The organism is Natronococcus sp. (genome assembly GCF_047921035.1).
Taxonomy (GTDB): domain Archaea; phylum Halobacteriota; class Halobacteria; order Halobacteriales; family Natrialbaceae; genus Natronococcus.
Window position 1 is genome coordinate 1 of sequence record NZ_JBLRWX010000007.1, and the last position, 47,679, is coordinate 47,679.

At 67.1% G+C, this 47,679-nt stretch carries 53 protein-coding genes, 1 tRNA gene and 1 pseudogene; 33 read left to right on the plus strand and 22 right to left on the minus strand.

Going from position 1 to position 47,679, the window contains the following annotated elements:
• From ACNA7R_RS02685 to ribH, 3 genes and pseudogenes are all read right to left on the minus strand, one after another.
• Positions 1-450 (minus strand): annotated as a pseudogene (locus tag ACNA7R_RS02685) (HNH endonuclease); the annotation flags it as partial.
• A gap of 87 nt (positions 451-537) precedes the next feature.
• Positions 538-1,686: a pyridoxal phosphate-dependent aminotransferase gene (locus ACNA7R_RS02690; protein ID WP_416281996.1), complete on the minus strand. Its 1,149-nt coding sequence runs from the start codon at positions 1,684-1,686 to the stop codon at positions 538-540.
• Complete coding sequence (gene ribH / locus ACNA7R_RS02695) at positions 1,683-2,102, minus strand: 6,7-dimethyl-8-ribityllumazine synthase (protein ID WP_416281997.1); 420 nt, start codon at positions 2,100-2,102, stop codon at positions 1,683-1,685. Before ribH ends, ACNA7R_RS02690 begins: the two co-directional genes overlap by 4 nt.
• A 244-nt stretch (positions 2,103-2,346) precedes the next feature.
• On the opposite strand from ribH, the gene ACNA7R_RS02700 reads away from it, so the two are divergent.
• The 18 genes from ACNA7R_RS02700 to ACNA7R_RS02785 all read left to right on the plus strand — a co-directional run bounded on the left by ACNA7R_RS02700 (position 2,347) and on the right by ACNA7R_RS02785 (position 20,776).
• Positions 2,347-3,510: a 5-(carboxyamino)imidazole ribonucleotide synthase gene (locus ACNA7R_RS02700; RefSeq protein WP_416281998.1), complete on the plus strand. Its 1,164-nt coding sequence runs from the start codon at positions 2,347-2,349 to the stop codon at positions 3,508-3,510.
• A gap of 15 nt (positions 3,511-3,525) precedes the next feature.
• On the plus strand, positions 3,526-4,158 hold the full coding sequence (locus tag ACNA7R_RS02705; protein WP_416281999.1) for an AIR carboxylase family protein: 633 nt from the start codon (positions 3,526-3,528) through the stop codon (positions 4,156-4,158).
• A 212-nt stretch (positions 4,159-4,370) separates the two neighbouring features.
• Positions 4,371-4,784 (plus strand): NADH-quinone oxidoreductase subunit A, encoded by a 414-nt coding sequence (locus ACNA7R_RS02710; RefSeq protein ID WP_293032504.1) that lies wholly within the window; start codon positions 4,371-4,373, stop codon positions 4,782-4,784.
• Entirely contained in the window at positions 4,781-5,488 is a 708-nt protein-coding gene (locus ACNA7R_RS02715; protein WP_293032503.1) for an NADH-quinone oxidoreductase subunit B, read from the plus strand. The genes ACNA7R_RS02710 and ACNA7R_RS02715 overlap by 4 nt, the downstream gene beginning before the upstream one ends.
• A complete protein-coding gene (locus tag ACNA7R_RS02720) occupies positions 5,485-7,137 on the plus strand; it encodes an NADH-quinone oxidoreductase subunit D (RefSeq protein ID WP_416282000.1) in 1,653 nt (550 codons plus the stop codon). Before ACNA7R_RS02715 ends, ACNA7R_RS02720 begins: the two co-directional genes overlap by 4 nt.
• Positions 7,134-8,216: a complex I subunit 1/NuoH family protein gene (locus ACNA7R_RS02725; protein WP_416282001.1), complete on the plus strand. Its 1,083-nt coding sequence runs from the start codon at positions 7,134-7,136 to the stop codon at positions 8,214-8,216. The genes ACNA7R_RS02720 and ACNA7R_RS02725 overlap by 4 nt, the downstream gene beginning before the upstream one ends.
• Complete coding sequence (locus ACNA7R_RS02730; protein WP_252489693.1) at positions 8,213-8,674, plus strand: NuoI/complex I 23 kDa subunit family protein; 462 nt, start codon at positions 8,213-8,215, stop codon at positions 8,672-8,674. The genes ACNA7R_RS02725 and ACNA7R_RS02730 overlap by 4 nt, the downstream gene beginning before the upstream one ends.
• 40 nt (positions 8,675-8,714) lie before the next feature.
• On the plus strand, positions 8,715-8,999 hold the full coding sequence (locus tag ACNA7R_RS02735; RefSeq protein ID WP_293032500.1) for an NADH-quinone oxidoreductase subunit J: 285 nt from the start codon (positions 8,715-8,717) through the stop codon (positions 8,997-8,999).
• Positions 8,996-9,424: a hypothetical protein gene (locus ACNA7R_RS02740; RefSeq protein ID WP_416282002.1), complete on the plus strand. Its 429-nt coding sequence runs from the start codon at positions 8,996-8,998 to the stop codon at positions 9,422-9,424. Before ACNA7R_RS02735 ends, ACNA7R_RS02740 begins: the two co-directional genes overlap by 4 nt.
• Positions 9,421-9,726 carry an NADH-quinone oxidoreductase subunit NuoK gene (gene nuoK / locus ACNA7R_RS02745; RefSeq protein ID WP_416282003.1) on the plus strand — a complete coding sequence of 102 codons (306 nt, stop codon included), beginning with the start codon at positions 9,421-9,423 and terminating at the stop codon, positions 9,724-9,726. Before ACNA7R_RS02740 ends, nuoK begins: the two co-directional genes overlap by 4 nt.
• A 1-nt stretch (position 9,727) precedes the next feature.
• On the plus strand, positions 9,728-11,764 hold the full coding sequence (gene nuoL / locus ACNA7R_RS02750; protein ID WP_416282004.1) for an NADH-quinone oxidoreductase subunit L: 2,037 nt from the start codon (positions 9,728-9,730) through the stop codon (positions 11,762-11,764).
• The gene (locus ACNA7R_RS02755; RefSeq protein ID WP_416282005.1) at positions 11,761-13,287 is read left to right on the plus strand and encodes a complex I subunit 4 family protein; all 1,527 of its coding nucleotides are present in this window, start codon (positions 11,761-11,763) and stop codon (positions 13,285-13,287) included. The genes nuoL and ACNA7R_RS02755 overlap by 4 nt, the downstream gene beginning before the upstream one ends.
• Positions 13,287-14,816, plus strand: coding sequence for an NADH-quinone oxidoreductase subunit N (locus tag ACNA7R_RS02760; RefSeq protein WP_416282006.1), 1,530 nt, complete (start codon positions 13,287-13,289; stop codon positions 14,814-14,816). The genes ACNA7R_RS02755 and ACNA7R_RS02760 overlap by 1 nt, the downstream gene beginning before the upstream one ends.
• Positions 14,817-14,912: 96 nt before the next feature.
• Positions 14,913-16,394 (plus strand): DHHA1 domain-containing protein, encoded by a 1,482-nt coding sequence (locus ACNA7R_RS02765; RefSeq protein ID WP_416282007.1) that lies wholly within the window; start codon positions 14,913-14,915, stop codon positions 16,392-16,394.
• Between the two features lie 43 nt (positions 16,395-16,437).
• Positions 16,438-17,244, plus strand: a complete 807-nt coding sequence (locus tag ACNA7R_RS02770; RefSeq protein WP_416282008.1) for a CBS domain-containing protein — start codon at positions 16,438-16,440, stop codon at positions 17,242-17,244.
• 64 nt (positions 17,245-17,308) lie between these two features.
• Positions 17,309-18,046, plus strand: coding sequence for an NAD(P)-binding oxidoreductase (locus tag ACNA7R_RS02775; protein ID WP_416282009.1), 738 nt, complete (start codon positions 17,309-17,311; stop codon positions 18,044-18,046).
• 46 nt (positions 18,047-18,092) lie between these two features.
• On the plus strand, positions 18,093-19,793 hold the full coding sequence (locus tag ACNA7R_RS02780) for an acyl-CoA mutase large subunit family protein (protein ID WP_416282010.1): 1,701 nt from the start codon (positions 18,093-18,095) through the stop codon (positions 19,791-19,793).
• Positions 19,794-19,861: 68 nt separating this feature from the next.
• Entirely contained in the window at positions 19,862-20,776 is a 915-nt protein-coding gene (locus ACNA7R_RS02785) for a cation diffusion facilitator family transporter (RefSeq protein ID WP_416282011.1), read from the plus strand.
• Here ACNA7R_RS02785 and ACNA7R_RS02790 read toward each other — a convergent pair whose 3' ends face one another.
• Both ACNA7R_RS02790 and ACNA7R_RS02795 read right to left on the minus strand, forming a co-directional pair.
• Positions 20,777-21,055 carry a hypothetical protein gene (locus tag ACNA7R_RS02790; RefSeq protein ID WP_416282012.1) on the minus strand — a complete coding sequence of 93 codons (279 nt, stop codon included), beginning with the start codon at positions 21,053-21,055 and terminating at the stop codon, positions 20,777-20,779.
• A 163-nt stretch (positions 21,056-21,218) separates the two neighbouring features.
• The gene (locus tag ACNA7R_RS02795; RefSeq protein WP_416282013.1) at positions 21,219-22,283 is read right to left on the minus strand and encodes a polyprenyl synthetase family protein; all 1,065 of its coding nucleotides are present in this window, start codon (positions 22,281-22,283) and stop codon (positions 21,219-21,221) included.
• Positions 22,284-22,449: 166 nt separating this feature from the next.
• Between ACNA7R_RS02795 and ACNA7R_RS02800 the strand changes: the two genes are divergently transcribed.
• A complete protein-coding gene (locus ACNA7R_RS02800; RefSeq protein WP_416282014.1) occupies positions 22,450-23,760 on the plus strand; it encodes a M28 family peptidase in 1,311 nt (436 codons plus the stop codon).
• A 43-nt stretch (positions 23,761-23,803) separates the two neighbouring features.
• Complete coding sequence (locus ACNA7R_RS02805) at positions 23,804-24,562, plus strand: ATP-NAD kinase (RefSeq protein WP_416282015.1); 759 nt, start codon at positions 23,804-23,806, stop codon at positions 24,560-24,562.
• A 384-nt stretch (positions 24,563-24,946) separates the two neighbouring features.
• On the opposite strand, the gene ACNA7R_RS02810 is transcribed toward ACNA7R_RS02805, so the two are convergent.
• Complete coding sequence (locus tag ACNA7R_RS02810; RefSeq protein WP_416282016.1) at positions 24,947-25,192, minus strand: hypothetical protein; 246 nt, start codon at positions 25,190-25,192, stop codon at positions 24,947-24,949.
• 88 nt (positions 25,193-25,280) lie between these two features.
• The gene (gene nth / locus ACNA7R_RS02815) at positions 25,281-25,964 is read right to left on the minus strand and encodes an endonuclease III (RefSeq protein ID WP_416282017.1); all 684 of its coding nucleotides are present in this window, start codon (positions 25,962-25,964) and stop codon (positions 25,281-25,283) included.
• Positions 25,965-26,084: 120 nt separating this feature from the next.
• Between nth and mvaD the strand changes: the two genes are divergently transcribed.
• Positions 26,085-27,062: a phosphomevalonate decarboxylase MvaD gene (gene mvaD / locus ACNA7R_RS02820; protein ID WP_416282018.1), complete on the plus strand. Its 978-nt coding sequence runs from the start codon at positions 26,085-26,087 to the stop codon at positions 27,060-27,062.
• Between the two features lie 115 nt (positions 27,063-27,177).
• Here mvaD and ACNA7R_RS02825 read toward each other — a convergent pair whose 3' ends face one another.
• The 3 genes from ACNA7R_RS02825 to ACNA7R_RS02835 all read right to left on the minus strand — a co-directional run bounded on the left by ACNA7R_RS02825 (position 27,178) and on the right by ACNA7R_RS02835 (position 29,608).
• Positions 27,178-27,483, minus strand: a complete 306-nt coding sequence (locus tag ACNA7R_RS02825; RefSeq protein ID WP_416282019.1) for a hypothetical protein — start codon at positions 27,481-27,483, stop codon at positions 27,178-27,180.
• Between the two features lie 243 nt (positions 27,484-27,726).
• Positions 27,727-28,704 carry a flap endonuclease-1 gene (gene fen, locus ACNA7R_RS02830; protein WP_416282020.1) on the minus strand — a complete coding sequence of 326 codons (978 nt, stop codon included), beginning with the start codon at positions 28,702-28,704 and terminating at the stop codon, positions 27,727-27,729.
• Between the two features lie 337 nt (positions 28,705-29,041).
• The gene (locus ACNA7R_RS02835; protein WP_416282021.1) at positions 29,042-29,608 is read right to left on the minus strand and encodes a GNAT family N-acetyltransferase; all 567 of its coding nucleotides are present in this window, start codon (positions 29,606-29,608) and stop codon (positions 29,042-29,044) included.
• Positions 29,609-29,650: 42 nt separating this feature from the next.
• On the opposite strand from ACNA7R_RS02835, the gene ACNA7R_RS02840 reads away from it, so the two are divergent.
• Positions 29,651-29,800 (plus strand): hypothetical protein, encoded by a 150-nt coding sequence (locus ACNA7R_RS02840; RefSeq protein ID WP_416282022.1) that lies wholly within the window; start codon positions 29,651-29,653, stop codon positions 29,798-29,800.
• A 67-nt stretch (positions 29,801-29,867) separates the two neighbouring features.
• Complete coding sequence (locus ACNA7R_RS02845) at positions 29,868-30,155, plus strand: amphi-Trp domain-containing protein (RefSeq protein WP_416282023.1); 288 nt, start codon at positions 29,868-29,870, stop codon at positions 30,153-30,155.
• A 253-nt stretch (positions 30,156-30,408) separates the two neighbouring features.
• Here the strand turns inward: ACNA7R_RS02845 and ACNA7R_RS02850 are convergent, their stop codons facing one another.
• The 3 genes from ACNA7R_RS02850 to ACNA7R_RS02860 all read right to left on the minus strand — a co-directional run bounded on the left by ACNA7R_RS02850 (position 30,409) and on the right by ACNA7R_RS02860 (position 31,894).
• Entirely contained in the window at positions 30,409-30,879 is a 471-nt protein-coding gene (locus ACNA7R_RS02850) for a hypothetical protein (RefSeq protein ID WP_416282024.1), read from the minus strand.
• Positions 30,880-31,120: 241 nt separating this feature from the next.
• Positions 31,121-31,191: transfer RNA gene (locus ACNA7R_RS02855), tRNA-Gly, on the minus strand.
• Positions 31,192-31,222: 31 nt separating this feature from the next.
• Positions 31,223-31,894: a class I SAM-dependent methyltransferase gene (locus ACNA7R_RS02860; protein ID WP_416282025.1), complete on the minus strand. Its 672-nt coding sequence runs from the start codon at positions 31,892-31,894 to the stop codon at positions 31,223-31,225.
• A 163-nt stretch (positions 31,895-32,057) separates the two neighbouring features.
• On the opposite strand from ACNA7R_RS02860, the gene ACNA7R_RS02865 reads away from it, so the two are divergent.
• From ACNA7R_RS02865 to ACNA7R_RS02880, 4 genes are all read left to right on the plus strand, one after another.
• A complete protein-coding gene (locus tag ACNA7R_RS02865; RefSeq protein WP_416282026.1) occupies positions 32,058-32,525 on the plus strand; it encodes a DUF5793 family protein in 468 nt (155 codons plus the stop codon).
• Between the two features lie 85 nt (positions 32,526-32,610).
• Positions 32,611-33,783, plus strand: a complete 1,173-nt coding sequence (locus ACNA7R_RS02870; protein ID WP_416282027.1) for an ABC transporter ATP-binding protein — start codon at positions 32,611-32,613, stop codon at positions 33,781-33,783.
• 104 nt (positions 33,784-33,887) lie between these two features.
• The gene (locus ACNA7R_RS02875) at positions 33,888-34,166 is read left to right on the plus strand and encodes a UPF0058 family protein (protein ID WP_008426477.1); all 279 of its coding nucleotides are present in this window, start codon (positions 33,888-33,890) and stop codon (positions 34,164-34,166) included.
• A 37-nt stretch (positions 34,167-34,203) separates the two neighbouring features.
• Positions 34,204-35,946 carry a hypothetical protein gene (locus tag ACNA7R_RS02880; RefSeq protein ID WP_416282028.1) on the plus strand — a complete coding sequence of 581 codons (1,743 nt, stop codon included), beginning with the start codon at positions 34,204-34,206 and terminating at the stop codon, positions 35,944-35,946.
• An 81-nt stretch (positions 35,947-36,027) separates the two neighbouring features.
• Here the strand turns inward: ACNA7R_RS02880 and ACNA7R_RS02885 are convergent, their stop codons facing one another.
• Positions 36,028-36,333: a hypothetical protein gene (locus tag ACNA7R_RS02885; protein WP_008426473.1), complete on the minus strand. Its 306-nt coding sequence runs from the start codon at positions 36,331-36,333 to the stop codon at positions 36,028-36,030.
• Positions 36,334-36,662: 329 nt separating this feature from the next.
• Between ACNA7R_RS02885 and ACNA7R_RS02890 the strand changes: the two genes are divergently transcribed.
• The 3 genes from ACNA7R_RS02890 to ACNA7R_RS02900 all read left to right on the plus strand — a co-directional run bounded on the left by ACNA7R_RS02890 (position 36,663) and on the right by ACNA7R_RS02900 (position 38,942).
• Positions 36,663-38,027 (plus strand): adenylosuccinate synthase, encoded by a 1,365-nt coding sequence (locus tag ACNA7R_RS02890; RefSeq protein WP_416282029.1) that lies wholly within the window; start codon positions 36,663-36,665, stop codon positions 38,025-38,027.
• 111 nt (positions 38,028-38,138) lie between these two features.
• Entirely contained in the window at positions 38,139-38,333 is a 195-nt protein-coding gene (locus tag ACNA7R_RS02895; RefSeq protein WP_416282030.1) for a methytransferase partner Trm112, read from the plus strand.
• Positions 38,334-38,348: 15 nt separating this feature from the next.
• Complete coding sequence (locus ACNA7R_RS02900) at positions 38,349-38,942, plus strand: hypothetical protein (protein WP_416282031.1); 594 nt, start codon at positions 38,349-38,351, stop codon at positions 38,940-38,942.
• On the opposite strand, the gene ACNA7R_RS02905 is transcribed toward ACNA7R_RS02900, so the two are convergent.
• From ACNA7R_RS02905 to ACNA7R_RS02915, 3 genes are all read right to left on the minus strand, one after another.
• Entirely contained in the window at positions 38,939-40,069 is a 1,131-nt protein-coding gene (locus tag ACNA7R_RS02905; protein ID WP_416282032.1) for a DR2241 family protein, read from the minus strand. The genes ACNA7R_RS02900 and ACNA7R_RS02905 overlap by 4 nt on opposite strands.
• Positions 40,070-40,071: 2 nt before the next feature.
• Positions 40,072-40,974, minus strand: a complete 903-nt coding sequence (locus ACNA7R_RS02910; protein ID WP_416282033.1) for a CbiX/SirB N-terminal domain-containing protein — start codon at positions 40,972-40,974, stop codon at positions 40,072-40,074.
• Between the two features lie 110 nt (positions 40,975-41,084).
• The gene (locus ACNA7R_RS02915; RefSeq protein WP_416282034.1) at positions 41,085-41,435 is read right to left on the minus strand and encodes a BsuPI-related putative proteinase inhibitor; all 351 of its coding nucleotides are present in this window, start codon (positions 41,433-41,435) and stop codon (positions 41,085-41,087) included.
• 107 nt (positions 41,436-41,542) lie between these two features.
• On the opposite strand from ACNA7R_RS02915, the gene ACNA7R_RS02920 reads away from it, so the two are divergent.
• Together ACNA7R_RS02920 and ACNA7R_RS02925 are read left to right on the plus strand one after the other, a co-directional pair.
• Entirely contained in the window at positions 41,543-42,139 is a 597-nt protein-coding gene (locus ACNA7R_RS02920) for a class I SAM-dependent methyltransferase (RefSeq protein ID WP_416282035.1), read from the plus strand.
• 47 nt (positions 42,140-42,186) lie between these two features.
• The gene (locus ACNA7R_RS02925) at positions 42,187-42,939 is read left to right on the plus strand and encodes a DUF2797 domain-containing protein (RefSeq protein ID WP_416282036.1); all 753 of its coding nucleotides are present in this window, start codon (positions 42,187-42,189) and stop codon (positions 42,937-42,939) included.
• 54 nt (positions 42,940-42,993) lie between these two features.
• Here the strand turns inward: ACNA7R_RS02925 and ACNA7R_RS02930 are convergent, their stop codons facing one another.
• A complete protein-coding gene (locus tag ACNA7R_RS02930) occupies positions 42,994-43,179 on the minus strand; it encodes a hypothetical protein (RefSeq protein WP_416282037.1) in 186 nt (61 codons plus the stop codon).
• Between the two features lie 255 nt (positions 43,180-43,434).
• Here ACNA7R_RS02930 and ACNA7R_RS02935 point away from each other — a divergent pair, with 255 nt between their 5' ends.
• Positions 43,435-43,797, plus strand: a complete 363-nt coding sequence (locus tag ACNA7R_RS02935) for a hypothetical protein (RefSeq protein ID WP_416282038.1) — start codon at positions 43,435-43,437, stop codon at positions 43,795-43,797.
• 87 nt (positions 43,798-43,884) lie between these two features.
• Here ACNA7R_RS02935 and ACNA7R_RS02940 read toward each other — a convergent pair whose 3' ends face one another.
• The 4 genes from ACNA7R_RS02940 to ACNA7R_RS02955 all read right to left on the minus strand — a co-directional run.
• Entirely contained in the window at positions 43,885-44,721 is an 837-nt protein-coding gene (locus ACNA7R_RS02940) for a phosphatase PAP2 family protein (RefSeq protein WP_416282039.1), read from the minus strand.
• Complete coding sequence (locus tag ACNA7R_RS02945) at positions 44,721-46,469, minus strand: ABC transporter substrate-binding protein (protein ID WP_416282041.1); 1,749 nt, start codon at positions 46,467-46,469, stop codon at positions 44,721-44,723. Before ACNA7R_RS02945 ends, ACNA7R_RS02940 begins: the two co-directional genes overlap by 1 nt.
• 53 nt (positions 46,470-46,522) lie before the next feature.
• The gene (locus tag ACNA7R_RS02950) at positions 46,523-47,386 is read right to left on the minus strand and encodes a phosphatase PAP2 family protein (protein ID WP_416282042.1); all 864 of its coding nucleotides are present in this window, start codon (positions 47,384-47,386) and stop codon (positions 46,523-46,525) included.
• Positions 47,387-47,390: 4 nt separating this feature from the next.
• Positions 47,391-47,679 (minus strand): ABC transporter substrate-binding protein (locus ACNA7R_RS02955; RefSeq protein ID WP_416282044.1); only part of this gene is annotated, 289 nt, incomplete at its 5' end.

The following is a 47,679-nucleotide window of genomic DNA, read 5'->3' on the forward strand; positions in this document are numbered from 1 at the left end:
CGAGAGGGATAGACAGTTGTGACTGCAGAACCTCACAGGATATCTATCGGCTCGAGACTGAAGGACGTCTATTATTCTACCGCAAAACTCACAGACTTTTTTGGTCCGCTCGATCTCGTGCACTTCGTAGTACGGTTCTCCGAGAAACTCGGACGATGCTTCCACACATTCCGGACAGTACACTCCTTTCTTGTCCGACGGATAGAACTCGAACGTCTCGTCACACCGTTTGCAAGTCGTTTCTTCCCGCTTTCCTTTCCAGTTTCCGTTGTGTTCCCCCCCGTTCGGATTACAGTCGTCGCAGAACTTCCGGCGAGCCTTCGGGTCATAGAACTCCGTTTCACAGCCCTTACAGGTTCGGTTTGGTAGCGGCTCTCCGTGTACTTTCGTGTGGTGCTGTCGCATTCCGCGCTCCGACTGGAGGGACTTGTCACACGTTGGACAGTCCATACCGCCGTTGACCTCGCTATCGTACGTAAAGCTAGGTCAACAGACAAAATCGACTGGGATCCGCGAAAATCGGGATCGGTGACGGCGTTACAGGTAGCCTTCGTCGGCCAGTCGCTCGATCCCCTCCTGCAGGCGCTCCTCGCTCGCGGCGTAGGAGATGCGGGCGTACCCCGGCGTGCCGAACGCGCTGCCGGGGACGGTGGCGACGTGGGCGTCCTCGAGCGCGCCCTCGCACCACTCCTGGTCGTCCTCCGAGACAGGGAGCATCATGTAGAACGCGCCGTCGGGGACCGCGACGTCGACGCCGTGGCCCTCGAGCAGGTCGACGACCAGGTCCCGTCGCTCGGCGAAGGCGGCGACCATCTCGTCGACGGCCTCGTCGGTGTTCTCGAGCGCTTCGACCCCGGCGTGCTGGACGAAGTTGACGGCCGAGGAAACGGAGTGGCTGTGCAGTTTACCGGCCTGGTCGATCAGCTCCTCGGGGCCGGCGAAGTAGCCCAGCCGCCAGCCGGTCATCGAGTAGGCCTTCGAGAAGCCGTTGACCGTGACAGTGCGGTCGGCCATCCCCTCGAGCGTTCCCAGGCTCGTGGGCTCGACACCGTAAGTGATCTCCTTGTAGATCTCGTCCGAGATCACCGTGATGTCGTGCTCGACGGCGAGGTCGCGGACGCCCTCGAGCGCCTCGTCGGAGTAGACGGCGCCCGTGGGGTTCGACGGCGAGTTGACGATCAGCAGCTCGGTGTCGTCCGATACCGCGGCCTCGAGGTCCTCGAGGGCGGGCTCGAGCTGGAAGTCGGTCTCGGAGAGGTCGACCCGCGACAGCGAGCCGCCGGCCATCTTGACCATCGCCTCGTAGGAGACCCACGCGGGATCGAGCAGGACGACCTCGTCGCCGTCCTGGACGAGGGCCTGAACGATCTCGTAGAGAGCCTGCTTCGCCCCGGGCGTGACGATGATCTCGTCGGGGCCGTGCTCGAGGCCGTCCTCGGCGAGCTTCTCGGCGATCGCCTCGCGCAGCTCGATGATCCCCGCCGAGGTCGTGTAGCCGGTGTGGCCGGCGTCCATCGCATCCTTGCCGGCCTCGACGACGTTTTCGGGCGTAGGGAAGTCGGGCTCGCCGACCGAGAGGTCGACGACGTCGGCGCCGTCGTTCTCCAGTTCTGTCGCGAGCGCGGAGATTGCGAGCGTTGCGGACGGTTCGACTCGGGTCAGACGGTCGGTGAATTCCATCGTCATCGTTGATCTGGGTCGGGTAGCTCGGCGACGAGATCCAGCGCGCCGTCGACGGCCTTCGCCGCGTTGTCGACGCGTTCGCGCGCCTCCGCGGCGGACATGCCGGGGCCGGTAACGCCGAGCGTTACGGGTGTGTCACGCTCGAGACTGACGTCGGAGAGTCGCTGTGCGGCCGCGTCGGTGATCACCTGGTCGTGGTCGGTGTCGCCGGTGATGACCGTGCCGATCACGGCGACGGCGTCGACGTCCTCGCGGCGAGCGAGTCGGTCGGCTGCCAGCGGTGCGTCGTAGACGCCGGGGACGCGAACCGTCTCGTACACCTCGGCGCCGGCGTCGTCGGCGGTCTCGCGGGCGGCGGCTTCCATCTGCTCGGTGATCTCTCGGTTGAACTCCGCGACCACCAGTCCGAGCGTGGTCATACTCGAGCGGTCGGGTGGGGAGTTCAAAGAGGTACCGTTCTCGGCGGACGCTGCGCCGTTTCTGTCCTCGGGGCCGGCGTTTCACGCGCCGATAGCTCGCCGCAAGTCGGCGGCGGTCGCACTCGGTGCTGGTCGGTTCCCCTGGCGAATAATACACACGAATGTGCAGATCAACGCCCGAAAGGGGGCGCGAAATCGACAGGATTGAGAATATTTAAGCGCCGGCACGAACAACCGCCGCACAATGACGACGCTACGGACCCCGGGACCGACGCTCGGCGTGGTCGGCGGCGGACAGCTCGGACGGATGCTCGCCGAGGCGGCCGCGCCGCTCGGCGTCGAGGTCGTCGTGCTCGATCCGACGCCGGACTGCCCGGCCGCACCGGTCGCACGCGATCAGATCGTCGCCGACTTCGACGACGAGGCCGGCATTCGGGAGCTCGCCGCGCGAGCCGACGTCCTCACCTTCGAGATCGAACTGGCCGACCAGGACGTCCTCGACCGGGTCAGCGAGGACTCGGGGACCCCGGTCCACCCCGATCCCGCGACCCTCGAGACGATCCACGACAAACTCGTCCAGAAGCGCGCCCTCGAGGACGCGGGCGTTCCCGTTCCCCCGTTCCGGGCGGTCGAAGGTGCCGACGACATTCGGATGGCGATCGACGACTACGGCGCGCCCGTCATGCTGAAGGCTCGTACCGGGGGATACGACGGTCGCGGAAACGTCCCCGTCGAATCGAAGGCCGACGCCGGAGACGCTCTCGAGTCGGTCGCCGGCCCCGCGATGGTCGAGTCGTTCGTCGACTTCGAGCGCGAGATCTCGGTGATCGCGGTCAAGGGCGGCGGCGAGACCGCCGCCTTCCCCATCGGCGAGAACGTCCACGAGGACGAGATCCTGCGAGAGACGATCGTTCCCACGGGCTCCGACGAGGCCGTCGAGAAGCGAGCCCGGGAGGTCGCCGAGGACGTTCTCGAGGTGATGGACGGGCGAGGCGTGTACGGAATCGAACTGTTCGAAACGACCGAAGGGGAGGTGCTGTTGAACGAGATCGCCCCCCGTCCCCACAACTCGGGGCACTGGACGATCGAGGGCGCACAGAGTTCGCAGTTCGAACAGCACGCTCGAGCCGTCCTGGGCTGGCCGCTGGCGGCGACCGACCTGCGCTCGCCGACCGTCTCGGTGAACCTGCTCGGCGACGTCGAAGAGTCGCGAGACGCCGAGCTTCGAGGGGTCGATCGCATCCTCGAGACGCCCGCGGCGAACCTCCACTGGTACGGAAAGCGACAGGTTCGACCGCTGCGGAAGATGGGCCACGTCACGATCGCCGGACGCGAAGGCGAGACGACCGACGAGCTACTCGAGACCGCGCGCGAACTCGAGCGCTCCGTCACGTTCACGTCGGAGTAACCAGCACTGCCTATCATGAGCGACACCGTCGAGGAGCTGATCGATCGCCTGCACCGCGAGGCCGAACTGGACCTGCCCGACGACGAGACGCCCGACGTCGGCATCGTCATGGGCAGCGACTCCGACCTCGAGGTGATGTCCACGGGCGGACGGCGCCGCGGGGCCTACGACGCGTTCGTCGACGAACTCGGCTTCGAGGAGCAGACCGACTACGAGAACCCGCCCGAGGCGCGCTTTACGTTCGAGACGTACGTGACTTCGGCCCACCGCACGCCGGAGCTGATGACCGCTTACGCCGAGACGGCCGAGGACCGCGGGCTCGAGGTAATCATCGCCGGTGCCGGCGGCAAGTCCGCGGACCTGCCGAACATGACCGCGTCGATCGCCTACCCGCTGCCGGTGATCGGCGTTCCCGTCCAGGAGAAGTCCGTCGACAGCGTCATCGGGATGCCGACTGGCGCGCCGCTGGTCGCGGTCGACGCCGGCAAGTCCTTCAACGCCGCACTGTCGGCCGCACAGATCCTCGCCCGCCAGCACGAGCCGGTTCGGGAGCGGCTCCTCGAGTACCACGACGGGTTGCGGGAGGAGGTCGGTGAGGTCTCCCGACGGCTCCATGACCGGGGCACTGCGGAGTTCTCGAGCGAGTAGCCGACCGACAGCGTCACCGTTGGGGCTGTTGGTTCGGGGCCGTCCCACGCAGGAATCGCGGATTCTTCGGTGATGAACGGGCCAGGAGTTGTGTTGACGATCCTTCGGCGGGAACCACGAGCGACGAAAACGGATGCTGATGCTCCTACCGGCCGAAACGGCGAGAATCAACCCTTATATGCGTGGGGTCAGAAGCTTCGGACGTTACCGAGATGAATGACTGGATCGCTATCGGCGCGCTCGCGCTCGTGGGACTGCTGATACCGTTCGGGATGATGGCGGTATCGTACCTCCTGCGGCCGAGCGTCCCCGAAACGAGCAAACGTGCCACCTACGAGAGTGGCGAGGTGCCGACCGGCGGGACGCGCATCCGATTCAACATCCAGTACTACATGGTTGCGCTTCTGTTTCTCGTCTTCGACATCGAAACCGTCCTGCTGTTTCCGTGGGCGGTCGTCTACCAGGATGCGCTCGCAGCCGAGGAGTACGGCCTCGTCCACGCGCTCGGTCCGATGCTGGCGTTCGTCTTCATCCTGCTGATCGGGTTCGCCTGGGCGTGGCGCACCGGCGCCGTTCAGTGGGCGCGAACGCCAGAGCAGGTCGAAGCCGGAGCTGATCGACCATGAGTAGTGACAAACCACGCCAAGAGATCTACGACAGTACCGCCCCGTCGACCGACACTCGCGAGGCGCGGATGGGTGCCGGCCCCGACGATCGATTCAACTCGAAGCTTCGGGAGGCGTTCGGCGCGTCGCCGTTCATCCTCACGAAGTTCGACCAGTTCATGAACTGGGTTCGGGGGAACTCGATGTTCATGCTGCAGTTCGGGATCGCCTGCTGTAGCATCGAGATGATTCACACGTACGCGATCAAACACGACCTCGACCGCTTCGGTGCGGGGGTTCCGCGCGCGTCACCCCGGCAGGCCGACGTGATGATCGTGCCCGGAACGATCGTCTCGAAGTTCGGCCCGCGGATGAAGCGGGTCTACGATCAGATGCCCGAACCCAAGTTCGTCGTCGGGATGGGGTCGTGTACGATCTCCGGGGGTCCTTTCCAGGAGGGGTACAACGTCGTCAAGGGCGCCGAGGAGATCATTCCCGTCGACATCCACGTCCCCGGCTGCCCGCCCCGCCCGGAGGCGCTGATCTACGGCGTCGCCAAACTGCAAGAGCGGATCCGAAACGGCGAGACCTCCCCCGTCGTCGTCAAACCGTACGAACTCGAGCAGTTTGGCGACCTGCCGAAGGACGAACTCGTACAGAAACTCGCGGACGACATCGACGAGGAGGACCTCGTCATGCGGTACAACTGGGCTGATTCGCCATGAGCACGGAACTCGAACGACGGACGCCGGAGGTCACCGAGGACGAACTCGAGGCGCTGATCGGCGACCGCGCGCTCAGACGCGACGATCACCTGAACGCGCCGGGGTTCGTCATCCGGCCGGACGACGTTCAGGACGTCCTGTTCGACCTGCGCGACGAGGCCGGCTTCGACCACCTCTCCTGTCTGACCGCACAGCAGTACGAGGACCGCTACGAGTCGATCTACCACATGAAAAAGTACGCCGACCCGACCCAGGAGGTGTCGGTCGTCGTTCCGACGTCGGTCGACGACCCGGTCAGTCAGTCGGCCGAACCCGTCTTCCGCACGGCCGACTGGCACGAGCGGGAGGCGTTCGACCTGGTGGGGATCGACTACGAGGGCCACCCGGATCCGCGACGGATCCTCCTGCCGGAAACCTGGCAGGGCCACCCCCTCTCGAAGGACTACGACCAGGAACAGCCACAGGTCGTCACCCTCGCCGAGCACGCCAACCCGATCCAGCCGGACCACCACGACGAGGAGTCCGATACGATGTTCCTCAACATCGGCCCCCACCATCCGGCGACCCACGGCGTGCTCCACGTCAAGACGGTGTTGGACGGCGAGACCGTCGTCGACGTCGACCCCGACGTCGGCTACCTCCACCGCTGCGAGGAGCAGATGTGCCAGCAGGGCACCTACCGCCACCAGATCATGCCCTACCCGGACCGGTGGGACTACGTCTCCGCCGGTCTGCTCAACGAGTGGGCCTACGCCCGGGTCGCGGAGGATCTGGCCGACATCGAGGTTCCGGAGTACGCTCAGATCATCCGGACGATGGGCGCCGAACTCTGCCGGATCGCCTCCCACTTCCTCGCGCTCGGCACCTTCTGTCTGGACGTCTACGGCGACTTCACCGCCGTCTTCCAGTACGCGTTCCGCGACCGCGAGGTCGTCCAGGACATCCTCGAGGATCTGACCGGCCAGCGCCTGATGTTCAACTACTTCCGGCTGGGCGGGGTCGCCTGGGACCTGCCCGAACCCCGCGAGGAGTTCATCGAGAAGACCCGGGACTTCCTCGACGAGCTGCCCGCGAAGATCACCGAGTACAACGACCTCGTGACGGGCAACGAGATCTTCCAGGTGCGGTGTAACGACACGGGCGTCCTCGAGCCCGACGTCGCCAAGGACTACGGCTGTACGGGACCGGTCGCCCGCGCTTCGGGGATCGACTACGACCTCCGGCGGGACGACCCCTACGGCTACTACGAGAACCTGGAGTGGGACGTCATCACCCGACAGGGCTGTGACAACTACGCCCGCGTCCTCTGCCGGATGGAGGAGGTCGAGGAGTCCGCGAAGATCATCCAGCAGTGTCTCGACCTGCTCGAGGAGTGGCCCGAGGACGACCGCGAGATCCAGGCCAACGTCCCCCGGACGCTCAAGCCCGATCCCGACACGGAGGTCTACCGGGCCGTCGAGGGTGCCAAAGGGGAACTCGGCATCTACATTCGCTCGGACGGCACCGACAAGCCCGGCCGGTTCAAGATCCGCAGCCCGTGTTTCCACAACCTCTCGGCGCTCGAGGAGATCAGCGAAGGTGACTTTATTCCGGACCTGATCGCCTCGCTGGGCAGCCTGGACATCGTGCTCGGAGAGGTGGATCGATGATCGAGGGGACGCTCCTGCAGGCGGATACGGTGTTGCTCCCCGAGCGGATCGGCGATCTGACCGGGCTGGATCAGTTCGGGCTCGCCGGCGAACTGCTCGCGGCGTTTCTCGCCGCGTTCGTCATCGGCAACCTGATGCTGGCGATGACCGGCGTCGCCGGCCCGTGGGCGAAACGGAAGATCACCGCCGCGTTCACGGACCGGATCGCCGTCAACCGGCTCGGACCCGCCGGACTGCTGATCATCGTCGCCGACTCGGTCCGGCTGCTCTCGAAGGAGAACATCATCCCGGAGAACGCCGATCGGCCGGCCTACGACCTCGCACCGATCGTCGTCGCCTCCTCGGCGCTACTGGGCTTTGCCGTCATCCCGATGGGAAGCGGCCTCCACCTCGCCGACCCCGAGGTCGGTCTCGTCTTCGTCTTCGCCGTCGCCGGCATCGCGAGTCTCGGCCTGGTGATGGCCGGCTACTCGTCGGCGAACAAGTACTCGATGCTCGGCGGTCTCCGTGCCGTGGCACAGAACGTCGCCTACGAGATCCCGCTCGTCGTCACCGGGATGTCGGTCGTGATCTTCACCGGCAGCCTCCGGATGAGCGAGATCGTCGCCGTCCAGAACCAGCCGCTGGTCGATCTCGGGCTGTTCGCGATTCCAGCCTGGTTCGCGATCGTCAACCCGTTCGCGTTCGTGCTCTTCCTGCTCGCGAACTTCGCGGAGGTCGGCCGCAACCCCTTCGACACGCCGGAGGCGCCGACCGAGATCGTCGCCGGTTACCAGACCGAGTACTCCTCGGTGTACTTCGTGTTGATCTACCTTGGCGAGTTCCTCCACATCTTCCTCGGCGGGGCGATCATCGCGACGATCTTCCTCGGCGGCCCCGCCGGACCCGGTCCCGAGGCGCTCGGGATCGTCTGGTTCCTCGTCAAGATCTGGGGCGTCTTCCTGCTGACCCAGTGGCTCCGCTCGGCGGTGCCGCGAGTTCGGGTCGACCAGCTGATCGAGATCGGCTGGAAGGGCCTGCTCGTCCTTTCGTTTGCGAATCTCATCCTGACCGCGGTAATCGTGGGGATCATCCAATGATCGGGCTACTCAAATCGATGGCAACGACGATGAAACACGCGCTGGACGGCTCGACGTTCACCGTCGAGTATCCGGAGACTGCACCGGACGTCTCCCCGCGGTTTCGGGGCGTCCACAAGTTCAGCCAGGAGCGCTGCATCTGGTGTCGCCAGTGTGAGAACGTCTGTCCGAACGACACCATCCAGATCGTGATGGACGACCAGCGAAACGGCGAACAGTACAACCTCCACATCGGCCAGTGTATCTACTGCCGGCTCTGCGAGGAGGTCTGTCCCGTCGACGCCATCCTGCTCACCCAGAACTTCGAGTTCACGGGCGACACCAAACACGACCTGGTGTACAACAAAGAACAGCTGAAGGCCGTCCCGTGGTACAAGGACATCGACCCGCTCGAGTCGCGCGAACCCGACCGGGGCGCGTGGATCGGCGAGGGTGAAGGAGAGGTCGATTACCAGTAATCGGGCCGCCCGTCCCGAGAACGGGCAGACACTCACAACAATGACATATGAGCTGATCGCGTTCGCGCTGTTCGCGTTCGTCACGCTCGCCAGCGCGCTCGGCGTCGTGTTGCTTGCCGACCCGTGGCACTCGGCACTGATGCTCGGTGTGACGCTGGTCAGCGTTGCGGTCTACTACGTGATGCTGGCGGCGGAGTTCGTCGCCATGATGCAGATCCTCGTCTACGTGGGCGGGGTGCTCATCCTCATCACGTTCGCCGTGATGCTGACCCAGCGCGACGACGCGGACGCGGAGACCGAAACCGACGAGGTGGTACAGACATGACGAACGGACCGCAGCTCCGGCTCGGCGAGTCGCTGCTGCCCGGCATCCTCGCCGTCGCGCTGTTCGGCGTGATGGCGATGATCGCGCTCAACACCGGCTTCGCCGACGAGATGGTCGGCTTCCCCGAGGGGATCTCGGTCACCTCCGAGATCGGCTACGCGCTGTTCGACTTCACGGCGCTGCAGTCGACGGAGGGGTCGATCGGGAACACCGAGCCGTTCCTCGCCTCGTTCCTGCTGGTCGCGGTCGTTCTCGACGCCGCGTTAGACGCCGCGCTCGTGCTCGCGAAACGCGAGACCGAGGGCGAACCCGTCGCGGCGCTCTCGAGCGTCTCGACCGGCGACTCGGCGAGCGCTCGTCCCGCGGCGACCGACGGCGGCGCCGAGGACGCGTCGTCCCGCTCGGAGGGAGGTGACCGGCGGTGAACGTTCCCATCGAGTACTTCGTGTTGCTGTCGATGGCGCTGTTCTCCATCGGCCTCTTCGGCATCCTGACGCGTCGAAACGCACTGATGTTCCTGATGTCCGTCGAGATCATGCTGAACGCGGCGAACATCAACCTGATCGCGTTCGCGCTCTACCACGGCAACCTCACGGGACAGATCTTCGCGCTGTTTACGATGGCGCTCGCCGCCGCGGAGGTCGCGATCGGGCTCGGGATCATCCTGGTGTTGTACCGCAACTTCCGTGACGTCGACGTCACGGTTCCGACGACGATGAGGTGGTAAGATGGAAGGGTTATTCGACTACGCACCGGCGATCGCGCTGTTCCCGCTTGCGGCGTTCGTCATCGCTCTCGCCTTCGGGCCGAAACTCCCGAAGAAGGGGGCGATCCCGGGCATCGTCGCGACGGCTGGCTCACTGGCCCTCTCGCTGGCGATGCTGGCGGCCGTCGCGGGCGGCGAAGAAGGATACTATCACGAGACGCTGTTCACGTGGGCGGCCGGCGACGCCGCCGGCGAGGTCGGTGAGGGTATCGAGTTCACGTTCGGGATCCTGATCGATCCGCTCGCCGCGCTGATGCTCGTGATCGTCTCGCTGATCGCCTTCCTCGTCCACGTCTTCAGCCTCGAGTACATGAACGCCGAGGGCGAGACCGGCCTCCCGCGGTACTACGCCGGCCTCGGCCTGTTTACGTTCAGCATGCTCGCGTTCGTCTACGCGGACAACCTGCTGATGGCCTTTATGTTCTTCGAGCTGGTGGGGCTGTGCTCGTTCCTGCTGATCGGCTTCTGGTTCCGCACGCGTTCGGCGCCGTCGGCCGCGAAGAAGGCGTTCCTGGTCACCCGTTTCGGTGACTACTTCTTCCTGATCGGGGTCGTCGCCATCGCGGCGACGTTCGGCACGCTGCAGTTCGCCGGCGACGACTCGTTTGTCGCCGCAGCCGAGACGGCTATCGACGACGGTGGCCAGCTGTTCGGCTTCGACGCCGAGACCTGGGTGACGATCACCGGACTGCTCGTGCTCGGCGGGGTCATCGGCAAGTCCGCGCAGTTCCCGCTTCACACCTGGCTGCCCGACGCGATGGAGGGTCCCACCACCGTCTCCGCGCTGATTCACGCGGCGACGATGGTCGCGGCCGGGGTCTACCTGGTCGCCCGGATGTTCGGCTACTACGCCCTCTCGCCGACCGCGATGGCGATTATCGCCTTCGTCGGCGGCTTCACCGCGCTGTTCGCGGCGACGATGGGCGTCGTCAAAGACGACATCAAGCAGGTGCTGGCGTACTCGACGATCAGCCAGTACGGCTACATGATGCTCGGGCTGGGCGTCGGCGGCTACGTCGCCGGGGTCTTCCACCTGATGAACCACGCGTTCTTCAAAGCCCTGCTGTTCCTCGGGGCCGGTGCCGTCATCATCCTCATGCACCACGAACAGGACATGTGGAAGATGGGCGGCCTGAAGGACAAGGCACCCGTCACCTACTACACGTTCCTCGCGGGCGCGCTCGCGCTTGCCGGGATCGTTCCGTTCTCGGGCTTCTGGTCGAAAGACGAAATTCTGTACGACGCCCTGATCGTCGGCCTCGAGCAGCCCCTGATCATGGCGGCCTACGCGATGGGACTGCTCGCCGTCTTTTTCACCGGCTTCTACACCTTCCGGATGGTGTTCCTGACGTTCCACGGTGAACCCCGAACCGATACCGCCGAGAACCCGCATCCGGTCGGCTGGGCGGTGAAGTTCCCGCTCGCGACGCTGGGCGTGCTCGCGCTCGTCGCCGGCGTCGCGAACCTCGCGCCGGTGTACAAGCTCACCGGGATCGAACTCACGTTCCTCGAGTCCTGGCTCGAGGGCGGCGTCGAGGGGACGAACTACGCCGCCTACACCGACGCGCTCGCGGCCGTCTACGACACCGGCTTCATCGGCACCGAGTCGACGACGGTGCTGGTCGCGGCGGGGCTGTCCCTGCTGCTCGCCTTCTCGGGTGCCGGCCTGGCCTGGAAGCTGTACAACGTTCCCGAACCGGTCGCACACAAGGAGCGCCTCGGGAGCGTTCGCGAGACGATCGAGTCCAACTACTACCAGGACGAGTACCAGGTCTGGCTCGCGGAGGGACTGACCCTGCCGCTGGCTCGAGCCGCGGACCGGTTCGACCAGACCGTCATCGACGGCACCGTCAACGGCGTCTCGTCGGTGAGCCTGTTCGGCAGCGATCGCGTCAAGCGGATCCAGACGGGGATCGTGACTAACTACGCGGCGCTGATCGTAACCGGCTTTATCGCCCTGGTTATCGTGCTCGGAGTTCTCGGAGGCTGGTTCCTATGATGATCGAAGCGCTACTCGCGGTTACACTGGTCGGCGCGCTGGTAACGTTCGTCGCGCCGAATCGTATCGCCGGCAAACTGGCCTTCGCCATCAGCCTGATCCCCGCAGGGCTCAGCCTGTGGATGTTCACGGCGTTCGACGGCAGCGGAAACGCCTTACTCGACGGCGAACTCGCTTTCGAGTCCCAGTACGAGTGGATCCAGCTGGGCGAGTACACCATCTCGTGGCTCGTCGGCCTCGACGGGATCAGCCTCCCGCTGGTCGTGTTGACGACGATCTTGACGTCGCTGGCGATCATGAGTTCGTGGACGCCGATCGACGAGCGCGAGTCGCAGTTCTACGGGCTCGTGCTCTTCATCGAGGCGAACCTGATCGGCGTCTTCGCGGCGCTTGATTTCTTCGTCTGGTTCATCTTCTGGGAGGCCGTGCTGATCCCGATGTACCTGCTGATCGGCGTCTGGGGCGGCCCGCGCCGGAAGTACGCGGCGATCAAGTTCTTCGTCTACACGAACGTCGCCTCGCTGCTGATGTTCGGTGCGTTCATCACGCTCGTGTTCGCCCTCGGCGACGTCACCAGCTTCGCGCTGCCCGAGGTCGCGACGGCGATGCTCGAGGGCGGTCCCGACGGCTTCGCTGGTCTGGGTGGCTCGGCGCTGGCTTCGGTCGTGTTCGTCGCGATGTTCCTCGGATTCGCGGTGAAGGTGCCCATCGTGCCGTTCCACACCTGGCTGCCCGACGCTCACGTCGAGGCGCCGACCCCTGCGTCGGTGCTGCTGGCGGGCGTCCTGCTGAAGATGGGGACGTACGCCCTGCTGCGGTTCAACTTCACGATGTTCCCCGACCAGGTTGAGGCCTACGCGATCCCGATCGCCGCGATCGCGGTTATCAGCGTCATCTACGGCGCGATGCTCGCGCTGGCCCAGACCGACTTAAAACGGATCGTCGCCTACTCCTCGGTGTCGTCGATGGGGTACGTCATCCTCGGGCTGGTCGCCTACACCCAGTTCGGGGTCGGTGGCGCCACCTTCCAGATGGTCTCTCACGGACTGATTTCCGGGCTGATGTTCATGGCCGTCGGGGTCATCTACAACGCGACCCACACCCGGATGGTCACGGACATGTCCGGGATGGCAGACCGGATGCCCGTCGCCGTCGGCATCCTCGTCGCCGGCGCCTTCGGTTATATGGGCCTGCCGCTGATGAGCGGCTTCTTCGGCGAGTTCGCCATCTTCTTCGGGGCCTTCGGCTCCGGGCTGCTGGCGTACTCGCAGGTCTTCACCTCGCTGGCGATGTTCGGCATCGTCATCGTGGCGGGCTACCTGCTGTTTGCGCTCCAGCGGACCGTCTTCGGACCGTATCACTTAGAAACCGACTACGACGTGGGTCGCGCGCCGCTGCACGACGTCGCGCCGATGTTCGTGCTGCTCGGCATCATCATCGCCCTCGGCGTCGCGCCCGAACTGATCTTCGAGATGATTACAGACGCGGTCGATCCGATCCTCGAGAACGGAGGTGAGCTGTAGTGGCGGTGTTCGAACTCCCCGACTGGGCCGCACTTGCCCCGGCGTTGATCCTCGTGACGACGGCACTCTTGCTGTTCGTCATCGACAGCATCAACCCGCACACGAAGAACCGATCGCTGCTCGCGGGGACGACTGCGGTCGGCTCGCTCGCGGCACTCGGCGTCGCGGTCTGGTTCATGATCGCCGGCGTCGGCACGCCGACGGCGGCGGGCGGTCGCGGCGTCGTCGAGCTGTTCGGCGGCCAGTTCGTCGTCGACCAGATGGCGCTGTTCTTCATGACCGTCGTCTCGGTCGTCACCGCGCTCGTCGCCGTGGCGAGCTACGACTACATGGGCGACCACGGCTACCAGTCCGAGTACTACTCGCTGATGATGCTCGCTGCGACCGGGATGGCCGCGATGGCCGCCGCGAACAGCCTCGTGACGATCTTCATCGCCCTCGAGCTGGCGAGCCTGCCGTCGTACGCGCTGGTCGCGATCCTCAAGGACAATCGCGGCAGCGTCGAGGGAGGCCTGAAGTACTTCCTGATCGGCGCACTCTCGTCGGCGATCTTCGTCTACGGGATCTCGCTGGTCTACGGCGCGACCGGCCACCTGCAGCTCGAGGCGATCGCCGACAACCTCGCGGGCGCCGGCGAGTACGGCGGCCTGCTCGGGCTGGGTATCCTGATGCTGATCGGCGGCTTCGCGTTCAAAACCGCCAGCGTCCCGTTCCACTTCTGGGCGCCCGAGGCCTACGAGGGTGCGCCGGCGCCGATCTCGGCGTTCCTCTCCTCGGCCTCGAAGGCGGCGGGCTTCGTGATCGCCTTTCGCGTGTTCACGACGGCGTTCCCGCTCGAGCCGACGACCGCGGTGATCGGCGTCGACTGGACGGTCGCCTTTATCATCCTCGCGATCGTCACGATGACGCTGGGCAACTTCGCCGCGGCGACCCAGGACAACGTCAAGCGGATGCTCGCCTACTCCTCGATCGGCCACGCCGGCTACGCCCTGATCGGGCTCGCGGGCCTCTCGGCCGACGGCGGCGAGCTCGTGATGGGTGCGGCGATGATGCACCTGCTCGTCTACGGCTTCATGAACACGGGTGCGTTCCTGTTCGTCGCGCTCGCGGAGTACTGGGGCGTCGGCCGCACGTTCGAGGACTACAACGGGCTCTCGAACCAGGCGCCGGTCGCCTGTTTCGCGCTCGGGATCTTCATGTTCAGCCTCGCCGGCATCCCGCCGCTGGGCGGGTTCTGGAGCAAGTACTTCCTCTTTACCGGCGCGATCCAGGCGGCGACGGCCAACAGCGCGATGCTGATCGTCGCCGCGGCGCTGGTGGTCAACAGCGCGCTCTCACTGTACTACTACGCGCGGCTGGTCAAGGCCGTCTGGATAGAGGATCCGGTCACCGAGCGTAACACGCTCGCCAAGCCGACGGGTCTGTACGCGGCGATCGTCTTCGCCGCCGTGCTGACCGTCGTCGCACTGCCGGTGTTCGGCCCGATCGCCGACGCCGCACTCGAGGCGGCGACCGTCGCCATCAACTGATCGGCGGTCGAACCCGATTTCTCCGTTCTCTCGACCCCGTTCGCCGCATCGTCCGAGCCGGTAGCTTTTACCCGACGGGGTCGCAAGCACCGACGTATGGTTTTCCGGCTCGTACTCGGGTGTGGCACCGTCGGTCGCCAGACGATCGCACGGCTACCCGAGTGCGACGGCCGGCTGCTCGTCGTCACCGAGGACGCACAGACCGTCGAAACGCTGCGCGACGAGAGCATCCCGGCTCGAGCGGGCGACCCGACCGATCTCGACCTCCTCGAGGGAATCGACCGGCCGGGCGTCGTTTTCGTCGCCGGGGACCGCACCGACCGCAACCGGATCGCCCTCGAGCGGGCCCGGGAGCGGTTCCCGACGGCCTCGATCGTCGCCTACCTCGGCGGGAAGCCCACGCCCGAAGATCGGACGACGTTCGACGAGCTCGCGGATCGGGTCGTCGACCCCGAACTGGCGCTCGGCGACGCCGTTCTCGAGGAGGCGACGAGTTCGGCCGCCGACGCGGCGATCCGGCTCCGACGGCACCTCCAGGGGCTCGAGGGCCCGCTCGCGGTCGTGATGCACGACAACCCCGACCCCGACGCGATCGCGAGCGCGGTCGCGCTGGCCGGGATCGCCGAGTCGGTCGGTCTGTCGGCCGATCCCTGTTACTTCGGCCAGATCTCCCACCAGGAAAACAGGGCGATGGTCAACGTCCTCGACCTCGATCTGCGAAACCTCGAGCCCGACGCGTCGCTCTCCGAGTACGGCGCCTTCGCGCTGGTCGATCACTCTCGGCCGGGGGTCAACGACCAGCTTCCGGAGGACCTCCACGTCGACATCGTCATCGACCACCACCCGCCGCGGGGGCCGGTACCGAGCGACTACGTCGACCTGCGGGAGCACGCCGGCGCGACGAGCACGGTGTTGACCGAGTACTTGGAGCGGTTCGAGCCGGCGTTCGACCGGGCGGTCGCGACGGCGCTGCTGTACGGGATCCGCGTCGACACCGACGAGTTCACCAGGGAGGTCTCGGCGGCCGACTTCGAGGCCGCGGCGACCCTGTGGCCCCACGTCGACACCGACGTGCTCCGCCGGATCGAACAGCCCTCCCTGGAGGGCGAGACGCTGGAGACGATCGCTCGAGCGATCAAGAACCGGGAACAGCGGGGTTCGGTCGCGGCCGCGAGCGCGGGCCGCATCGGCGACCGCGACGCCCTCCCCCAGGCGGCAGACCGGCTGCTCACCATGGAGGGCGTCGACACGTCGCTCGTGTTCGGCTTCATCGAGGAGATGGTGTTCGTCTCCGCGCGATCCCGGGCCGCGGACGTCGACCTCGGCGAAACCCTGCGGGACGCCTTCGACCGGATCGGCAGCGCGGGCGGCCACGCCGACATGGCGGGCGCCCAACTCGAGATCGGCATCCTCGGCACCGCCGACGACGAGCAGGTCGATTCGATCGTCAGCGTCGTCGAGGAGGTCATCACGGACCGCTTCTTCGAGGCGATCGAGAGCCAGCCGGGGACGCCGGTCGGCTCCTACACCCAGACCAGCGAGGTGCTGTTCTCGCTCGAGGAGCCCGACGCCGAATAGCGGCGACGGCAGCGCTTTTGCACGGGGGTCGCGTTGGTGCGGTATGGACGTTTCGTCGGACCGGGCCAAACCCCAGGTCAAAGACTACATGACCCGCGACGTGGCGACGGTCTCGCCCGACACCACCGTCGGCGCGGTCGCGAACCGAATCGCCGAGACTGACAACCACAGCGGCTTTCCCGTCTGCGAGCGCCGGCGCGTGGAGGGCTTTATCAGCGCCCGCGATCTGTTGCTGGCCGACGAGGGCGACCCGATCTTCAAGGTGATGACGACGGACCTGCTGGTCGCCCACCCCGAGATGAAGGTCACCGACGCCGCCCGGGTGATCCTGCGCTCGGGGATCCAGAAGCTGCCCGTCGTCGACGACGCGGGCAACCTCGTCGGCATCATCTCGAACGCCGACGTGATCCGCAGCCAGATCGAGCGCGCGACCCCCCAGAAGGTCGGCAAGCTGGTCAACACCTTAGAACAGATCCACGACGTCGACCTGCGCCAGGAGCGGCGAACGGTCCCGCTCGCCGAGCTCACCCCGACACAGGGGCGGGTGTACGCCGACGAACTCGAGGGACGACGGTACGAACTCGAGAACGGGCTGGCCGAGCCGCTCGTCGTCATCGACAACGCCGGCACCCTGCTGCTGGCCGACGGCCACCACCGCGTGCTCGCGGCCGACCGCCTCTCGATCGACGAGATGGACGCCTACGTCATCGTCATCGACGACCCGATCGACCTCGGGATGGCCCGCACGGCCAAGAAGGAGGGTCTCGAGCGGATCGACGATATCGAGGTCGTCGACTACGCACGCCATCCGCTGGTTCAGACGACCGAACGGCTCCAGGGCGAGGAGTAGTCCGAACGTTCCGCCTCGTTGATCACTGGTGAGGGTTTTCCCGCTCGGGCGAGTACGCGGTTCGATGACCGACGACAGTTCAGCGAACGTACTCATCGCGGGAGCCAGCGGCGACACCGGGACGGAACTGCTGGCCGTCCTCCGACCGACGGATCTCACGGTTCGCGCGACGACCCGGTCGTACACGAACGTCGACCACCTCGAGCGACTCGGCGCCGACGAGGTCGTCGTCGCGGACTTCTTCGAACCCGGCGACGCGGTCGCGGCCGTCGAGGGCTGCGACGTCGTCTGCTGTGCGCTCGGCACGCCGCCGAGCTACCGCCACACCGTCGGCGGCAAGCTGGTCGACCGGACCGGTGTCAGCAACCTCCTGACGGCCGCCGTGAGCGAGGGGGTCTCCCACTTCGTCCACGAGAGCGCGATCGGCGTCGGCAGCTCGAAAACCGGGCTCCCGCTGCCGGCCAGACTCCTCATCCGCGGCTCGCTGAAGGCGAAGGCCGACGCTGAGCGGGCGATCCGCCGGTCGGGGATCGACTACACGATCGTTCGGCCCGGGCGGCTCACGAACGAGCCGCCCTGCGGCGATATCGTCGTCGGCGAGGGCGGCGACTCCGTCGCGGGATCGATCCCCCGGGCCGACGTCGCCCGCGTCATGGCCGCCGCGGCGTTCACCCCGGACGCGCGAAACCGTACCCTCGAGATCGTCAGCCGGGACGGGCTCTCCGGGCCGCCAAAGCGCGTCGTCGACGTCGACTGGGCGTTCGATCGTGTCGAGGCCGACCGAGATCGGATGCACCTGTAGAAGACACCCGGAATCCTTAATGGATCGTCCGGCAAAAATTACGATCATGTACGACGATGAGGATCTCGAGTCGATCCGCCAGGCCGGCGAGGAGTGGGAAGCGGAGACCCTCGAGCCGACGCTCGAGGCCCACGGCGAGCGCCAGGATCGGTTCGCGACCGTCTCGAACCTCGAGGTCGACCGGCTCTACACGCCCGAGGACGTGAGCGATCTCGACTACCTCGAGGATCTCGGCTTTCCCGGCGAGGAACCGTACACCCGTGGTCCGTATCCGACGATGTACCGCGGGCGAACCTGGACGATGCGCCAGTTCGCCGGTTTCGGGACCGCCGAGGAGACCAACGAACGGTTCCACTACCTGATCGACGAGGGCCAGACCGGGCTGTCGGTAGCCTTCGACATGCCGACGCTGATGGGGCTGGACTCGGACGACCCGATGAGCGAGGGCGAGATCGGCAAGGAGGGCGTCGCGGTCGACACGCTGCGAGACATGGAGATCCTCTTCGACGGGATCGATCTCGAGGAGATCTCGACGTCGTTTACGATCAACCCCTCCGCGCCGGTGATCTACGCGATGTACGTCGCGCTGGCCGACGATCAGGGCGTCCCCCGGGAGGAGATTCGGGGGACCCTCCAGAACGACATGTTCAAGGAGTTCATCGCCCAGAAGGAGTGGGTGATCCCGCCCGAGCCCTCGCTCGACCTCGTGACCGACACGATCGAGTTCTCGACCGAACAGACGCCGAAGTTCCACCCCGTCTCGATCTCGGGGTATCACATCCGCGAGGCCGGTTCGACCGCGGTCCAGGAGCTGGCCTTCACGCTGGCCGACGGCTTCGGCTACGTCGAGGACGCGATCGACCGCGGGCTCGACGTCGATGACTTTGCCCCGCGGCTCTCCTTTTTCTTCAACTGCCACAACTCCTTCTTCGAGGAGATCGCCAAGTACCGGGCGGCCCGCCGGATCTACGCCCGCGTGATGGACGAGTGGTACGACGCCGAGCGCGCGGAGTCGAAGCGGCTGAAGTTCCACACCCAGACCGCGGGCCAGTCCCTGACCGCCCAGCAGCCGCTGAACAACGTCGCCCGCGTGACGATCCAGGCGCTGGCTGGCGTCCTCGGCGGCACCCAGTCGTTACACACCAACAGCTTCGACGAGGCGCTCGCGCTCCCGGGCGAGAAGGCGGTTCGGGTGGCGCTGCGGACCCAGCAGATCATCGCCGAGGAGTCGGGCGCCGCCGACATCGTCGACCCGCTCGGCGGGAGTTTCGCCGTCGAAGCGCTGACCGACGAGACCGAGCGGCGCGCGATGGAGTACATCGAGGAGATCCGCGAGATGGGCGACGGCTCCGTGCGCGACGGCATCCTCGAGGGAATCGACGGGGGGTACTTCCTCCGGGAGATCCAGGAGGCCTCCTACGAGTACCAGGAACGCGTCGAACGCGGCGAGGAGGTCGTCGTCGGCGTCAACCAGTACACGATCGAGGAGGACACCAGCCCCGACATCCTCCAGGTCGACGAGGGGACGGCCGACCGCCAGCTGGGTCGGCTCGAGGACGTCAAAGCTGAGCGCGACGACGGCGAGGTCGAGGCGACGCTCGAGGAACTACAGGACGCGATCGATCGCGGCGAGAACGCGATGCCGTACATCGTCGACGCGGTGAAGGCCTACGCCACGATGGGCGAGATCATGGACGTCTTTGAGGCCGAACACGGCGCCTACAGCGAGCAGATCGGGTTAGCCTGAACGGCGACGGAATCGCGGTTTCTCGACCCGAACGTATTCCGCCCTCGGCGTGATCCGTTTCGACGTCGATGGTCTCGACGCGTCTCGTCGTCCTCGTCTCGCTCGTCGCGAGCCTCGCGATCGCGATCGCGAAGTTCGGCGCCTACCTGCTCACCGGCAACGTGAGCATGCTGAGCCAGACCTACTACTCGCTTGGCGACGTCGGAAATCAAGTGCTGCTGTTACTGGGGTTCCGTCTCAGCGAGGAAGGTGCGAGCCGCAAACATCCGTTCGGCCGCGGGAAAGAGCAGTACTTCTTCGCGTTCGTCGTCACCGTGCTCCTGTTCGGGATCGCCGGCTTCGCTTCGGTCCGGGAGGGGTACGCCGCGCTCGACGCCGGTGGATCTGTCGACGACGCCGACGTGACGATCAACTACGTCGTCCTCGGCGTCGCGCTTCTCTTCGAGTCCTACGCGCTGTACACCTCCTACGGCGGGATGCGGTCCGAGCGCGAGGCGAAGGGCTTTCGATCGCTGTTCGAGACGTTCCGCCGGTCCAAGGACCCCTCGCTGCTCACCGCGGCCACGGAGAACTTCGTCGCGGTCGTCGGCGTGCTGGTCGCGATCGGCGGGATCTACCTCACCGACCGCACCGGTGCGGTCGTCTACGACGCGGCGGCGAGTATCGTCATCGGGCTCCTGTTGATGGGACTCGCGCTGGCGCTGGCCTGGGAGAGCCGCAGCCTCATCGTCGGCGAGGGCGTGACCCGCCGCGAGCGAATCACGATCGTCGACGCGATCCGCGCGGTCGACGACGTCGAAGAACTGCTCGATCTGCGAACGATGCACCTCGGTCCGGAATCGGTCCTCGTGGCGTGTGACGTTCGCTTCCGGTCGGACCTCGAGACGGCGGACCTCGAGCGAACCGTCGACGCCGTCGAGGCCGCGATCCGGGAGGAGGTTCCCGAGGCCGACCGGATCTACGTCGAGGCAGAGTCTGCCTGATCAGTCGTCCTCGAGGCGCGAGATCGACGCGAATACGAACGCCAGCGTCGTCAGAAAGACGCCGACGGCCACGCCGGCGTACAGCGCCCCTGTCATCGCCGAGATGACGAACGTGATCCCGAGGAGGGTCACGTCCTCGAGCCCTCGCCACGACGACAGCGCGTAGCCCAGCACCGCGCCGACGACGGCCGACGCGGCGACGGCTGCCACGAGAAGTCCGAGCAGCGAGGATCGTCCCGCCGAGGGACGGCGAGTCGGTCGGTCCGATTCAGTGGTCACGCTCGAGGGTTGGCGGAGGCGATATACAGGGTTACTGATTTCCACTCGACGATAGCGGCCAGACACCGACCCGCGTCAGCTCATACGATTTACTGTACGTCAGTTCCGGCGCAACCGCGACCCGGGCGGCGGTTGCGCCGGGAAATCGGTACAGCAATCCGTATCAGACGTCGCGATCGATGACGAACTCCGTGAACTCCCGGAGCTTGCGCTCGTTCTCGGGGTCGAACTCGAGCCCGTCGATCGCCGCGCGAGCCTCCGCGGCCAGCTCGAGGGCGTGGTCGCGGGCGTACTCGATGCTGCCGGCCTCCTCTAATATCGACAGCGCCTCGCCGATCTCCTCGTCGGTGTTCTCGTCGGCCTCGAGGATCGCCTCGAGCCGGCGGGCGGTCTCGGGGTCGCTCTCCTCGACGGCGTGGATCACCAGCAGGGTCTTCTTTCCCTCCCGGACGTCGTTGCCGAACTCCTTGCCGAACTCGCCGGCCCGACCCAGCGAGTTCTCGACGTCTAAGATGTCGTCGCCGATCTGGAAGGCGACGGCTGTCAGCTCGGCGTAGCTGGCGACTGCCTCCTCGACGTCGGCGGGCTGGTCGGTGAGGATCGCCGCCAGCCGGGCGACGATCCGGCCCAGACAGCCGGTCTTGCAGGCACACATCTCGAGGTACTGTTCGGGCGTGACCCGCACCTCGCTCTCGTTGTGCCAGCAGATGTCCATCCCCTGGCCGAGGTGGGTCCGGTTGAGTTCGTCCATCAGCATCTCGTAGGCGGCCAGCCGGCGGTCGGCCGGCAGATCCGCCTGCTCTCTGGTCAGGATCTTCAGCGGCAGGAAGTACATCGCGTTGCCGGCGTTGAGCGCGACGTCCTCGTCGAAGACGTGGTGCAGGGCGGGCTCCCCGCGGCGCATCGCAGCCTCGTCCTCGACGTCGTCGACGATGATCGTCCCGTTGTGCAGTATTTCGGGGATGCAGGCGTAGCGGAGGTAGTCCTCGGGGTCCTCCCCGAAGGCGTCGACGAAGACCAGAAACAGCACCGCCCGCCAGCGTTTCCCGCCCCGATCGAGCAGCTCCCAGAGCGGGTCCGACAGCGCCCGCTGGATCCCCTCGGGGTCGTACTCGTAGGTCGGCTCGCCGAAGAAGTCCTCGAGGTACTCCCCCTCGACCTCGCGCGGAACGAGATCGGCGATCGCCTCGTCGATGGCCGGCCGCCACTCGGCAAGCGTCTCCCGCATACCACCCCCGAGTGGGAGCGGGGTAAAAAAGATTCAGTTCCTCGTGTCTCCCGGCTAACGGAGACAGTCTCGCTCGCCGGACGGTTGCGGCGACGAGCTGTCAGCTGATCGACCGAACTCCGCCGAAGCCGATACCGTTACCCGGCGGTAGGGTGACGATTCGGACATGACAACGTGGATCGGTTCGCTGTTTACTAGCGACGTCGGATGGAACCACCTCGAGGACCTGGTCGATATCGGCAACCGGATGGCCGGCAGCGCGGGCGAGCGCGAGGCCGCCGAACTGACCCGCGACGCGCTCGAAGACGCCGGTGCCGAAAGCGCCCGGCTCGAGTCTTTCGAGATCCAGGGCTGGAGCCGGGAGGAGAGTTCGATCGTCGCGGGCGAGACGAGCCAGGACTGCATCGCACTGCCGCGCAGCCCCGCCGATAGCGTCGAGGCGCCGCTGGTCGATCTGGGCTACGGGCTTCCCGAGGACTTCGAGGACGCCGCCCTCGAGGGAAAGATCGTCATGGTCCGCAGCGACATCCCCAGCTACGCGGATCGATACGTCCACCGCCGAGAGAAGTACTACCACGCCGTCGAGAACGGCGCCGTCGGCTTCGTCTACCGCAACCACGTCGAGGGCTGTCTCCCGCCGACGGGCAGCGTTGGAACGGCCGAGGACCCGATCGGCGAGATTCCGGCCGTCGGCGTCTCGAGCGAGGTCGGCGCGCGGCTGGCTCGTCGATTCGAGGGCGAGTCGATCGAGGTTTCGGTCGACGCCGAGATCGGTAGTGCGGAGAGTCAGAACGTCCACGCCGAACTCGGCCCCGACACCGACGAGCGCGTGCTCGTGACGAGCCACGTCGACGCCCACGACATCGCCGAGGGGGCCCTGGACAACGGCGCGGGGACCGCGATGGTCGTCGAACTCGCGAACGCGCTCGCCGCTCGCGAGGACGACCTCGAGACCCGCGTCGAGTTCGTCGCCTACGGCGCCGAGGAAGTCGGGCTGGTCGGCTCGAGCCACCACGCCGACGAGACGGACCGCGACTCGATCAAAGCGATCATCAACAACGACGGCGTTGTCCGCGATCGCACCCTCGAGTTCACGACCCACGGCTTCGACGGGCTCGAGGACGCGGCCGAAACGGTCGCCGAGCGCTACGACCACCCGGTCGACATCGTCCCCCGGCTCGGTCCCCACAGCGATCACTGGCCGTTCGTCCAGTGGGGCGTGCCGGGCTACCACGTGATGTCGACCTCCGACGACGTGGGTCGTGGCTGGGGCCACACCTTCGCGGACACGCTCGAGAAACTCGAGAAGCGGGACCTCCGCGAGCAGGCGATCATCCTGACCGACCTCGTCGTCGACCTGGCGAGCGAGGACCGGACCGTCGAGCACCGCTCGCCCGAGGAAATCGCCGCCGACCTCGAGGCACAGGACCTCGCCGAGGGGATGCGGGTGACCGGCGACTGGCCGTACGGCGAGTAGCGGGAACCGTATCCTTTTGGATCGGCCGCGCGAACGCCGAGCCATGGACGCCGCGTGGGAACCGCCGGAGGACGGTGCCGTCGTCGGGGTCGTCGCCGAGGAAACCGACCGCCGGAGCGCCGTCGCCGACTCGCTGACTGGCGCCCTCGAGGGACGCGGCGGGACGGTCGTCGAGGGATCGGCCGCGGCGCTATCGGCCGACGTCTCGGTGCTGGTCGCCGTCGGCGAGCGCGCGCTGTCGGCGCTCGCCCGCGAGAGTCCCGACGTTCCGGTGCTCCCGGTCGGCGAGGGGGTCGGCCTCGAGTCGGTCGCGGCCGAGTCGGTCGCGGACGCGCTCGAGGCGGTACTGTCGGATACCGCCCGCGTTCGCTCGCATCCCGTCTTCGAGGTCGCCCTCGAGGGCGAACGCTACCGCGGGCTGTTCGATGCCGCGCTGGTGACCGCCGAACCCGCGAAGATCTCGGAGTACAGCGTTCGGTCGGGCGGCGAACTCGTCGGCTCGTTTCGCGCGGACGGCGTCGTCGCGGCGACGCCCGCCGGCACCCACGGCTACGCGAGCGCCGTCGACGCGCCCGAACTCTCGCCCGCGCTCGAGGCGGTCGCCGTCGCCCCGATCGCACCCTTCGCGACGCGGACTCGCCAGTGGGTGCTCCCACCCGAACTCGAGTTGCGGGTCGAACGCGACGAGGGCTCGGTCGCGCTGGTCGTCGACGATCGGTCGGTTCGGTCCGTCCCCGTGGACTCGCCCGTTCGGCTGGTGTTCGAGGACGAACTCCGGACGCTGGTCTCGCCGACGGAGTAAGGACCCTCAGCTTCCTCGAGCGCCGGCGTCGGGTTCCGGTCCCTCGGGTCCGTCCCCGCGGACGAGCAGATAGATGATCAGGACCAGCAGCCCGGGTACGACGGCGAGAAGGAGTAACGCGGGGATTCCGGTGGGCCCACTGCCACGCCCACTCGCTACCCCGACGGCTCGCGTCGCGGTAGAGCCACCGACCGAGCGTCGCGTACAGCACGGCGAGCACCGCCAGCACCGTCAGGTACGTCGCGATCGGATCCGTCGTCAGTGCCGAGAACATTCGTGTGTGTGTGTGTTTACTAACAAATCAAAAGAATTCATAACTTTCACGCACTACGACTCGATCGACGGACGAAAACGGGCGAACGCGCGAGACGGCGGGGACGGACGTTAGCTCTCGAAGGGCTCCTCGTCGCGGTGGTTGTCCGGGTTGACGTGTTCCCGAGCGTCGTCCTCGCGGTCGTCTGACTTGTGTTCGATGTCCTGCCGTCGCTGCTCCTCAGCCTGTTCCTCGCGGGCCTCCTTCTCCTCCTCGGTCAGCCCCTCTTCGCCCTCGTCTTCGGCGTCCGTGTCTTCGTGGGTCAGTTCGACGTCCCGTCCGTGCTCGTCCTTGCCGGTCTCGTTGTCGTCGGACATAGTGATCTCGCTTCCCGGTTCACACGGACGGCGAAAAGACGTTCGGCTTGCAACGGACGGCTGCGGTCGACCGGGCCCCGCGGCGCGGCTACCAGGGCTCGCCCGACGCGAGGTCGACGTCGCCGTCGCCCCGCTCGGAGGGACAGATATCCGCGAGCACGCAGTCGCCGCAGTCCGGACTGCGGGCCGTACAGGTCGCCCGTCCGTGGTCGATACAGAGGTGGGTAAATCCCTGCCAGTACTCCTCCGGGACGAGCTCCATCAGCTCCCGCTCGATCGCCTCCGGACGCTCCTCCTCGGTGAGCCCCAGTCGTCGAGAGAGCCGCTGGACGTGGGTGTCGACGACGATCCCCTCGACGACGTCGTGGCCGTGCTGGAGCACGACGTTTGCCGTCTTTCGGCCGACCCCCGACAGCTCGGTCAGCTCGTCCATCGTGTCGGGCACCTCGCCGTCGTGCTCCTCGAGGATCGTCTCGCAGGTGCTCTTGATGTAACCCGCCTTGCTGTTGTAGTAGGTGATCGAGCTGAGGTCCTCGGCGAGTTCCTCCTCGGAGACGGCGGCGTACGCCTCGGGGCCGTCGTACTTCTCGAAGAGGTGCTCGGTCTCGCTGTTGACGCGCTCGTCGGTACACTGCGCCGAGAGGATCACCGCGATCAGCAGTTCGAGTCGGTTCGAGTACCGCAGCGAGATCGTCGAATCGGGGTACTCGGCCTCGAGCCGGTCGACGACCTCGGCGGCCTGCTCCTCGGGTGTCTCGAGCGGGGTTCCCATGGCCCGTTCTTTCGATGGCGTCCATTTCAGGGGTTCGGTTCCGCGGGCTTCGGTCGGACTTCGACTCGGCGAGCACCCGAATGCCGTGGGTTTTAAGCGCGCTTCGGCCAGCTATCCGGTATGAAAGCGACCGCGATCGCCCACCCCATCCAGGGACTCGTCAAGTACCACGGGATGCGCGACGACGAGAAGCGCCTGCCGTACCACGACAGCATCAGCCTCTGTACGGCACCCAGCCACACGAAGACGACCGTCGAATTCTCGAGCGAGTTCGACGCCGACACGTTCGTCGTCGACGGCGAGACCCTCGAGGGCCGGGCCGCGGAGCGAGTCGACAGCGTCGTCGCGAAGGTTCGAAAACGGGCCGACGCCGACCACGCCGCCGATCCCGTCCGCTTCGAGAGCGAGAACAGCTTCCCGACGAACGTCGGGCTGGGTTCCTCGTCCTCGGGCTTTGCGGCCGCGGCGATGGCCCTCTCGGAAGCCGCGGGCCTCGAGGCCGACCTGGAGACGGTGTCGACGATCGCCCGCGTGGGGTCGGCCTCGGCCGCCCGCGCGGTGACCGGCTCGTTCTCCCAGCTTCACACCGGACTGAACGACGACGACTGTCGCTCCCGGGAGATTCCCAGCGACCTCGACGAGGACGTCAAGATCGTCGTCGGGCTCGTCCCCTACCACAAGGAGACCGAGGACGCCCACGACGAGGCCGCCGACAGCCACATGTTCCAGGCCCGCAACGCCCACATCCACGGCCAGATCGCGGAGATGCGCGACGCGCTCCGCAGTAACGACTTCGACCGGGTCTTCGAACTCGCCGAGCACGACTCGCTGTCGCTGGCCGCGACGACCATGACCGGCCCGAAGGGATGGGTCTACTGGCAGCCGGCCACCCTCGAGATCTTCAACCGGGTGCGCCGCCTCCGTGAGGAGGAGGACGTCCCGGTCTACTTCTCGACGGACACCGGCGCGAGCGTCTACGTCAACACCACCGAGGACCATGTCGACCGCATCGAGGACGAAGTCAGCGACTGCGGGGTCGAGACGATGGTCTGGGACGTCGGCGGGCCGGCACGAATCGTCGACGACCACCTGTTCTGAGCGACCGCTCGGATCGGACGTCGACCGTTTGGCGGTCGAGGGCGCCGCTGCTCGAGGTCGGTCGCGTAAAGAATGGGTGAGCGACGACTACGTCGATCGGATTAGACTCGGCGCGCTACCGAGGCCGCGCGAAGCTCATCGCTCGCAGCGCCGCGATGACGAGGATCAACGCGAGCACCGCCACCGCGAGCCACTGTCCGGTGTGGGTGGCGAGCGCGTCGCCGACCATACCGAGCAGATCGGCGCCGACCGCCTGTCCCACGGCGAACAGGACGACTGCGAGACCGACGAGGATGACGACCGTCTGGACGACGGTCGAGGCCATCCACGCCCCGGGAGCGAACCGGGAGCCGCGCGGTTGTTCCTCCGGCGGACGACTCTCGTTCGACTCGGAGCCACCGCGTTCGGTCTGTTCGGACATAGACGTTCACCCGACCAGGGCTACCGTAACGCCGCGCATTATTATGTCTCAGGTAAGGCGCCCGCCCCGAGCCGCCTCGAGCGACCTATCCGACTGCTAACGGCGATCCGATCGGCGAAACTATGCGATGATCCTTCGTGATAATTATCGAGGACAGCCGGGGACGTCCGGCACGTTTCCGTCGAATCCGGCCGTTCGATCATCGAAACGGTCTCCGAAGGGGGCGGACGGCTCCACATCGACTCACGTCCAGCGATCCAGCCCCGTCTGGGTGGCCTGCTCCTCGATGCGCTCGAAACTTCGCTCGACCTCGTCGGCCGCGACACCCCACTCGTCGGTGACGTACGCGCGGGCGGCCTCGAGATCCGGCTCGATCGTCGTCTCGAGGCTGTAGTCGTCGGTGACGTTCGGCTCCCGAAACAGCTGGCGGACCCGGTCGCCGTACTCGACGGTGTCACCGCGGGCCTCGAGGACGCTCCAGAGGTCGCCGTGCTCGGTGATCTCGCGGATCGCCGTCTTCGGACCGATCCCCGAGACGCCCTCGTTGAAGTCGGTGCCGATCAGGATAGCGGCGTCGATCAGCCCCTCCAGGGTGAGGTCGTGGCGCTCGAGGGTCGCCTCGAGGTCCATCAGCTCGGGATCGCCCTTGCTCGTCAGCTGGCGCAGCGTCAGCGGCGCGCCAAAGAGCAGGGCGTCGTAGTCCTCCGAGCCGACGTAGTCGGCGTCGCCGCGTTTGGCCATGTGAGCGGCCTGTGCCTCCCCTTCGGCGGGCGCCTCGACGACGGGCACGTCGAGCAGCTCGAGCAGCTCGCGGCTGGTCTCCTGGATCGTCGGCGTCAGCCGCTGGGTGCGGGACTCCAGTTGGGCGATGGCGACCTCGTCGCCCTCCTCGCGGGCGGTCTCGAGCTGTTCCTCGTACGTGCGGCGTTGCTCGCGGCGGGACTCGATTTCGTCTTCTTTGAGCTGAGAGGGGCCGCCGTCGAACACCATGACGGGGGTGACGTCGTGTTCGAAAAACCGCGAGATGCCCTGGACGATGCCGATGAGGTTCGCGACCTCGGTGCCGTCGGGGGTCGTGTACTTTTCGCTTGTGGTCCACTTGACCGTCGTCGTCAGGTATCGGTAGAGCCAGTTGTGGGCGTCGACGGCGATGACGCCTTCGATCTCGTCGAACGGCACGTCCTCGATGACCGCGATGTCCCGCAGTGCTGCGTTACCCATTGTGGGTCGTTGGGCGCCTCGGGGTTTGAATCGTTGGCTTCCGGATCGTGGCCGTCGACGGCGCTCGTCTCGAACCGGATCCTCGAGTCGCGTACACCCCTCGAGTCGCACGCCCCTCCCGAGCGTGGAGGAAGGACAGGCGGGGACGGCACCGACCCGCGCGAACACGGGAAGACGCCACGTCCTCCCCAACCGGCTCGCTCGCGTGAACCGCTCGCTCGCCCCTCGCGGTTCGCGGCGCGTCTCCGTTGCACTCGCCGCGCCGCTGCGCGCCAGCGAAGGGGCGGTTCGTCGGCCGCAGCCACTGGGCCGGTCGAGGGCTGCCTCGCGGGACCGTTCACCCGTCGCGCGCGCTCGAGTCTGGCGGACCGCGGCCCCGCCGGGCCTCGAGGAACGCCCCCTCGTCGCTCGAGAGGTCGCGCTCGCGAAACGTCGAGAGCCCCGCCTGGTAGCGCTCCCGGCTCGCGCGCTCGTCGTTTGCGCCCTCGTCGCTCGAGCCGTCGAGGGGAGCGGGGTACTCGAGGATCAGCTCCGCGATCCCGGTCGCCTCACCGGTGTAGCCAAAGCCCGCCCGGTACAGTGCCTCGTAGGCGAAGGGGTTGTTGACCGCGATCCGCAGCCGATCGTACCCTCGATCGGTCGCGCGGTCCCGAACGAGTCGGACGAGTTCGGGGCCGATCCCCTCGCCGCGGCGGTCGCCGGCGACCGTCACGTACCGCAGCCAGAGGGTCGCCTCGTCCGTGCGATCCTCGTTGAACGCGATCGCAGCGACGACCTCGCCGTCCTCGCGTGCGACAGCTTTGCCGGTGTTAGTCATGACGAACTTCCCGGCGTAGCTGAACCGCTCGTGGTCGAGGCGAAGTTTCGGTCCGTTCGGCGGCCAGCCGAGCAGTTCGTACTCCACGGGGGGACGTTCGCGAGCCAGGTACTAAGCGTCACGTCTTCTATGACCGTCGGTACCGACGCACTCTCGCGAACGGACATCTGGACCGAGAGCCCCTTCGGACACCTCCTCTTCGGGATCGCTCTCGGGCTCGTGTTCGCGACGCTGGTCGACCTCACCGACCGCGTGGCCGCCGTTCCCATCGCGTCGTAGCTCACGGTTCCCACGGTGGCGAATTCAACGGGCGAATTTTTCCGGCCTCGCCGCCTCAGTACGAGTGATGACGGACGAAGAAGAAGACCACGAGGAGGAACTTCTCGAGGCGGAGCTCGAACAGTCGCCCGACCAGGCCGCCGACTGGCTGCGCAACCTCGCGGACGAACTCGAGGACGGCGAGGAGCTGACGGTGTCGACCGACGACGAGTCGGTAACGGTCGCGCTGCCCGAGGACAGCCTCGAGTTCGAGGTCGAACTCGAGCGCGAACCCGAGGACGACGAGTACGACGAGATCGAACTCGAGATCGAACTCGAGTGGCTCGTTCCGAGTTCGGACGCCGACGAGGAGTAACGGACCGATCCGCCCGGATCGTTGCGGCGTCGTCCACAGCGGTGACCGTTTTTACGATGCGTTGGTTCGAGGACGACAGCCGCGCGTTCGTCGCTCGCTCTCACGGTTCGACACCGAACGCGATAGCTCCGGCTGTCGGATGCTGAAGGTGGTTATGAAGAGTGGGAGCTCGTCACTCCACACTCGGTACGAGGGGTCGTTCCCGGATATCTCTGGCCCCAAAACAGATTGGGTCTATTTCGGTCGACGGTACTCAGAACCGGTTTCGCCAGCGCTCGCTCCGGATCACTTCGTCTTTCATCGCCGAGCAGTGTTCCTTCGCGCGTTCCTCCTCGAACTTGTCGGTCATGTCGTCGACGCAGGACTCCCAGGAGCCCCCGATCGACGACCAGTACTCGAGGATGCTGTCCCGATCCCACCCTTCCGGGAGGCTGTCGAGCCCGTTGACGTCCTCGTCGACGACCTCGGTCAGCGCCTCGTCGTCGGTTTCCTCGGTCGCGTCCTCGTCCTCGAGGTCGCTTGCCTCGAGGGTCGACGCCCGGTAGACCGCCGAGCCGACGCTCTCGAGGCCGACGACGTAGGCCGGCTGGTCGTCGCTCGCGGAAACCTCGGCGAGCTCGTCCCCCTCCTGGGGGAATTCGAAGGAGTCTGTCAGGACGGCCGCGACGACGCCGCGACCGTCGGGCGTTGCGACGACGTCTCCCTCCTCGTATCTGGTGCCCATATCCGATCCTCCGATGGCCGGTTCAGTAGGGGCGGTGCCGGGAGTTGCAAGGGGTGGATTCGGGCGTCGGGCTCGAGTCGGAAGCGGGAGGTCGGTCGCTCGAGGTGTCGTTTTTCGGAGAGGGCGCGGACCGGGATTTGAACTACGCGAAGACGGTCGCGCTCGCGTCGCTCGCGCGCTGCGTCTTCTCTACTTCAAATCCCTCTCGCGCATTTTCTCCTCACGTCCGTTCGTCGAAAAGTGCGCGGACCGGGATTTGAACCCGGGCCATGAGCTTGGAAGGCTCAGGTCCTACCACTAGACCATCCGCGCGCACTCTCCCGTTTTCGTTCCTCGTTTAAGGCTATTCCGTTTCGGCTCCGGAGACGCGGTCCCCGCCCGCGACCGTCGCGTAGCAGTTCCCGCTCGAGAGTTCCCACTCTACGATCTCGAGGTCGCTCGCCTCGAGGTCGCGTTCGAACTCCTCGGGGTCGTAGATGTGGTAAAACCGGTCGACGGTCTCGCCGCCAGGGAGGGTCCACTCGACGGTCGTGTCGAATCCCTCGGTCTCGTCGAAGCGGTCGTGGGCGGTCGACCAGGCGCTGACGAGCGCGCGGCCGTCGGAGGCGAGGACGCGCGCGAGTTCGTCCAGACTCGCCAGCCGGCTCGCTCGCGTCGGGAGGTGGTGGAGCGTCGCGACGTAGACGGCGACGTCGACGCTGCCGTCGGCCAGCGGCAGGGTCGCGGCGTCGCCCTGGACCAGCGAGACCTCGAACTCGCGCTCGCGGGCCCGTTCGCGCCCGGTCTCGAGTAGCCCGCGGCTGACGTCGAGGCCGATCACGCGGTCGATCCCGTCGGCGTCGGCCAGTAGCTGGGCGTGGCGACAGTTGCCACAGCCCAGATCGAGTCCGACGGCTCCCTCCCGGACGGCTTCCTCGAGGAAGGATTCGACCTCCGGCCAGGCATACTCCCGGGTCGAGGCGAAGTGGGTCGCGATCCGATCGTACGTGTCGCGGACGGCCCGCCTGCGGTCCATCTCGGTCGCACGGAGAGCGCGAGCGCGCAAAAAGCGTTCGATGCCCCAATCGACGTCTCGACCACGTTTGCCCACGCGAACCGGTTTCGCCGACTGATCCGTCGAAGACCGGAGTAGTCTTGCGTTACGTTCATACGGTGGGAGTACCAAGCGATGGTACGGAATGAGGCGCGAGCACTTCACACTGGACGTCAGCAACGTCGACTGGGTCGAGACCGATGGCGAGCCGGCGAAACCGTCGGTAGCGATCGACTTCACCGGCCCAGCGACGGCACTCCGCGAGCGCCTTACCGGTCCCGACGGCGACGTCCTCGAGGCGAGCGAGACCGACGCCGCCCTTCGGCTTCAGGGGCCGCTCGGGGAGAAAACCGACGGGGTCGTGAGCCTCGCCAACCGGACCACGGGCGAGTTCCTGCTGGAACTCAACGAGGACGCCGACAACGTCCTGCGATTTATTCGGGCTGCACGCGGCTACGGCGAGAACGGAAGCGGCGACGGCCGGTACGAGATCGAGATCCTGTTCGACGACGAGGAGTTCGTCAGCTACGACAAGGGAACGTTCCTGGTGTACGACGAGGACGGGAACCTCCTCCGCCAGCACAGTCTCATCCCCAGCGGCGTCGAACTCTAACCCAGCCCGTGGGAACCGACCGGCAGTTATAAGTGTTTTAGGCACGCCTAAATCGAATGGACGCCGGCAGACGCCGGCAATCGATATGGCGAACGGACAACTACTCACGTCGGCGACCGACGCACGGCAGGCGAGAACTCCATCTTCGGACTCCGGCGAGGACGTCGTGCTCGAACTCGACGGCGTCGCGAAACGGTACGGGTCCGAGGACGTGATCTCGGACCTCTCGCTGTCCGTTCGCGACGGCGAAATCCTCACTCTCCTCGGTCCGTCGGGCTGCGGGAAGACGACGACGCTGCGACTGATCGCCGGGCTGGAGCGACCGAACGCGGGCGCCGTTCGGCTCCAGGAGACGCCGGTCGCGGGCGAGGGCCGATTCGTCCCGCCGGAGGAGCGCGGAACGGGGGTCGTTTTCCAGGAGTTCGCGCTGTTTCCTCACCTCTCCGCCCGCGAGAACGTCGCGTTCGGACTCCAGGAGTGGAACGAGCCCGACCGGGAGGCCCGCGTCTCGGAGCTGCTCGAGCTGGTCGGCCTCGAGGATCACGGCGAGGACTACCCGGACGAACTCTCGGGGGGACAACAACAGCGGATCGCGCTCGCCCGGTCGCTGGCTCCCGAACCCGAGATGTTACTGCTGGACGAGCCGTTCTCGAACCTGGACGTCGACCTGCGCGTCGAGATGCGCGAGGAGGTTCGCCGGATCATCAAGGCCGCCGGGGTCACTGCCGTCTCGGTCACCCACGACCAGGAGGAGGCGCTGTCGATCTCCGATCGGGTCGCCGTGATGAACGACGGCAACATCGAGCAGATCGACACGCCCGAACAGGTCTTTCAACAGCCCGAGTCCCGTTTCGTCGCGGGCTTTCTCGGTCACGCCAGTTTTCTCTCCGGGGAGGTCCGGGGCGACCACGTCGACACCGCGCTCGGACGAGTGCTCCGGGACAACGTCAACGGCCTCGCCCAGCAGTACGACGGAACGTCCGTCGACCTGCTCGTTCGTCCCGACGACGTGACGGCCTACCCGGCCGCGGACACCGACGCTTCGGCCGACGGCACCGTCGTCTACCGCCGGTATCTCGGGCCGACGGTGCTCTACCGGGTCGAACTCGACACCGGCGAGACGATCGAGTGTATGCACAACCACTCGGATCGGATCGACCTGGACGAACGCGTCGCGGTGCGGGTCACCGCCGACCACGAACTCGCCTGGTTCCCCGCCGGCCAGCGCGAGCGCACGCCCTCGGTTGCGGCCGACTGAGCCCGTCGTCGGACGGCGTCGTGCCTCCTCGCCCTGCCCGACGCGGCTGTTTTGCGACGCGTCGCCACGCAATGTTTAAACCGAAACCATCCTTACACGTGGACATGCACAAGGACGAACTCCTCGAACTCCACGAAGAACTCGTCGTCATCATGGAGTACTTCTCGGAGCGCGAGGAGGTCGACGAGGAGTTGTTCGATCCGTACCGCCAGCTCGACGTCGATCCCTCGCACGTCCACAAGTCGAAGAGCGAGCACAAACACGCCGTCTTCGTCCTCGGAAACGCCCTCGCGAAGGCGATGAGCGAGGACGAGTTCTCGAGCGCCGGGCGGATCGGCAAACGCATGAAGGAACTGGCCGAGGACGCCGAGTCGAAGATATAGACGAAACGTATTTGTCTCGGATCCTGTTTGTGAGCTTATGGACTCGCGCACGCAAGAGCGCGTCGAACGCTGGGATTCTCGTCCGTTCGACGGGGATCTCCACGCGCTTGCTGGCGCCGACTTCTCCGGTGGCGTCGTCGTCGACGGCACCTGGGTGTTCCTGCTCGGGGGACGTATCGTCGGCGTTATCGACGGCGACTGTGGGGACGTCGCGGGCGGCTCCGGAACCGTCTACGAGGCGCCCCACCGGGCGCTCCCGTTGCTCTGCTCGATGGAGGCCCAACGGGGCGCGCCGCGCGGCCAGTACTACACGAACGAGACGCCCCTCGAGGAGGTCGACGACACCCTCCGAGAGGGCTCGTTCACCGGCTACGTCGAACTGAGCGAGAACGTCCTCAGCGGGGACTACTACCTGGTCTACTACGGCGGCCGACGGATGGCGGTCGCGTACATCGGCAACGCCGAACGGCTGCTCGTCGGCGAGGAGGCCTTCGAGCGAGCGGTCGACGAGGTCGGCATCTACGACGTGATCGACGTCGAGGTCGAGGTCACGGACGTCGCCGACGCCGTCGAGGCCCCGCCGCCGACGAAGTCGGACGCGAGCGCGACGGCCTCCGCGGAAACCTCGAGCGCGGACGACGACGAGCCGGCGGGGACGGACGGAATCGACGGGGAAGCCCGGTGGCAGGAGTCGCGGACCATCCCCTCGGTCGACTCGGAGTCGAACGACGATGTCGCGGACGCTTCCAACGCGGCGGCCGTCGCCGCCGAGGAGCCGCCAGCGGCGCCGTTGGATGCGCCGGACCCGGACTCCAACCCTCCGTCCGGCCCCGAGGAGCCGTCCGCGGTCGACGGCGCGGCCGAGACGACGGACCCGTCGGCGGATCCGGATCGCAACGACGGGAGCGACCCCGAGACGCCCGTCGACCGCCTCGAGGCCGAACGGGAGCGGCTTCGCGCGCGAAATCAGGAACTGTCGGCGACCGTCGACGAACTTCGAAGGCGGATCGAGACCCTCGAGGCGGAACTCGAAGAGGCCCGCGGCGGCCGCCGGTCGCCGTCCGGCCCCGAGCTCGGACTCGACGAGGCGCTTTCCCAGACGAACCTCTTCGTCCGGTACGACTCCCGGAGCCAGCCCACGCTCGGGAGGGCCCACGAGGACCGCGTCGACCGCAGCGAGGTCGACGCGAACCTGCGACTCGAGTATCACACGCGGTTCGACGACGTCGGCGCCACGGTCGACGGACGGCCCTTCGCCGAGGCACTGACCGACTCGATGGAGTTTCGGTTCCTCGAGTGGCTCACGACGGAGCTGTTCTTCGAGATCCGCGATACCGGGCGCGCGGACGCACTCGGCGCCCTCTACGAGGGGATCACGCGGATCGATCGAGTCGAAGTCCGGAGCGAGGTCCCGGTCGGAACCGACCCGGAGGACGGTTCCGAGACCGTCGAGTTCGACGTCGTCGCCTACGACAAGATGGGCCACCCGTTGCTCGTGGCGGCGCTGAACGACTCCCGGGAACCGGTCTCGCGGGAGCGCCTCGAGGCGGTCGCGGCCGACGCGTCGGCGGTCGCCGACCGCCACTCGGAGCTGGCGGCCGCGCTCGTCGTCACCCGGAGCTACTTCGAGCCCGGTGCGCTCGAGGTCGTCGAGGAGGCGACCAAGAGCGGCTTTCTCAGCCGCGGCTCGCGGCTGAGCTACGTCAACAACCCGGGGTACCACCTCTGTCTCGCCGAGTCGCGATCGGAGGGGTTCCATGTGACCGTCCCCGAACTGTAGCCTCGAGCGAGCGGTCGTGGCTCGCTGGCAATCGTTCGCACCGCTCCCGACGCGGCGGACAAAACGACGAGAAAAAAGAGACTACCCTTCGATCTCGGCGACGTCTTCGATCTTCATTCCCTCGAGCTTGTCGACGATGTCGTCGATCTTGCCGTCCAGATCGTCGACGAACTCGGCGGTGCGCTCGGTCTTGATCGCACCCTGGCTCGAGGGCTCGATGAGGTTCTCCTCCTCGAGGACCCGCAGCGAGTACCGCACCTTGTGGTGCGGGTAGCCCGTCTCGTTCGACATCTTGACGATCCCGATCGGTTCGTTCTCGATGACCATCTTCAGGACCTGCAGATGACGTTCCAACATATCGACTTCCTTCTCAAGTCGGTCTATCATGGCATTTGTTAACTTGTCTTTGGAGCCTTTAAAAGTTACTCTCTGCGAGTGAAACGACCACTCTCAACAGTGTGTCAAATCCTGTCAGTAGTTAACGCTTCCGGTCGCACGTGCCTGCAGGCGGTCGCCGTCGGGAACCCGTTCGGTCCGCCGAACCGGTTCGGCGGGGGAGCGGCGACGGGCGCGCGGTCGTTGCACGGAGGTGGGAGGACGATCGGCGCGCGGGCGGCTGGGTTACGGTACCTATTCGCGTTCGTGGATATCGTCCCCGTCGATCGTCCGCACAGACCGTAATCTGTTTATCGGCCGGGCAAGAATCCGCCGCTGTTATGACCGTCACAATCGTCGGGTCCCAACTCGGCGACGAAGGTAAGGGTGGTGTCGTCGACCTCTACGGCGACGCCGCCGACGTCGTCGCCCGCTATCAGGGGGGCGACAACGCAGGCCACACCGTCGTTCACGGCGGCGAGAAGTACAAGCTGTCGCTCGTTCCCTCCGGCGCCGTCCGGGGGAAAGTCGGCGTGCTGGGCAACGGCTGCGTCGTCAACCCCGAGACGCTGTTCGATGAGATCGATACGCTCCGTGAGCGGGGTCTCGAGCCCGACGTGCGGGTCGCCGAACGGGCGCACGTCATCCTCCCGTACCACCGCGCGCTCGACGGGATCGAGGAGGACGAAAAGGAGGACCTCGCGGCCGGCACCACCAAACGCGGCATCGGCCCGACCTACGAGGACAAGGCCGGCCGCCGCGGAATCCGCGTCGGCGACCTGCTCGATCCCGACACCCTCCGGGAACGCCTCGAGTACGTCGTCCCCCAGAAGCGCGCCCTGGCCGAGGAGGTCTTCGGCGCCGACCCCGACGAGGCGTTCGATGTCGACCACCTCTTCGAGACCTATCGCGAGTACGGCGAGCGCCTGTCGGAGGAGGAGATGACCGTCGACTGCGGCACCTACCTCCAGAATCGAATCGACGACGGCGATAACGTGATGCTCGAGGGCGCGCAGGGCACCTCGATCGACATCGACCACGGGATCTACCCCTACGTCACCTCCTCGAACCCGACCGCGGGTGGCGCGACCGTCGGCACCGGCCTCGGTCCGACCGTCGTCGGGCAGGGCGAGGTCATCGGGATCGTCAAGGCGTACCTTTCTCGGGTGGGAACGGGCCCGCTTCCGACGGAACTCGGCGGCGTCGAGGGACAGACGCCCGAATACGATTCCGAGACGGGAGCCGGCGAGGATGAGGAGGAACTCGCCACCTACATCCGCGACGAGGGCGGGGAGTACGGCACCGTCACGGGTCGACCCCGACGCGTCGGCTGGCTCGACATGCCCATGCTGCGCCACGCCGCGCGCGCGAACGGCTTCACCGGGCTCGCGATCAACCACATCGACGTGCTTGCCGGCCTCGAGGAGGTGCAGGTCGGCCACAGCTACGAACTCGAGGGCGAGGAGATCCTCACGATGCCGCCGACGACCGAGAGGTGGGGCGACTGCGAGGCGAACCTGCGGACCTTCGAGGGCTGGGACGACGTCGACTGGAACGCGGTCGCCGACGAGGGGTACGAGGCGATTCCCGAGAACGCCCGCACCTACCTCGAGTACGTCGCCGACGAGCTCGAGGCCGATATCTACGCGGTCGGCGTCGGTCCCGGACGCGAGGAGACCGTCGTCGTCGAGAACCCCTACGAGTAGCGCGCTATCGCCGCACTGCTCGACGCGAGTCGCGTCGCGGCGGTCGGGCGAATCCGGCCGTCGCCGCGGCGTTCCCGAAGCCTTTTGCTGTATGCGTTCGCCTGTCGTAGTATGAAGGAGTCGCTGCTGGAGATCCTCTGCTGTCCCCTCGACAAACACGAACTGGAACTCGAAGACGCCGACTACGAGGACAACGAGGTCATCGACGGGACGCTCGTCTGTACCGAGTGCGGCGAGCGATACCCCGTCGAGGACGGGATCCCGAACCTGCTGCCGCCGGACATGCGCGATAAATCCCCTGCCTGAACGCCCCACTGAACCGTGTTCACCCCAGCGGTCACCGTCCACGTCAACCGTAACTCGCCCGAGCGCCTCGAGGCAGCGACCGCCACGTTCGAGACCTCCGAGCCGTTCACGCTGCTGCTGGAGGGCCACGACACCCCGACTCACGTCCACTGCCGGCTTGACGAGGAACTTGCCCGCGTCGCCTCGCTTCCCCAGTCGAACTACTACGTCGAGGCCGACGCGCGAACGCCGGTTCCGATCGACGTCGACGCGGGCAGTCTCGAGGAGTCGGTCCAGGGCTTCCTCGAGGTTTCGACGGGCTACGGCGCCGAGTCGGCCGCGATCGCGGTTACCGTCGAACCCGGCCCCGATCGGGTCGAGGTCGACGAATCCCTCGCGAAACCACAGCGATCCTCGACCGACCGGTCGCCGGAGCCGTCCGAACCCCTGTTCGGCGACCTCGGACTGCCCGGCGACGTCGGACCGACGACCCTCGCAGCGATCGCGCTCGGAGCCGTCGTCGTCGCGCTCGCCGTCGCCGCGGTGGCCGGCGGAACGGCCGCCGTCGCCGTCTTCGCGGTCGTCGCGGTGGCCGTCGTCGCCGCGGCCGGACTGCGTTTTCGACCCTAGTTCCGTTCCCGCTCCGTCGCCTTGAGCCCGCCGTCCTCGTCGAACCGCTTTGCCCGGAGGTACCGCGCTCGGTAACGGTTCGCGCCGTCGTTGACGTCCGCCTCGCGGATCTCGTCCGTGCGACCGTCCGCGACCGCGTCGATCAGCTCGGCGAGCTGGTTGCGTTCGCTCGGCGTGAGTTCGAGTTCGTACGTGCGCTCGTCTTCGGACTCGAGGATCGCCCACTTGCGCGCGGCCGCGACGACGAGCGAACAGGGTTCCCGGCAGGGGAACGGCCCGTCGCCGCCCTCGGGCTCGAGCTCGTCGTCCTCGTCGTACTCCCACTCCCGTCGGCGGAGACACTGCGAGTCGACGCAGCAGGCCTCAGCCATCCAGTCGACGGCCTCCCGGGGTAGCTCGTCGATCACGTCGTAGATCCCCGTCTGGCGTTCGGCGGTCTCGAGCCAGTGGTCGACGTCGAGTTCGCCGCGTCGCTCGCAGTGCCAGTTGGCGACCGTCGCCGGGTAGAAGAAATCGACCGCGTCGACGAGCTCGCGGCCCGTGAGCTCGGGGAAGACCCACCCCGACCGCAGCGTCGGGGCGGTCTTCAGCGGTCGGTAGCGCCCCTTCCCGTCGTACGTCGAGAGTTCACGGGCGTCACGGGGATCCTCGTGGTGCTCGAGCTCCTCGCGGGCACGGTCGGCGTCGTCGAGGTGGCGGAGTTCGTACCGGCGTTCGCCCTCGCCCCCCTTGACCAGCTCGGCGGTGACTCTGAGTTGTCCCCACTCCCGGACGACCCCGTCCTCGAGGGCGTCGTAACGCTCGGGGACCTCGAGGGTGTCGTCCCCGAGCGTTCGATGTTCGGCCGTCGCGCCGGCCAGAGGCGCCCGCTCGCACCACCGCAGGAAGGCCCGCCGGGCTGTCCCCTCGCCGCCGATCGCGTCCCAGTAGCGCCAGTTCGAGACGAACGCCGGGATCGACTCGAGGGCGCGCTCGAGTTCCCCCTCCTCGAGGCCGGTTTCGCGAGCCTCGGGCGTCTCGAGGGCGTACGTCCCGCCGTCGGTTCGCTCGAGGACGAAGCCGTCGAAGTCGACTCCCTCGCCGGCAGCGACGAGCAGGGCGTCGAAGTCGGGGACCGAGTCGGCCACGATCAGTCCCCCGCCTCCGGCTCCGGCTCGTCGGTCGCCGCGCCGTCGCTCCCGGCCGTCATCGCGCGAACGCGCTCGACGGCGTCACCGAGGTCGGCGCCGGCGTCGGCCGCCCGCTCGAGGAGGACGTCGGCCATCAACCCCTCGGTGCCGACGGCGCCGGCGTACCAGATCCGGTGGCCGTCGACCTCGCTCGGGACGTCCCAGCCCAGCCGGTAGTCCTCGGTCAGGCCCATGTCCTCCGGAATGTCCTCCTGGGTGTGGTAGCCGTCGGCGACGAACAGCGGGACGACGACGATATCCTCGCTCTCGAAGAAATCGGTGACGTTGTCGACCTCCGGTTCCTCGTCCATGAACAGCGCCTTCACTTCGTCGAAGCGCTCGCGCTCGCGGATGCGGTCGGCGTGGTACTCGATGGCCTTCGCCGAGTTCTCGTTTCGCTCGGTGCCGTGGCCGACGACTGCGAGACCGAACCCGTCTCCGACGTCGGGATCCCCGGTCACGCTCTCGGCGCGCCCGACGATGACGTCGGTCATCGCGTCGTGGGTGCCGACGGGACCGCAGTAGTGGACCGTCTTGCCGACGTCTCCGGCCTCGAGCGTCACCTGCGAGGCGTCGGTCCCGTCCGAGTCCCACTTCTCGGGGTCCCACCCCTCGAGGCGAAGCTCGCGGGGGATGACCTGCTCGGTGAAGTACCCCTCGCTGATAAACAGGGGGACGACGAACACCTCCTCGGACTCGAGGGTGCGGATCACCTCGCGGAAGTGCGGTTCCTCCTTCCAGAACGCCTCGCGGACCTCGTCGAACGCCCCCGCCTCCCGGACCGTGTCGGCGTGGGCGTGGGTCGGATCCGAGGCGTCCGGATTGAGGTGCGAGCCGTGTGCCGCGACGACCAGCGCTTGCATACGCGGCCGTTAGGAGGGGTGGCGTTTAGGAACTTCGCTGGGAGCGCGAGTCGCCGCCGTTCCCGACGACGCGAGCGACGGGCGATCGACCGCGAGCCGTCAGCGGTCGGCTACGGGACCGAGAGATCGGTGCGGGCCTCACAGATCGCTTCCTGGGCGCGCAACTCGGCGACCGCGGTGTACTCGCCTGACTGCGGGTTCTCCCACTCGGCCTCGTAGGTCGCTTCCTCGCCGGGCGCGATCCGTTCCGAACTGATCATCTGGGCGAACATCCGGCCGTCGGTGTACCGCCAGACCTCCCGGCCCTCGTCCTCGACGACGAACTCCGCCTTGCAGGCGTCCGAGAACTGCAGTTCGACCGGCTCGGAGCCGGCGTTAGTGACTACAAACTCGAGCGTCACCGCGTCCGATCCCGGGGTCCCCGACGATACCGCCGTCTCGAGTCGTCCCTCGAGTGCCATACGCGAACCTGTGCCGGCCCGCCGTATAGTTCTTCAGCCGGCACCGACCGACCGTCGACGTCGCCCGAACGGAACGCCTACGAACTGCCGGGAACGTGGTGTTCGGTATGGATCTGTTTCGGAACACGAGCCAGCCCGACTGGGACTGGTGGGGCAAGCTCTGGCCGACGCCGGGGGCGACGCTTCGCCGCCTCGGGATCGACCGCGAGGCGCCGGTCGCCGAGGTCGGCTCGGGCGACGGCTACTTCGCGCTGCCGGCCGCCAGGATCGTCGCACCCGCGCCGGTGTACGCCGTCGACCTCGAGCCCGACCTGCTCGCGGCCCTCGAGGACGTCGCTTCCATGCAGGGGATCGAGAACGTGCACACGATCCGCGGCGACGCCCGCGACCTGGACAAGATTCTCCCGGAACCGGTCGAGACGGTGCTCCTGGCGAACGCCTTCCACGGCGTCGACGATCGCGAACGGCTGCTCGAGGCCGTCGCGAACTCGCTTCGGCCCGGCGGCTCGTTCGTCGTCGTCAACTGGGTCGACCGCCCGCGCGAGGAGACGACCCTCGCGGGCGAGCCCCGTGGCCCGCCGACCGAACTCCGCGTCGGTCCCGACGAAACCCGCGAGGCGGTCCTCGAGGGCGGCGACTTCGCCGTCGACCGCACGGTCGAGCTGCCGCCGTACCACTACGGGCTGGTCTTCGACCGCGAGTGAGTACCCGGAACGGTACGCCTATCCGCGCTCATCGCCAACTCCGTGGCGTGCAACTCGTGGGCTACGAACCGAGCGGACGGGGCTCGGCGCTGCTGGTGAGCGACGGCGGGTGCGTCGAGTCCGTTCCACTCGAGTCCGGCACGGAGCTCTCGTACGCCCTCGGCTCGCGGCGCTGTGCCGGGACGGTCGATAGCGGCGAGCACGTTTCCTGTGATCGCTCGAGGGCGCCCTACTGCGAGTACCACACGAGCACGTGGGTCTGTGCCCGCTGTACGGGCACCTGCCTCAAGCCGGAGATGGACTGCTACCAGGAACACGCCGTCTACGTCGCCGCGTTCGCCCCGGAGACGTTCAAGGTCGGCGTCACCAAGAGCCGGCGCCTCGACACTCGCCTCCGCGAGCAGGGCGCCGACCGGGCGGCCCACGTCCACACGGTCTCGAACGGCCGGATCGCCCGCGAACTCGAGGCCGAGATCGCCGACTGGCTGGTCGATCGCGTCAGGACGGGGCCGAAGGTCGCCTCGCTGGCGAGCACCGTCGACGAGGCGGCCTGGAAGGCCGTCCTCGCGGAGTTCGACGTCATCGATCGGTTCGACCTCGAGTACGGACTGGAACTCGAGAGCCGACCGGTTCGAGAGACGATCGCCTCGGGCACCGTCGTCGGCGTGAAGGGACGGCTGCTGGTCCTCGAGACGGGCGGCACGACCTACGCCGTCGACATGCGCGACCTCGTGGGCTACGAGATCACGGAGGGCGAGACGAGCCGGAACCTCCAGTCGTCGCTGGGATCGTTCGGCTGATCCGGTCCCGCGATCTCGCATCCCCGACGAGCCGTTTCGACACCTCGAGAGGCGTCAGTACCCCAGTTTCGCGTCTCCCGTCCCGTCCCAGCGCTCGAGGCGGGCGTCCTCGACGCCGTCGTCGATGTGGTAGGGGGTTCGCTCGGTCCATCCCTCGCCGGTCAGGTGGGCGGTGACGTCCGCGGCCGCCTCGCCGTACTGGGCACCCCGGTGGAAGTGTGAGGCGGTCAGATCGAGCACGTCGAGGTGAGCGTGGATCGCCGCCCGGTCGTCGTCGACGCGCCAGACGTGGACGTGGTCCCACTCGTCGCCCAGCCGCGGCCGCCGGTAGGAGGCGTCCGGCGGGAGGAGTTCTTCCGCCCCCGGGTTCCGCGCCTTCGCGGTCGCGTCGGGGAGCGCGGGCGTGCCGGGCGCCCGGGCTCGAGGAGCCCGATAAACGCGTCGGCGGTCGGGAACATGGCAATCCTTTTCCGCTGTGCTACGGAACCCGAACGTATGGCTGACGAAAACGAACCCGACGACGCCGGCGACGAGGGCGAGGAGAAGTCGTTCCGAGAGCGAGTCGAGGAGATCCGCGAGAAACGCGCCGAGGAGGGCGAAGGCGAGGGCGAGCCGCCCGAGAGCCCGTTCGGCGGCGGCGGCGGTGGCGGCCCCGGCGGCATGGGCGGCGGCGGCAACCCGTTCGCACAGATGATGGGCGGCATGATGGGCGGCGGCCCCGGCGGCGGTCCGGGCGGCCCCGGCGCCCAGGACGAGGGCAACGAGGAACTCGTCCGCGAGGTCCGACAGCTCCGCGACGAGATGCGCGACCAGACCCGCGCGCTCAAGCGCATCGCCGACGCGCTCGAGGACCAGTAGCGACTCCGCCTTTTTCGGCGTTCTTTGCGCCTCCGGGTAGCGACGTGGCCGTTCCCGTACGAAGCGAGACCGAACTCGCTCGAGCACTCACCGCAGCCGGGAGAGCGGGTTTTCGACGTCGAACCGTTCGGTGACGGACCACCGACCGACGAGGACGCCCGCAAGTTTGACGCAGACGTACGCGAGGACGATCCCCGCGACGACGTCGATCGCCCAGTGGATCCCCAGATACATCGTCGAGATCGCGACGCTGATTGCCAGCGGAATCGCGACGATCGCCCACCGCGGGTAAACCTCCCGGGTCTGGTAGGCGAGGACGCCGACGGTGGCCGCAAGCGAGGTGTGCAGCGAGGGGAAGACGTTGGTGTTGCGGTTGACCTGTCGGGTGAGGTGCTGGTAGCGCGGGTAGGTGTCGTACATCAGGGCGTCGACGAGTTCGGGCATCATGTTTCGCGGGCCGTAGGCGATGACGAACGTGTACAACAGTAGTCCGAGCACGTAGTTGAGCGTGTAGGCGGTCAGCAGCTCCCGCAGCGGTCGCGTGTTCGACAGCGCGAAGTACGCGACCACGGGAAAGACGAGCAGAAAGACGTAGCCGTAGATGTAGACGAACGAGAAAAAGGCCGTCAGCGCCGGCGTCTCGAAGGACTGCAGCCAGAGGATGAACTGTCCCTCGAGGTCGTAGATCGCCCACGTGAGGTTCCAGCCGAACATCCAGGAGAGGTCGGGGACGATCTGTCTGGCGACGCTGTTGGCGAGCAACACGGCCGCGAGGACGACCGTGATCGGCGCGGCCGCACCCAGTCGGAACGCCCACTCGCGGCGCGTGTCCCGGAGCCGGTACCGGCCGACGATGAGGGCGATCCCCGCGAGCGTCAGCAGGGCGACGACGACGGTCAGCTGGAGCAACACCTGGACCAACATTAGCGTCTCACCCGGAGGGCTCCGCCGTCGTAGCTGAAGCCGGCGTCCTCGAAGGCGTCTCTGGCGGCGTCGACGTCGAGGTCGCCGTCGGTACCGAAAAACGGCGTCGCCGGATCCTCGCCGTTCCAGGCGAGTTCCTCGGGTGTCCACTCCTCCGTGACCGGCGTCGCGGTCGGCGCGGCGTAGCCGTGGAAGACGTCCTCGACGAGCCAGTCCTTGTCGAGCAGCCCCGCGACGGCGCGTCGGAACCGGGGGTTGGCGAACGGCGCCCGACGGGTGTTGAACCCGAGGTGGTAGAACGTCCACGACGGCGACTCGAGCATCGCGGTTTCCGGGGTCGGCTCGACGTCGTCGAGGACGTACGTCTCGAGGATCGCGCTCGTGATATCGGCGCCGTCCGTGGTGACGAGTTCGATCGCCGACGTGCTCCGCGGATCGATCCCTACCCGAAGCTCCTCGACGCTCGCCTCGGGCAGGTCGACGTCCTCGCGGCGGGTGAAGTGGTCGTCGTAGCGCTCGAGGGTGAGGTGTTCGCGCTCGGTTCGACTCTCGAAGCGGAACGGGCCGCTGCCGATCGGCGGGACGTTGTCGGTCGTGACCGCCTCGGTGGCTCCCTGCGCGACGTCGACGCCCCGAATCCTCGCGGGTTCGGCCCGCTCCGCCCAGACGTGTGCCGGCAGGATCGGGACGGTGAGGACGCGCTCGGCGACGGCCTCGCTCGCGTCGAGTTCGAACTCGAGGTCGAGTTCGCCGTCGACGTCGATCGACTCGACGGCGGCTGCCAGCCCCCTGTACCGGGGCGGCGGCGACGGCGATTCCCCCTCCTCGAGTTCGGTGTCCTGCAGCAGCCGGTAGGTGAAGTCGACGTCGTCGCCGACGAGCGGTTCGTCGTCGTGGAACCGGCAGTCCTCGCGGAGCCGCACCCGGAGGGTACCGTCGTCGTAGGTCCAGTCCTCGGCGAGCCAGGGCTCGATCTCGCCGTCGCGTTCGGTCGCCAGCGAGTCGTACACCAGCTCGAGGAACGGCTCGTAATCCCGGTACTCGGCCGTCAGCGGGTTGAGGTTCTCGGAGATGCGCGCGTCGGTGTGGGCCGTTCGCAGCCGATCGACGTCGTCGCCGGCCTCGAGTTCGAGGTAGCCCAGTCGGGTGGCCGGATGGGCCTCGCCCCAGCCGTCGAAGCGGTCGGTCCTGACGAAGCGGTGCTCCTCGGGGACGCAGATCGGGACGAACGGCTGTTCGCGGGCCAGCTCCTCGAGCAGTTCCGAGACGACGGCCTCGCGTTCCTCGCCGTCGGCCCGACGCTGGGCCTCGAGCAGGTCGTCCAGCTGCAGGTTCGCGTAACCGAAGGGGTTCTGCCAGCCGGACTCCTCGGCGTAGACCGAGTGCAGCGCCTCGTAGAGGAAGTCCGGGTCGGTGCTCCCGGGGTGGCGTCCGACGTAGAGGTCGAACTCGTGGTTGATCAGGACCGCCCGCAGGAACTCCTCGTTCGAGCGCATGTCGATCGAGACGTCGACGCCGACCGCCTCGAGGACGGCGGCTATCTCCCGGGCGAGCCGGATTCCCTCGCGGTCGCCGTCGGCCGGCAGGGTGACGATCGTCACGGAGAGCTGGTCGATCGGCTCGCGGTTGACGACGGTCCGGACCTGGCGAACGCAGCCGCTGGTCGCGACGGCGAGCCCGGCCGTTCCGGCGAGGACCGACCGCCGACTTCGGGGTCGATCGGACGTGGCACCGTTCCCTTCGGTCATTCGGTGGATGTCTTCAGTTCAGCCAGTGCCCGTATAACAGTATTGCGTTCGGCTCACTCCCGATCGCCGCGATTCGCCGACCGGCGATCGAGGTATCGACGGACCCTGACGACGGGCCGCCGGTCGACGAGGGCCGCCGAGAGCCGGACGCAGAGGACGGCGAGGACGAGTCCCGCGACGACGTCGATCGCCCAGTGGATTCCCAGATACATCGTCGAGATCGCGACGCTGATCGCGAGGACGACCGCGATCGGGAACCACTTCGGGTAGCTCGAGCGCGTCTCGTAGGCGAAGATGCCGACGGTAGCGGCCAGCGAGGTGTGAAGCGAGGGGAAGACGTTGGTGTTGCGGTTGACCTGCCGGGTGAGGTGCTGGTACTCGGGACTGTTGTCGTACAGCATCGTCACCGTCAGCTCCTCGGGCATCACGTTTCGCGGGCCGTAGGCGATGATCAGCAGGTAAAACGCCAGTCCGATCACGTAGTTCAACGAGTACGCCGTCAGCAGCCGGCGGAACGGCAGGGTATCCGACAGCACGAAGTAGGCGATTCCGGGGAAGATCAGCAGGAAGGCGTAGCCGTAGACGTAGATAAACGAGAAGTACGCCGTCAGCTCTCCCGTCGCGATCGACTGGAAGACGAGGACGAACTCCCCCTCGAGGTCGTAGAACGTCTCGGTCATGTGGATCCCGATCCGTTCCGAGATCCCCGGACCGGCCTGTCGCATGACGCGGTTGAGCCACAGGACGACGACGAGCACCGCGAACGCGGGCACTGATGCCCGAACGCGGGGTCGCCACTCGCGAACCGTCGAGACGAGGCGGTCGCGACCGACGAACGCAGCGGTCGAGACCGCAAGCAGGAGTCCGACGACGACGGCGACCCGCGTCAGGACCCGCGTGAGGATCTCGGCTTCCATCGGACTACAGGTGGAGCCGCCCCTGGTCGTCGTACCGGTACCCCGCCTCCTCTAACGCCGCCCTGGCGGCCTCGGCGTCGAGGTCGCCGTCGTCACCGAAAAACGGCGTCACCGGATCCGCACCCTCCCAGAGCAGCCCCTCCGGTACCCACTCCTCGGGCAGCGGGGTCGCGGTGGGGGTCGCGCGGCCGTCGAAGATCTCGTCGACGATCCAGGACTCGTCGAGCAGCCCGGAGACCAGTCGGCGGACGTGCGGGTTGCTGAACGGCTCGATTCGGGCGTTGAACCCGACG

Coding starts and splice junctions, on each gene's coding strand:
- ACNA7R_RS02885 (WP_008426473.1), bottom strand. CDS start 36,333: ATGATAGACCGACTTGAGAAGGAAGTCGATATGTTGGAACGTCATCTG.
- ACNA7R_RS02785 (WP_416282011.1), top strand. CDS start 19,862: ATGGTCTCGACGCGTCTCGTCGTCCTCGTCTCGCTCGTCGCGAGCCTC.
- ACNA7R_RS02765 (WP_416282007.1), top strand. CDS start 14,913: ATGGTTTTCCGGCTCGTACTCGGGTGTGGCACCGTCGGTCGCCAGACG.
- ACNA7R_RS02800 (WP_416282014.1), top strand. CDS start 22,450: ATGACAACGTGGATCGGTTCGCTGTTTACTAGCGACGTCGGATGGAAC.
- ACNA7R_RS02810 (WP_416282016.1), bottom strand. CDS start 25,192: ATGTCCGACGACAACGAGACCGGCAAGGACGAGCACGGACGGGACGTC.
- ACNA7R_RS02795 (WP_416282013.1), bottom strand. CDS start 22,283: ATGCGGGAGACGCTTGCCGAGTGGCGGCCGGCCATCGACGAGGCGATC.
- ACNA7R_RS02770 (WP_416282008.1), top strand. CDS start 16,438: ATGGACGTTTCGTCGGACCGGGCCAAACCCCAGGTCAAAGACTACATG.
- ACNA7R_RS02940 (WP_416282039.1), bottom strand. CDS start 44,721: ATGTTGGTCCAGGTGTTGCTCCAGCTGACCGTCGTCGTCGCCCTGCTG.
- ACNA7R_RS02725 (WP_416282001.1), top strand. CDS start 7,134: ATGATCGAGGGGACGCTCCTGCAGGCGGATACGGTGTTGCTCCCCGAG.
- fen (WP_416282020.1), bottom strand. CDS start 28,704: ATGGGTAACGCAGCACTGCGGGACATCGCGGTCATCGAGGACGTGCCG.
- ACNA7R_RS02780 (WP_416282010.1), top strand. CDS start 18,093: ATGTACGACGATGAGGATCTCGAGTCGATCCGCCAGGCCGGCGAGGAG.
- ACNA7R_RS02720 (WP_416282000.1), top strand. CDS start 5,485: ATGAGCACGGAACTCGAACGACGGACGCCGGAGGTCACCGAGGACGAA.
- ACNA7R_RS02840 (WP_416282022.1), top strand. CDS start 29,651: ATGACCGTCGGTACCGACGCACTCTCGCGAACGGACATCTGGACCGAG.
- ACNA7R_RS02950 (WP_416282042.1), bottom strand. CDS start 47,386: ATGGAAGCCGAGATCCTCACGCGGGTCCTGACGCGGGTCGCCGTCGTC.
- ACNA7R_RS02705 (WP_416281999.1), top strand. CDS start 3,526: ATGAGCGACACCGTCGAGGAGCTGATCGATCGCCTGCACCGCGAGGCC.
- ACNA7R_RS02860 (WP_416282025.1), bottom strand. CDS start 31,894: ATGGACCGCAGGCGGGCCGTCCGCGACACGTACGATCGGATCGCGACC.
- ACNA7R_RS02920 (WP_416282035.1), top strand. CDS start 41,543: ATGGATCTGTTTCGGAACACGAGCCAGCCCGACTGGGACTGGTGGGGC.
- nuoL (WP_416282004.1), top strand. CDS start 9,728: ATGGAAGGGTTATTCGACTACGCACCGGCGATCGCGCTGTTCCCGCTT.
- ACNA7R_RS02690 (WP_416281996.1), bottom strand. CDS start 1,686: ATGACGATGGAATTCACCGACCGTCTGACCCGAGTCGAACCGTCCGCA.
- mvaD (WP_416282018.1), top strand. CDS start 26,085: ATGAAAGCGACCGCGATCGCCCACCCCATCCAGGGACTCGTCAAGTAC.
- ACNA7R_RS02735 (WP_293032500.1), top strand. CDS start 8,715: ATGACATATGAGCTGATCGCGTTCGCGCTGTTCGCGTTCGTCACGCTC.
- ACNA7R_RS02890 (WP_416282029.1), top strand. CDS start 36,663: ATGACCGTCACAATCGTCGGGTCCCAACTCGGCGACGAAGGTAAGGGT.
- ACNA7R_RS02740 (WP_416282002.1), top strand. CDS start 8,996: ATGACGAACGGACCGCAGCTCCGGCTCGGCGAGTCGCTGCTGCCCGGC.
- ACNA7R_RS02700 (WP_416281998.1), top strand. CDS start 2,347: ATGACGACGCTACGGACCCCGGGACCGACGCTCGGCGTGGTCGGCGGC.
- ACNA7R_RS02870 (WP_416282027.1), top strand. CDS start 32,611: ATGGCGAACGGACAACTACTCACGTCGGCGACCGACGCACGGCAGGCG.
- ACNA7R_RS02825 (WP_416282019.1), bottom strand. CDS start 27,483: ATGTCCGAACAGACCGAACGCGGTGGCTCCGAGTCGAACGAGAGTCGT.
- ribH (WP_416281997.1), bottom strand. CDS start 2,102: ATGACCACGCTCGGACTGGTGGTCGCGGAGTTCAACCGAGAGATCACC.
- ACNA7R_RS02710 (WP_293032504.1), top strand. CDS start 4,371: ATGAATGACTGGATCGCTATCGGCGCGCTCGCGCTCGTGGGACTGCTG.
- ACNA7R_RS02715 (WP_293032503.1), top strand. CDS start 4,781: ATGAGTAGTGACAAACCACGCCAAGAGATCTACGACAGTACCGCCCCG.
- ACNA7R_RS02730 (WP_252489693.1), top strand. CDS start 8,213: ATGATCGGGCTACTCAAATCGATGGCAACGACGATGAAACACGCGCTG.
- ACNA7R_RS02945 (WP_416282041.1), bottom strand. CDS start 46,469: ATGACCGAAGGGAACGGTGCCACGTCCGATCGACCCCGAAGTCGGCGG.
- ACNA7R_RS02775 (WP_416282009.1), top strand. CDS start 17,309: ATGACCGACGACAGTTCAGCGAACGTACTCATCGCGGGAGCCAGCGGC.
- nth (WP_416282017.1), bottom strand. CDS start 25,964: ATGGGAACCCCGCTCGAGACACCCGAGGAGCAGGCCGCCGAGGTCGTC.
- ACNA7R_RS02850 (WP_416282024.1), bottom strand. CDS start 30,879: ATGGGCACCAGATACGAGGAGGGAGACGTCGTCGCAACGCCCGACGGT.
- ACNA7R_RS02755 (WP_416282005.1), top strand. CDS start 11,761: ATGATGATCGAAGCGCTACTCGCGGTTACACTGGTCGGCGCGCTGGTA.
- ACNA7R_RS02880 (WP_416282028.1), top strand. CDS start 34,204: ATGGACTCGCGCACGCAAGAGCGCGTCGAACGCTGGGATTCTCGTCCG.
- ACNA7R_RS02895 (WP_416282030.1), top strand. CDS start 38,139: ATGAAGGAGTCGCTGCTGGAGATCCTCTGCTGTCCCCTCGACAAACAC.
- ACNA7R_RS02845 (WP_416282023.1), top strand. CDS start 29,868: ATGACGGACGAAGAAGAAGACCACGAGGAGGAACTTCTCGAGGCGGAG.
- ACNA7R_RS02805 (WP_416282015.1), top strand. CDS start 23,804: ATGGACGCCGCGTGGGAACCGCCGGAGGACGGTGCCGTCGTCGGGGTC.
- ACNA7R_RS02875 (WP_008426477.1), top strand. CDS start 33,888: ATGCACAAGGACGAACTCCTCGAACTCCACGAAGAACTCGTCGTCATC.
- ACNA7R_RS02910 (WP_416282033.1), bottom strand. CDS start 40,974: ATGCAAGCGCTGGTCGTCGCGGCACACGGCTCGCACCTCAATCCGGAC.
- ACNA7R_RS02865 (WP_416282026.1), top strand. CDS start 32,058: ATGAGGCGCGAGCACTTCACACTGGACGTCAGCAACGTCGACTGGGTC.
- ACNA7R_RS02935 (WP_416282038.1), top strand. CDS start 43,435: ATGGCTGACGAAAACGAACCCGACGACGCCGGCGACGAGGGCGAGGAG.
- ACNA7R_RS02915 (WP_416282034.1), bottom strand. CDS start 41,435: ATGGCACTCGAGGGACGACTCGAGACGGCGGTATCGTCGGGGACCCCG.